The 47494-nt window shown below is 40.5% G+C and carries 34 protein-coding genes; 20 read left to right on the top strand and 14 right to left on the bottom strand.

Annotated features, from left to right (window positions below; translation table 11 throughout):
- Nucleotides 1-552: 552 nt before the first annotated feature.
- Nucleotides 553-765, top strand: a complete 213-nt coding sequence (locus H6G18_RS19835; RefSeq protein ID WP_190408819.1) for a hypothetical protein — start codon at nt 553-555, stop codon at nt 763-765.
- A 430-nt stretch (nt 766-1195) separates the two neighbouring features.
- Here the strand turns inward: H6G18_RS19835 and H6G18_RS19830 are convergent, their stop codons facing one another.
- Complete coding sequence (locus tag H6G18_RS19830) at nt 1196-2386, bottom strand: hypothetical protein (RefSeq protein WP_190408818.1); 1191 nt, start codon at nt 2384-2386, stop codon at nt 1196-1198.
- A gap of 353 nt (nt 2387-2739) precedes the next feature.
- Between H6G18_RS19830 and prfB the strand changes: the two genes are divergently transcribed.
- The 6 genes from prfB to H6G18_RS19800 all read left to right on the top strand — a co-directional run bounded on the left by prfB (nt 2740) and on the right by H6G18_RS19800 (nt 6983).
- A protein-coding gene (gene prfB, locus H6G18_RS19825; protein WP_190408817.1) for a peptide chain release factor 2 occupies nt 2740-3862 on the top strand; the annotation gives its coding sequence in 2 pieces (ribosomal slippage) (nt 2740-2811 and nt 2813-3862; 1122 coding nt in all).
- Between the two features lie 254 nt (nt 3863-4116).
- The gene (locus H6G18_RS19820) at nt 4117-4272 is read left to right on the top strand and encodes a DUF3285 domain-containing protein (RefSeq protein WP_190408816.1); all 156 of its coding nucleotides are present in this window, start codon (nt 4117-4119) and stop codon (nt 4270-4272) included.
- Between the two features lie 39 nt (nt 4273-4311).
- Complete coding sequence (gene ybeY, locus H6G18_RS19815) at nt 4312-4842, top strand: rRNA maturation RNase YbeY (RefSeq protein WP_190408815.1); 531 nt, start codon at nt 4312-4314, stop codon at nt 4840-4842.
- 138 nt (nt 4843-4980) lie between these two features.
- Nucleotides 4981-5436, top strand: coding sequence for a diacylglycerol kinase family protein (locus H6G18_RS19810; RefSeq protein WP_190408814.1), 456 nt, complete (start codon nt 4981-4983; stop codon nt 5434-5436).
- A gap of 176 nt (nt 5437-5612) precedes the next feature.
- On the top strand, nt 5613-6212 hold the full coding sequence (locus H6G18_RS19805) for an anthranilate synthase component II (protein WP_190408813.1): 600 nt from the start codon (nt 5613-5615) through the stop codon (nt 6210-6212).
- 3 nt (nt 6213-6215) lie between these two features.
- Nucleotides 6216-6983 carry an MBL fold metallo-hydrolase gene (locus tag H6G18_RS19800; RefSeq protein ID WP_190408812.1) on the top strand — a complete coding sequence of 256 codons (768 nt, stop codon included), beginning with the start codon at nt 6216-6218 and terminating at the stop codon, nt 6981-6983.
- Between the two features lie 69 nt (nt 6984-7052).
- On the opposite strand, the gene H6G18_RS19795 is transcribed toward H6G18_RS19800, so the two are convergent.
- The gene (locus H6G18_RS19795) at nt 7053-8282 is read right to left on the bottom strand and encodes an FG-GAP repeat domain-containing protein (RefSeq protein WP_190408811.1); all 1230 of its coding nucleotides are present in this window, start codon (nt 8280-8282) and stop codon (nt 7053-7055) included.
- A gap of 698 nt (nt 8283-8980) precedes the next feature.
- Between H6G18_RS19795 and pepP the strand changes: the two genes are divergently transcribed.
- Together pepP and H6G18_RS19785 are read left to right on the top strand one after the other, a co-directional pair.
- A complete protein-coding gene (gene pepP, locus H6G18_RS19790; RefSeq protein WP_190408810.1) occupies nt 8981-10291 on the top strand; it encodes a Xaa-Pro aminopeptidase in 1311 nt (436 codons plus the stop codon).
- A gap of 345 nt (nt 10292-10636) precedes the next feature.
- Nucleotides 10637-11200, top strand: coding sequence for a thermonuclease family protein (locus tag H6G18_RS19785; protein WP_190408809.1), 564 nt, complete (start codon nt 10637-10639; stop codon nt 11198-11200).
- 81 nt (nt 11201-11281) lie between these two features.
- Here H6G18_RS19785 and H6G18_RS19780 read toward each other — a convergent pair whose 3' ends face one another.
- Complete coding sequence (locus H6G18_RS19780; protein WP_190408821.1) at nt 11282-11737, bottom strand: response regulator; 456 nt, start codon at nt 11735-11737, stop codon at nt 11282-11284.
- 954 nt (nt 11738-12691) lie between these two features.
- Between H6G18_RS19780 and H6G18_RS19775 the strand changes: the two genes are divergently transcribed.
- The 3 genes from H6G18_RS19775 to H6G18_RS19765 all read left to right on the top strand — a co-directional run bounded on the left by H6G18_RS19775 (nt 12692) and on the right by H6G18_RS19765 (nt 16314).
- Nucleotides 12692-13894, top strand: coding sequence for an AAA family ATPase (locus H6G18_RS19775; protein ID WP_190408808.1), 1203 nt, complete (start codon nt 12692-12694; stop codon nt 13892-13894).
- 110 nt (nt 13895-14004) lie between these two features.
- Nucleotides 14005-14988 (top strand): threo-3-hydroxy-L-aspartate ammonia-lyase, encoded by a 984-nt coding sequence (locus H6G18_RS19770; protein WP_190408807.1) that lies wholly within the window; start codon nt 14005-14007, stop codon nt 14986-14988.
- A 54-nt stretch (nt 14989-15042) separates the two neighbouring features.
- Nucleotides 15043-16314, top strand: a complete 1272-nt coding sequence (locus tag H6G18_RS19765; protein WP_190408806.1) for an amino acid permease — start codon at nt 15043-15045, stop codon at nt 16312-16314.
- Nucleotides 16315-16329: 15 nt separating this feature from the next.
- Here H6G18_RS19765 and H6G18_RS19760 read toward each other — a convergent pair whose 3' ends face one another.
- Nucleotides 16330-17688, bottom strand: coding sequence for a sensor histidine kinase (locus tag H6G18_RS19760; protein WP_190408805.1), 1359 nt, complete (start codon nt 17686-17688; stop codon nt 16330-16332).
- Between the two features lie 129 nt (nt 17689-17817).
- The gene (locus H6G18_RS19755) at nt 17818-18495 is read right to left on the bottom strand and encodes a response regulator transcription factor (protein WP_190408804.1); all 678 of its coding nucleotides are present in this window, start codon (nt 18493-18495) and stop codon (nt 17818-17820) included.
- Between the two features lie 477 nt (nt 18496-18972).
- Here H6G18_RS19755 and H6G18_RS19750 point away from each other — a divergent pair, with 477 nt between their 5' ends.
- The 3 genes from H6G18_RS19750 to H6G18_RS19740 all read left to right on the top strand — a co-directional run bounded on the left by H6G18_RS19750 (nt 18973) and on the right by H6G18_RS19740 (nt 24309).
- Complete coding sequence (locus H6G18_RS19750) at nt 18973-19407, top strand: hypothetical protein (protein ID WP_242040413.1); 435 nt, start codon at nt 18973-18975, stop codon at nt 19405-19407.
- Nucleotides 19408-19691: 284 nt separating this feature from the next.
- Nucleotides 19692-21038, top strand: a complete 1347-nt coding sequence (locus H6G18_RS19745) for an efflux RND transporter periplasmic adaptor subunit (RefSeq protein ID WP_190408803.1) — start codon at nt 19692-19694, stop codon at nt 21036-21038.
- Nucleotides 21039-21132: 94 nt separating this feature from the next.
- Nucleotides 21133-24309, top strand: coding sequence for an efflux RND transporter permease subunit (locus tag H6G18_RS19740; RefSeq protein WP_190408802.1), 3177 nt, complete (start codon nt 21133-21135; stop codon nt 24307-24309).
- Between the two features lie 36 nt (nt 24310-24345).
- Here H6G18_RS19740 and H6G18_RS19735 read toward each other — a convergent pair whose 3' ends face one another.
- The 3 genes from H6G18_RS19735 to H6G18_RS19725 form a co-directional block, all read right to left on the bottom strand.
- On the bottom strand, nt 24346-24591 hold the full coding sequence (locus tag H6G18_RS19735) for a DUF4926 domain-containing protein (protein ID WP_190408801.1): 246 nt from the start codon (nt 24589-24591) through the stop codon (nt 24346-24348).
- A complete protein-coding gene (locus H6G18_RS19730; RefSeq protein ID WP_190408800.1) occupies nt 24581-24922 on the bottom strand; it encodes a DUF6883 domain-containing protein in 342 nt (113 codons plus the stop codon). The genes H6G18_RS19735 and H6G18_RS19730 overlap by 11 nt, the downstream gene beginning before the upstream one ends.
- A 219-nt stretch (nt 24923-25141) precedes the next feature.
- Entirely contained in the window at nt 25142-27211 is a 2070-nt protein-coding gene (locus H6G18_RS19725) for a prolyl oligopeptidase family serine peptidase (protein WP_190408799.1), read from the bottom strand.
- A gap of 334 nt (nt 27212-27545) precedes the next feature.
- Here H6G18_RS19725 and H6G18_RS19720 point away from each other — a divergent pair, with 334 nt between their 5' ends.
- From H6G18_RS19720 to H6G18_RS19705, 4 genes are all read left to right on the top strand, one after another.
- A complete protein-coding gene (locus H6G18_RS19720) occupies nt 27546-27749 on the top strand; it encodes a hypothetical protein (protein ID WP_010995097.1) in 204 nt (67 codons plus the stop codon).
- A gap of 666 nt (nt 27750-28415) precedes the next feature.
- Nucleotides 28416-28907: a TerB family tellurite resistance protein gene (locus tag H6G18_RS19715; RefSeq protein ID WP_190408798.1), complete on the top strand. Its 492-nt coding sequence runs from the start codon at nt 28416-28418 to the stop codon at nt 28905-28907.
- A gap of 230 nt (nt 28908-29137) precedes the next feature.
- Entirely contained in the window at nt 29138-30469 is a 1332-nt protein-coding gene (locus H6G18_RS19710) for an aromatic ring-hydroxylating dioxygenase subunit alpha (protein WP_190408797.1), read from the top strand.
- Between the two features lie 72 nt (nt 30470-30541).
- Nucleotides 30542-32116, top strand: coding sequence for a mechanosensitive ion channel family protein (locus tag H6G18_RS19705; protein ID WP_190408796.1), 1575 nt, complete (start codon nt 30542-30544; stop codon nt 32114-32116).
- 342 nt (nt 32117-32458) lie between these two features.
- On the opposite strand, the gene H6G18_RS19700 is transcribed toward H6G18_RS19705, so the two are convergent.
- From H6G18_RS19700 to H6G18_RS19680, 5 genes are all read right to left on the bottom strand, one after another.
- Nucleotides 32459-38419 (bottom strand): hybrid sensor histidine kinase/response regulator, encoded by a 5961-nt coding sequence (locus H6G18_RS19700; protein WP_190408795.1) that lies wholly within the window; start codon nt 38417-38419, stop codon nt 32459-32461.
- A gap of 104 nt (nt 38420-38523) precedes the next feature.
- Entirely contained in the window at nt 38524-41445 is a 2922-nt protein-coding gene (locus H6G18_RS19695) for a methyl-accepting chemotaxis protein (RefSeq protein ID WP_190408794.1), read from the bottom strand.
- Between the two features lie 17 nt (nt 41446-41462).
- Complete coding sequence (locus H6G18_RS19690; protein ID WP_190408793.1) at nt 41463-41993, bottom strand: chemotaxis protein CheW; 531 nt, start codon at nt 41991-41993, stop codon at nt 41463-41465.
- Nucleotides 41994-42006: 13 nt separating this feature from the next.
- Complete coding sequence (locus tag H6G18_RS19685; protein WP_190408792.1) at nt 42007-42372, bottom strand: response regulator transcription factor; 366 nt, start codon at nt 42370-42372, stop codon at nt 42007-42009.
- 371 nt (nt 42373-42743) lie between these two features.
- Entirely contained in the window at nt 42744-43949 is a 1206-nt protein-coding gene (locus H6G18_RS19680; protein WP_190408791.1) for a response regulator, read from the bottom strand.
- Nucleotides 43950-44312: 363 nt separating this feature from the next.
- Between H6G18_RS19680 and hmpF the strand changes: the two genes are divergently transcribed.
- Nucleotides 44313-46064, top strand: a complete 1752-nt coding sequence (gene hmpF, locus H6G18_RS19675; RefSeq protein ID WP_190408790.1) for a pilus motility taxis protein HmpF — start codon at nt 44313-44315, stop codon at nt 46062-46064.
- Nucleotides 46065-46117: 53 nt separating this feature from the next.
- Here hmpF and tilS read toward each other — a convergent pair whose 3' ends face one another.
- Nucleotides 46118-47131, bottom strand: coding sequence for a tRNA lysidine(34) synthetase TilS (gene tilS, locus H6G18_RS19670; protein WP_190408789.1), 1014 nt, complete (start codon nt 47129-47131; stop codon nt 46118-46120).
- Nucleotides 47132-47494: the final 363 nt, after the last annotated feature.

Below are 47494 nucleotides of genomic sequence, written 5' to 3'. Positions count from 1 at the left end.
CCTGAGCCTATTTTATTAAACCAGATTTTTGCCAAGCTTACTTCTTTAGGACGTATTCATCCCGTTTCTACGGGCGTTGAACCCTCGTAATTTGGCAAAGGTATTGTTGTAATTATCGTGAATGCAGACTACTTGAGATTGCACAACTCAAACTAAACCAATAAGACAGAAGCGAGATGTGTTAATTAGTGCAGTTAAATAATTGACTGCTAAGTATCTACACCACACCAATTGAATGTTATACTACACCTAATTGGTCGGATTAATGTAGTTAAATTTTATACATTTTTTACGAGAATAGAAATCCTTTTGTAAAGAACGATTTTATGTATAGCTAATTCTTAGCTTATCTAAATGGGAAGCTCGCATTAATTTAGAAAGCTGCTGGAATAACGCCAAAAACTATTCTTGCTTTGGTGCAAAAATTCTCGTAGCCAAAAATAAGTTACCTAAATAGGTTAAAAAAAGATTATCAGTTAGTTAATTTAATTTAAAAATTAGTAGATAAGCCAGTTTTATTCTTTATCAAAGCCAATAGCATTAGGAGCAATCTTGCAAAACTCAGAGCATATTCAACTAGGAGATAGAGTGTTGATTTTAAGTCCTTCCTATGTAGCAGGAAAATATGGGTTAGTCCGTGGTCGAGAGTCAAACTCAGATAGTCAAGCAAACCAACGCTGGTTGATTCAAGTAGAGAATGCCGATTCGTCTGATGTTGTAGTGTCATTGATTTTAGGTGACTTTACCGTGATTAGCCCAGAATGATTGAAAAAAGAGCAATGTCTACGACACGACAATACTCTTCCTAAGCTCTGGTAAGGGACTTCCAACTAAAAAAATATCCTATCACTGGGTAGGCAGGAGAGCAGGAAGCAGGGGGAAGACAACAAAATATTATCTGAGTAAATGGGATAATTGATTTTCTGGAAGTCCCTTATACGAAAAAATTCTGCATAATCAGCCACTGAAGATTGTTTATACAGAATAGGCCTTGATTTTATATGAATTTCTCTGATACTCTGCCTTCATCTAAAACACACTGGTTTGAGGACGTAATGATTGAAAATATTTTAAGAAATCAATTGTAGTTTCGGAATGAGTTTTTTTGCCTTGTAAATGAAAAATTCCTTTGTTTTATAGTCTAATGCGCTTTTCTCACGAATGATTCCGGATTCCTATACACATCGTTAATTATTTAAACCGCGTTTATTAGTCCTCTTGATATGTCTAGAAGGTTAGAATAACCTCGTCTCATTATCTCCAACAACTCTGCCTGCAATTGTGCCTCTAATAACAACTGTTCTAATGTACTTCCAGAGTTATTGTTAGTAGAAAGCCACAGAGAGTAAATTGTATTCCCCTGTTGCGGCTGGATGCGTATATAGTAAGTTCCTGGAGACAATTGCAAGTTTTGGACAGGATTAGCACTAGAACCTCTAACGGCGGTATTTCTAGAACTTAAAATATTACCTCTACTATCAAGGACTTGTTCAATTACACTTCTGGAAAAACTAACGTTATCTAGTCTAATATTACTAGCCTGATTCAAATCAAACCGATAGTAGTCATAAGCATCAGATGTGCCAACGTGTTCAAATATGTGAGTGTAATTTGCACCTATGGTAATTTGACGAGCAGTAGCGAATGTATTTCCGGCGTAGTCATTAGTAGCTTGGCGGCCTTCGAGGATACCAAATCTCCCAAAGTGGTCTATTAAATTAAAGCCTCGCAAAGTAGCTAAGTCTGGATTATTTCTTTTATAATATCCAGCATCAAAGGCAGATGAAGATTTACGACCTTCGTCTATCCCATAGATTGTGAAATGATTTAATAACTGATTATTACTAAAATTAGCTAAATCTCGATTATTAGATCGATAGTAATCAAATTCAAAATATGATGAAAACTTACGTCCTTCATTTATGCCATTGATGACAAAATGATTTAACAGTTGAGAGTTATTTAAGGAAGCCAAATCCGAATTAGGACTTTTATAATAACCGAAATTAAAAATTGGAGAAAAAACCCGTCCTTCAGAAATACCAGAATTTTTTAAATGAGTAAATAATTGCTCATTGTTAAAGCTGGCAATATCATTGTTACGCTCACGATAGTAGTCGAGATTAACTATAGGAGAAAATATACGTCCCTCAGCGATTCCATGATTGACTACATGATTTAATAGTTGATTATTATTTAAGTTTGCCAAGTCAGAATTACTAGATCGGTAGAAACTCAAACTAATCAATGGTGAGAATAAACGACCTTCATTTATACCCCTAGCTTGAAAATGAGACAAAGCTTGAGCATCATTCAAACCAGCTAAGTCAGGATTCGCTACACGATAGAAATTACTGTCAAGCACGCTTGAGATAGTTAGAGACATATCATTAACTTCTAAAATCGAGTTGATTTAGTGAATTTATCATAAAAATAATTTTTGATCAAAAAAATATCTCAAATAATATACAAACTAAAGATGCGATCGCTAACTATTATCTTGTATTAAATTTTCATACCCATAACAAATATTTTTCTTAGTTGATAACTAAAATAAAATTTGTCTTCATAAGAAAAATCATCTGCAAGTAACAGCAACATAAAATCATTTTGACTCTTTCTTGAGCGCCAGAATCTGCTCTGGGTTCATCTTTGTGACGAAAGAATCTGACCAATTACCGCTAAAATCAGAAAGTAAAATATAATATCATCCAAAGCGCTGTATTCTGAGCAAGCTTTATGGAAGTTTTAGAACTGAAACGCGAAATTGAAACGTTGTCTAGCCGCCTGGGTAAAACCCAGGACTATCTTTGACGTACCTGCACTCAATGCCAAAATTCAAGACCTGGAACAAATAGCAGCACAGCCAGAATTTTGGGATGACCAAAACCAAGCCCAAAAAACGCTGCAAGAACTCAACGACCTCAAAGCCCACCTGGAACAGTATCATCAGTGGCACGCCAATCTAGAAGATACTAGGGCTGTGGTTGAGTTGTTGGAATTGGAAACCGACGAAGCACTATTGCAAGAAGCGGAAACTACAATTACCAAGCTCAATCGTGATCTCGATCAGTGGGAATTACAGCAGTTATTGTCTGGCCCTTACGATGCGGAAGGGGCAGTATTAACAATTAACGCTGGTGCTGGTGGAACAGATGCTCAAGACTGGGCATTTATGCTGTTGAGGATGTACACCCGTTGGGCTGAAGCCCAAGGTTACAAGGTAGCTTTAGCCGAAGAATCGGAGGGCGACGAAGCGGGGATTAAATCAGCCACCTTGGAAATCACTGGTCGTTATGCCTATGGTTACTTACGGTCAGAAACAGGAACTCATCGTTTAGTGAGGATTTCACCTTTCAATGCCAATGGCAAGCGGCAAACTAGTTTTGCTGGGGTGGAAGTGATGCCGCAGTTGGATAACACTGTACAGTTGGATATCCCCGAAAAGGACTTGGAAATTACCACAACTCGTTCTGGTGGTAAGGGTGGACAGAACGTCAACAAAGTAGAAACAGCCGTGCGAGTGGTTCACCTGCCCACAGGTATCGCTGTACGCTGTACTGAAGAACGTTCCCAGTTGCAAAACAAGGAAAAAGCCCTCGCTCGTCTCAAAGCCAAGTTGATGGTCATTGCCCAGGAACAAAAAGCCCAGGAAATCGCCCAAATTCGCGGCGATATGGTGGAAGCCTCTTGGGGTAATCAAATCCGTAACTATGTATTCCATCCTTACCAGATGGTAAAGGATTTGCGTACCAATGCGGAAACAACTGCGATCGCCGATATCATGAACGGTGAACTCGATATGTTCATTCAAGCCTATCTACGCCAGGAAAATCAAATCGTAGAAGGGGAGTCTGCTTAATTGGGGGGTAGGGTGTAGGGTGTAGTGAATCCGTCATTTGTCAGAGTTTCAATTCTCCAGCAATGCTATCGTCTTAACTTGTATGGGGTTTCAAACGATGCGCTTTGTTGGGGCTGTATCTTCCCCACACCCCACACCCCTCATCACTCACCACTCATTACTCATTACTCATTACTCATTACTCTTCCCCAACTCCCACTCTTTACCATGACCTGTTAGATTTATATATAAAAGCGTTTTTTGATTCAATCATTATGAGTAACCCCCCTTCAACAGAATCTCAACCCAGTTACGTCAAGCTTGCCATGCGGAATATGGTACGTAAGGGCGGCACTTCTGCAAAACATTTTGTCTTGACTGCCGTAGGTCTTTTAGCTGTCCTTGTGGGACTTGCTTATTTAACTCGCTAATTGTAAGCAACAATCTCAAGTGCTGAGGAGAATGGGTATTTGGTACAAGTTGAACTAGATGTACAAGATTGTTTCTTTGAACTTTCCCCGGAAGCAGCTCAAGCTTCTGGATATGTGGATAGTCAAATTATTTCTGCCACTTGGGAAGACTGGTTTCGTCGCTGGTTAGATATTCTTGATTCCCATCTTCCACCTGCACCAAGCTATGAAATTTGTTTGCGGTTAACCGACGATACAGAAATTCAAGTAATTAATGCCCAATATCGTCAACAAAACAAACCTACAGACGTTTTAGCATTTGCCGCTTTAGAGGTAGATTTGCCACAAAATCCGGAAATGGTGGCTGAACCTTTGTATCTAGGTGATATCGTTGTTTCTATCAATACGGCACAACGTCAAGCTAATCAGCAGGATCATAGTTTGTCAACTGAGTTAGCTTGGTTAACAGCTCACGGTTTACTACATCTGTTGGGCTGGGATCATCCTGATGAAGCAAGTTTAATGGTGATGCTAAAACAACAAGTAATATTACTAGAATCTGTTGGTATTAATATTAACCTAAATTATTAAATATTTTTATCCCTGTCAGTATTCATTCTGAGCCATGCTTTTATAATACTTTTAGAGAAAATTGCCTAAAAGCACATAGCAGATTAAAATCGGCGAAGATTTATCACTGACCTATCCACATATTTTATTTTTAAGCCTATGTCCCAACAAGTTTCCCAGCCACCAACCCCAAACAGCCTACCATCACTAGTAATGAAAGAACGGGAACTTTCTTGGCAAGTTGCCACTAATTTATTTATTAGCTTTAAATATGCCTGGGCTGGAATTACCTATAGTTTTCAAACTCAGCGTAATTTTCGCATTCATATCAGTGTTTGTGCTTTAGCGATCGCCTTAAGCATTTTCCTACATCTGCAAGCAGTAGAAATAGCAGTTATCGGTATCACTAGCGGTTTAGTCTTGGTGATGGAGTTACTAAATACAGCAATCGAGTCTCTTGTTGACTTGACTGTAAAACAGACATACCACGAATTAGCCAAAATTGCCAAAGACTGTGCTGCTGGTGCAGTACTAGTTTCCGCCTTGGTAGCCGTGTTAGTTGCTGCAATCCTCTTGCTACCACCCTTGGTAGTTCTAATTATGTCAGCTTTCTAGAGCTGATTTATAACCTCTTGCCTATTTTTAAAATAGACAATCACGCTTAAAAACTGACAAATAAGAAATAAAAATCTCTCTTCCCAGTCCCTCATTTATGGGGATGACATTTACAGCAGCTCAAATCTGGTGAAAACTAAACATGAGAAGAATAGTAACCAGGAGCTATAGGCGCTGTGATTATAGTCATCGATAATTACGACAGCTTTACTTACAACTTGGTGCAGTACTTGGGAGAACTGGCATCTGAGTTTCCCGTGGCATCAGAAATCCAAGTTTTTCGCAACGATAAAATAACTTTAGACGAGATTCGGGCATTAAATCCTGATGCGATCGTCATTTCTCCTGGGCCTGGTCGTCCAGAAGATGCGGGTATATCTTTGAATTTAATTGAAGAATTAGGCACTAACTTGCCAATTTTAGGCGTATGTTTGGGACATCAAAGCATTGGTCAGGTGTTTGGTGGTAATATTGTCTCTGCTCCAGAGTTAATGCACGGCAAAACTTCTCAGGTAACTCACGCTGGGGTTGGGGTTTTTCAAGGATTAGAAAATCCTATGATTGCCACCAGATATCACAGTCTGGTAATTGACCGCCAAACTTGCCCCGAAGTGTTAGAAATTACTGCTTGGGTAGATGATGGTACGATTATGGGAGTGCGACACCGGAACTATCCTCACATTCAAGGAGTCCAGTTTCACCCAGAGAGTGTTCTTACATCCTCAGGAAAACAGTTATTGCGGAATTTTCTGGAACAGTTACAGTTACGAGAATAATTAATGAAAAGACGACAGTTGCTAGGCTATGCTGGGGCGGGATTAGCCACAGCTTTTGTCTCTACCCTTGGTTCACATCTCCAAGCTGATGCACAATCTAGCGGTGTATCGGTGCAGTGGTTGGGTCATACCAGTTTTCTGTTTACTGGCGGTGGGGCGAAAATTCTCGTCAATCCATTTCGGACAGTTGGTTGTACGGCTGGTTATCGTCCACCAAGAGTTACAGCAAATTTAGTATTAATTAGTAGTCAATTGTTAGATGAAGGCGCAGTTGATGGATTACCTGGTAATCCTAAGCTTGTATATGAACCCGGAGTTTACGAGTTTCAAGGTATACAATTTCAGGGAATCTCTATAGCCCACGATCGCAAAGGTGGCAGGCAATTCGGGATGAATACTGCATGGAAATGGACACAGGGTGGAGTCAATATCCTGCATTTGGGAGGGGCGGCCGCACCCATTTCTATTGAACAGAAAATCCTTATGGGGCGACCTGATATTTTGTTAGTACCCGTGGGAGGCAGTGATAAAGCCTACAATGCTCAAGAAGCAAAGCAGGCAGTTGAGGTATTAAATCCCAAACTGGTAATTCCTACACATTACCGTACACAAGCTGCTGATGCTGCGGCTTGCGATATTGCCCCACTAGATGAATTTCTGTCCTTAATGCAAGGCGTAACTGTGCGTCGTAGTAATAGTGACAGTATTAATATTACTTCTGGTAACTTGCCTGATAGTAGTACAGTTCAAGTTTTGAGTTACAAGTTTTAGTTAGGGATGGGGAATTGGGAATTGGGTAAATTTATCCTTCCCAACTCCCAACTCCCAACTCTCTAAAATTTATGCAGTGTACCACTCTGGAGTTAGAGCATCGACAACAGGGCTTTCAGCCGCTCTTGTGCCATCCATAGTCCAGATTGTGTCTGTACCACTTGCCTGATCGCGCCAGTAGATATCAGACTTGCCATCACCGTTATAATCGCCGATGTATGCTCTGGAGCCTGCACCATTACTGGGTAGGAAGGCTTCACTAATGACTGATGTACCATCCATCAACCAAGCGGTATTTTCACCAGTTGCTTGGTTGTGCCATAGGATATCAGTTTTACCGTCTCCATTGAAATCACCAATACTGGATGTCCACTCAGGGCTAAGAGTATTTAAAGTAGCTTCAGTTACGAAGATACCATTCATTGTCCAAACCTTGTTTTCGCCGGTGCTGGTATTGCGCCAGAGAATATCAGTTCTGAAGTCACCGTTGAAATCACCAAGGGTATAAGTCCAAGATGGGTCTTGTGCTTGTAGGGCGAACTTGGTGGGTTGTGCGCCATCCATGAACCAAACGACGTTTTCTCCTGTGGCTTCATTGCGCCAGAAAATGTCACTCTTACCGTTACCGTCAAAATCAACAATAGTGGTAGTTAAGCCAGCAGCTGCGGTATCTAGGACATTAGCACTGATAACGTTTGTACCATCCATGAGCCAAATCGCATTTTGACCTGTTTGTGCATTATGCCAGTAGATATCGGTCTTGCGATCGCCGTTAAAATCACCAATGCTGGCATTCCAACCTGGATCAACTCTATCTAAATAGACAAAGTTAGCAACTCTGGTTCCATCCATAATTGCGATCGCATTTTCACCTGTGGCATTATTCCGCAACAGGAAGTCTGTTTTGCCATCACTATTAAAGTCAGCAATATCATAAGTCCAGGTGGTTAGGTCATACTGCCCAAGAGAAGCTTCTTCTAGGGTGGTAGCTCCATTCATCAACCTAACTCTAATCTCACCTGTTTGAGTGTTCACCCAAATTTTATCTGCCTTACCATCACCATTGAAATCAGGTGAAATCGCTGCACTAGTTAAGTAAGGATTAGGATTTGGGTTGACACTAATACCTGTAGGTATGTTAATTGGTAATTCTGCTTGTATTGATGAGGAACTACTAGTGAATAGTGAAGATGGATTTAAATCATTTATGTAAGCACTCGATACTAAAGATGCTGATCTTGCAAAAGATGTTTTAAGGGCGTTATCTATTCTTTGAGAAAAGCTTTGTTGTTCTGGCATGGTGGGTTTTTAAACTTGCTGTCATAAAAGTTTTAACTGATAATTTAGGTCAATTTCTGTTAGTTAATAACATTCTTTAAACTTTGAATATTCTTGTATCAACACCTAATACTTTTTCTGGAATGTTAGATTTTCATATATTTTCTGGGCTAATTTTAGACATTTTTATCAAAAAAACAAGGGTGTTTTGAACAATTTTAAAACTCCTGAATGGGGTAAACAATGTCAACATATTTAGACATATAGTAGATTCCTAAATAATCAAGTACACCATCCAAGTCTCAAAGCCAAGCAGAAAGGCGATTTTAATTCTGTAGGTATCGTCCGCCATTAACCTGGCTGTAGGCTATTTTGAATCATGGATTCATAACTGTGGCTATATATTATCTCCCCAGTTTTTCATCAATTAAAATGATTCGCTGACAAAGGATATAAATGGTTAGAGACAAACATTTATTCTGATTATTTTGTGAAATTAACGCGAATATAATTTATATCAACAATCTTTCATGAAACTTGTAAACTATTTAAAGTTAGCTGGAGTTTATTGAGTACCTGAAAAGATGTCTCAACTTTGATGACTAAACTTGAGTTTCAATAAATATTAGTTAAAATACTTAAATTAGCAACCACTGAAAATATGCTAATACTAGTTGTTACTAGTGTAAAATCATACAAAAGAATCAAAATTAACAGTTATGCAAGCAGAATATCGGCAGCGTCGTGAGCAATTAATGGCAAAAATTGGCAATGGTACCGCGATTTTTCGCAGTGCACCAATGGCGGTAATGCACAACGATGTCGAATACACTTATCGCCAAGACAGTGATTTTTTCTATCTGACTGGTTTTAACGAACCGCAAGCTGTAGCTGTATTAGCGCCGCATCATCCAGAACATCAGTTTGTGTTATTTGTCCAACCCAAGGACAGGGAAAAAGAAGTGTGGACTGGTTATTTGTGTGGGGTAGATGCAGCTAAGGAGATTTATGGTGCAGATGAGGCTTACCCCATATCGGAATTAGAAGAAAAATTACCCCAGTATTTAGAAAAAGCCGATCGCATCTATTATCATTTAGGACGCGATCGCACTTTTAATGACAACATCCTCAGACATTACCAACAACTGCTGCGGACTTATCCCAAGCGGGGTACAGGGCCAATAGCGATAGAAGATACAGGCCCGATTCTGCACAGCATGAGGCTAATTAAAAGTGAAGCAGAATTAGTCCAGATGCGTCAAGCTGCGGCGATCGCCACTGAAGCTCACAATAAGGCCATGCAATCGGCTGTACCCGGACGTTATGAATACGAAATTCAAGCAGAAATCGAACATATTTTTCGCCTGCGGGGGGGGATGGGGCCTGCTTACCCATCGATTGTGGCTTCTGGTGTAAATGCTTGCGTTCTGCATTACATCGAAAATAATCGTCAGATGCAAGATGAAGACTTGCTATTAATTGACGCTGGTTGTGCTTATGGATATTACAACTCAGATATTACCCGCACATTCCCAGTAAGCGGTAAGTTTACGCCAGAGCAAAAAATACTATATGAAATTGTACTGGAATCGCAAAAACAAGCGATCGCTCAAGTAAAACCGGGAAACTCATTTAAATCAGTCCACGATACAGCTGTGCGCGTCCTCACAGAAGGCTTGGTAGAAATTGGTATCCTCAAGGGCGAAGTTGATAAATTAATTGAGGAAGAAAAATATAAACCTTACTATATGCACCGCACTAGCCATTGGTTAGGATTGGATGTCCATGATGTGGGAGTTTACCAACACGGTGACGATAAACCGCAGATTTTACAACCAGGCCAAGTACTGACAGTAGAGCCAGGATTGTATATTGTCCCAGATACAAAATTAGCAGAAGACCAACCAGAAACTGACCCGCGCTGGGTGGGGATTGGGATTCGCATTGAGGATGATGTTTTAGTAACATCTACGGGACATGAGGTATTAACAGCTGGAGTTCCCAAGGAAGTGGATGAGGTAGAACGTTAGGAGGTTGGGAGAGATGTAGCTTTAGTTGATCTTTCCCTACGGTACGGGAGTCTACCGCGATCGCACAGCGTATCCGTTCGTGTTAGCGTCTCGTCAGAGAAGGATTCACCCGCAGGTGGGTTAATGAAAATCAACTTTTTTCACTCATTCCAATTTGAAAAAAGAATGCGACAGATACATACTGACATATCCTTATTCTGTTAGGCTTTCCTAATTTTGAATTTTGCGGAAAGTTCTGTAGGCGGGTTTCCCGCCGTAGGAAACTTTTCAAGACGAATTTTGAATTGGTATCAGTACTCCCCACTCAAATAATTAAATGCAAATAACCACCGATATATAGTTGAGATGAATAAGTTAATTAAAAGGGTGCTGATTTTACTAAGTTTAGGTATTATTCTGTTGTGTTTGATGGGTTGTGATAACTTTTTTGGTGCGAGTGGGGATTCGGTGGAACGAGTTAGCGATGGTGATACATTGGTTGTGAAAGATGCCAAGGGAAATAAGGTTACTATACGCTTTGCTTGTATGGATGCGCCGGAAATTGCCCATTCTAGGAAGGAAAAGCAAAGTAAACGCACTAGCGATCGCAATCAATTTAGTTGGGGTATAAAAGCACAAGAACGGGTGCAGCAATTGGTGAAACAAGGTGGTGATCTTGTAACCTTGAATATTACTGATAGCGATCGTTATGGGCGTAAGGTTGCCGAAGTACGATTAAAGGATGGTACTTTTGTACAACAAGTATTACTACAAGAAGGTTTAGCTAAAGTATATCGTCCCTATTTAAATCGGTGTCCAAGTAAAGAAATAGTGCAGCAAGCTGAAGCCAAAGCTCAACAGCAACAACTAGGAATTTGGGGAGATCCTCAATTTGTCAATCCTTGGGAATATCGTAGATTCAACAAGTAGCTGTGATGAACTGCGTAGCACAGATTAGCAAGGGACTAGTCAATTCAAAATTCCACAATTGCTTCCCTGCTCCCCTAAATCCTACTCTTGACATAGCTGATAAGCTGATTTTGCATGGAACTTACCACATAAAAGTTTGTGTATTACTGCTTCTAAGTCTTCAATCATGTAGGGTTTACAGATGTATTCATCAAAGCCTGCTCTGATAATTTTGTTTTGATCCTCTCTAGTAGCTAAAGCTGTGACAGCGAGTACTGGAATTTCCTGAGTCAGAGGTTCTTCCTTAAGATGACGTACAACCTCAAGTCCATTTAAGCCTGGTAATAAGATATCTAACATAATTAAATCAGGCTGATACTCTTTTGCCACCAGTACAGTTGCAGAACTGTCTTTTTGGCAAATATATCTACAGCCAAGTGACTCAAGGGCATAACTAATCAGCAATAGACTGTCATCATGATCTTCAACTGCTAAAACTAAAGGCTGATGAGAGTAGTGCTTCTTGTCATCACTTATGAATGAATTTGTTAGATACATTTCTTCTCCAGAAGATGCCATTGGAATTTATCATCATTCTTGTGTAAACAGACAAAATATCTCGTAAAGGATGGGATAGAGCTAAGTTTTCAGACTGGCTGATATTTTGCTGTTGCCAATTTAGACATTTTTGTTAATACAACTAGCCAACAGGTACAAGAACTTTGCTTTTATCAGTTGAATAAATACCTATGGAATTGATTATACGCAAACCTACAGAAATATTTCTCATTAACTTCATGATAACTTGTTATACAAAATTCTATTTTACTCTGTCATCCTTAGTGTTATTGATTTCAGTAAAATTAAGGCTACATCATCATAAGTAAAAATCCCTAATGAAGCTGTAATAAATTACCACGTATTTACTTAATTATTTTTTCCTATCCAATAGCAACCTCTAAAATAAAGCGTTTCTCGGTTTGGTGCAGTATACTTTCATCGAGGAGTGATGCTAGATATGGAAATTATCCAGAGAAAATGTGCTGTAAGTTCTTGTTCATTGATTTTCTGTAGTATTTGTATTACAATATTACTTAATCTAGAAAACAGCATAACTAATATGGTATAGAAAAAATCAATACGCCTTTGAGAAGTGGTAACAAGTCTACAGTATAAATTTTTTATTCGCCTTTACATTCTGTACTAGTTTAATTACCATATCCCTAACTAGCGATAAGCTCATATCAACAGAGGTAAACATAAAATCCAATCAGGGATATTGGGCAACTTTTCAATTCAATAGTAGTGAGCATAACCAGAAAAATCAACATTCATAATCCCTAAAATTTCTCCATTTTCCATCAAAAATACACAATGGCATAAGCAAATAATCACTAACAAACAATTAGTGTGATAGAGATGAAATTACACGTAGAGGTAGGTAACAAGTAATTGGTAATAAATCAAGAATAAATTTTTTAAAAATTAGTAAATATTCACTGCTGATAAAATATGGAATTTGATTACTTTAGAAGCAACGATAATAGTAATAATAATCAAAATCGGCAAAATTTACTCGCCAGTGGTTGGCGACCACTAAACCGAGACTTAGACTGGGGTTTTTTATGGCAAATACTACACAGTGATACACAAGAATTAACTCAAAAATCTTTAAGTATAGCTAGTAATTTTGCCGAAGTTTTAGGCAGAAAAAATTTTACATGGTGGGCTAATTTATTAAATCTGGTATCGGAAAATACCCGCTACGAAATAGAAAAATATTGGAATTATATTACACCCGATCCTCAATCACCAGATCATCGATATAAGGATATTTTGAGTACAGAAACACCTATACTCCAATTTGTCAGCCGCAACAGCATTCCTATTGATTATGTTCTCAACAGACTGCAAGAAATTACAGTCTTGCGCCTTTTAGAGTTGTTAAGCCGTCCCGATATCATAACTCAATATTACTCAGAAAGAGATTTTTATTACCCTGTTGAAAAATTTATTAATTGGGAACGTATAGACGTTGTCAACACTGTGTATGCTTACTGGTCAAAACATGATATTTGGCTGCAAGTTGAAGCCTACGATCGCGGACGAAGACAATATACTTTAATGTCCAAAAATCTTTCTCCATTAGTTAACAAAGCCACTCAAGATTTAGCCGTAATGCTGAGTGGTTATCAAAGCCGTGTCGGCAAAGTTCATAGCCAATTTCCCATTCGGACTTTTCCCGCAGATATTCAAAGCTTTACTGATGCAGTACAGCAGGCTATTCTCAATCAAAATCAACTAGCAGTTGTAGTTCATGGAGAACCGGGAACAGGAAAAACCGCATGGACACAAGCAGTAGCCAAAGAAATTCTTGTACCTTTAGGGTATGTAATTTTTATTTTGGATCATGATGCTATTACCAACTTTGTCCCACCAACTTACTTAGAGAGAATTTGCATCATCATCAATGAAGCGGATAACTTAGCACAAAATCGTGCCTCTGAAGTGGCTCAATATAACAACAAAACAGAGCATATTTTAAGTTTATTAGATGGGACTTTATACCAAAGTGTCATTGATGAAGCTGGTATTCATCTCAAGCAGCGTTTAGTTGTTTTAATGACTTGCAACACCACAGAAAGATTAGATCCGGCAATGTTGCGGAAGGGAAGGGTAGATTTAATTTATGAATTTAATCAAAGATTTGTTTAGGTATTGATGAGTGAGAAATATTTTCCCTGCTCCTCTGCTGAATGAATGATTGGCAGTGATACTCTTTCGTCTGACAATGAAGAGTAAATCTCTTTAAAAAACTGCTATAAATGTTACAGTTTAGCTCTGTCACCATAAACGATGTGCAAGCAGCACAGCAGCGTCTTGCTGGTATTGCCCATCGCACGCCTGTATTGACTTCTCGGATTGTCAACGCTCGCACTCATAATGAGGTGTTTTTCAAGTGCGAAAATTTTCAACGCACAGGATCTTTTAAATTTAGGGGTGCTTATAACGCCCTAGCACAGCTATCAGCAGCAAAAAAAGACAAAGGCGTGTTGACCTTTTCATCTGGTAATCATGGGCAAGCGATCGCCTTAGCAGGGCAATTACTCAACATTCCCACAACTGTTGTTATGCCTGATGATGCCCCTACCGTCAAGCAAACTGCTACTGAAAGCTATGGTGCAGAGGTAATTTTATATAATCGACAGGAAACCAAGCGAGAAGAATTAGCCCAAAATCTGGCAAGCGATCGCGGTTTAACTCTCATTCCCCCCTATGATCATCCCCATGTGATTGCTGGGCAAGGTACAGCAGCATTAGAATTGGTGCAGGAAGTTGGAGAATTAGACTTGCTGTTGGTTTGTTGTGGCGGTGGGGGATTAATTTCCGGTTGTGCGATCGCGGCTAAATCCCTGTTACCCAATTTGCGCGTAATTGGCGTAGAACCAGCACTAGCCGATGATGCCACCCGTTCTTTTTATACCAAAACCCTACAAACCGTCGAAAATCCTCATACAATTGCCGATGGTGCGCGTACTCCCAGCCTTGGACAGATTACTTTTCCCTTAGTCTTACAATACGTCGATGATATGGTGACAGTCTCCGAGGAAGCAATTCTTCGCACCATGTTTTTCCTCTGGGAACGGATGAAAATTGTCGTTGAACCCACAGGAGTATTAGCAGCCGCCGCTTTACTCGAAGGTGTCATCACAGCACCAGGAATGAGAATTGGTGTAATTATCAGTGGTGGAAATGTAGATTTAACGCAAATTAGTAAATTGTTGGCTGTAGAAATGCGGACAAAATAGTAAATTCAAGGTGTTTGTTAAAATGTTTACTTAACTTAACATTTGCATCTTGGCATGACCTCTCAACCAGAAGTTTCACGCTTGTTTTCTCGCCTCGAAACCGATGGCCACAAATTAACCCATCAACCGGGTAGTGTGTTAAGCAGTACCGCACTTGTAGCCGGGACAACTGTTGGCGCTGGTATTTTGGCATTACCTGCGGTGACAATGCCTTCGGGAATTGTGCCATCTACAGTATTGCTGATTGCTATTTGGTTATATGCCTTAATTTCCGGACTGTTAATTGCAGAAGTGAGTTTAAACTCAATGCGTCTAGAGGGACGTTGGAGTGTTGGCTTATTGGCAATGGTGGAACGTAACCTGGGTAAACTAGGAGCGAGAATTGCAGGTGGGGCATATTTGTTTCTGCATTATGCTTTGCTTGTGGCTTATGTCAGCCAAGGCGGTGATATTTTAATCTCTGCGATCGCCCAAATTGGGAGAATGTCAGAACTCCCTACATGGCTAGGTGGTACAGTTTTCACCCTATTATTGGGGAGCATTTTATATTTTGGAAGAGAAAAGTTTGTTGCAAAATTAAACAGCGTTTTTGTTGCCATTGTCATCACCTCATTTTTAGGACTTTTACTGCTAGGCGCAGGGCAAGTTAAAAGCGTACAATTTTTCGTTCAAGATTGGAGTGCGTTGGGAAGTGCTGTATCTGTAATGTTAGTAGCACTTTTTTACCATAACGTTGTGCCTGTAGTTGTAACTCAATTAGAAGGAGATAGCCGCAAGATTCGCCAGTCAATTTTCATGGGTTCGGCAATTCCTCTAATCATGTTTTTGGCGTGGAATATGGTGATTTTAGGTAGCGTGACTCCTGATTTAGTACAAAAACAGATTACTTTTGACCCATTGCAAATTCTCCGGGTTGGTGGTGGTGGAAAATGGTTAGGAGTGTTGGTATCTATCTTCTCGGAATTTGCGATCGCTACATCATTTATTGGTTTTGTTTACGGTTTACTCGATTTTTTCCAAGATATTTTTGTAGTTTCTCAGGGTGAAACGAATAAAAGTTTGCCGCTTTATTCACTGATTTTGTTACCTCCTATGGGTTTAGGAGTGGTGAATCCCCACATTTTCTTAACAGCACTAGATTTCGCTGGCACTTTCAGTATTTCCGTATTGGGGGGAATAATTCCCGCCTTGATGACTTGGAAACAACGCCAAAACTCAAATTATATTCATCAAATGTTAGTTCCTGGGGGGTATTTGACACTGATCGCCATGATTGGAGTGACATCAGTTGTGATTACCAAACAAATTTTGTCCATAGCCCGATAAAATCTAGATTTAATGTTACTTACCTTGCCTATATTTGCCCTGATTCAGGATTTTTCTCAAAACTCTGCACCTTTCAAATCGGGCTTCTCTTGCTTTAGTTAATTTCAATAGCAGTTCAATTTGAAAAGTAGAACCTTCATCTAGAAGACTTTTGACAGAAATTTGTCCTTGGTGTGCTTGTACAATTTGTTGAGCGATCGCTAGTCCTAGTCCGAAGCCGCCAGTTTGACGAGAACGAGCCATATCTACTCGATAGAAACGATCAAAGATGTATGGTAAATCGCTGTCAGGAATGCCAATCCCGTTATCTTCCACTTGAATTATGGCGCGGTGAGACTGGGTAAAAAGCCGCAATTTTACCTCACCTGCTGTTGCTGTGTATTTGAAAGCGTTGCTTAAAAGATTGATCACAGCTTGTCTGAGCAAGTTAGCATCAGCGTGTATCACAATAGGCTGGTCTGGAATTTGGATGTGAAAAGAGAGATTTTGAGCAGTAGCTTGGGGAGTGACTTCCAAAGCTAGCGATCGCAGCATTTCACTCAAATCAACAGGTCTTAATGTAGTTTCTGCCAGGGAAACATCATGACGTGACAGGAAGAGTAAATTATTGATCAGCGTACTCATTGACTTGGCGGTTTCAGCGATTTTTTGTAATCGCTGTCTTTGTTCAATAGTATCTTCCGGTGGCATCAGCGCCACTTGAGCATTGCTTAGTACTGTTGCTACAGGTGTGCGGAGTTCATGAGAAGCATCTGCTGTAAATCGCTGTAATTGCTGGTAAGCCAGATGGCTAGGACGCATCGCCAGTCCACCTAAAAACCAACCAGTAATACCAATCACCCCAAAAGTAATTGGCACACCCAAAGCTAAAAACAAGCGGGCTTGATTTAAACTGCCACGTAGAGAGTCCATTGGGGCGGCAGCTTGGAAATAACCAAGTAATACCTTATCCTTCAAAACGGGAATAGTGACTTGGCGAATCCATTTAGTTCTAATGGGGGATTTGTCTGATGCAACGGGTACTTGCAAAGTTTGAAATCTGGGTTCTATGCTTAACTGTTTATTACCAGATGAACCCATAAACTGCACAAGTTGCTTGTTAGCGTTATACCATCGAGCATAAAGCAATCCACCATTCAATGACACACCATTTTCTATGGGAGTCGGAGTTATTTGTTTTTGCCATTGACTTTGATAAAGTGAATACTGAGTTTTTGTTGCGAAGGTTTTACTTTGGTGAAAGAGTTCATCATCAAAAAATCGCAACTGTTCTTCCACATTTAAACAGTAACCCACTCCTGCAAAAGCAAACAAAATTCCGCCCATTGATAGGGCAAACCAGTGAGCAAGATTACGGCGACTGCGATCAAACATAGGAATGGGGATTATCAATTCAAAATAGCCTACGGCTAGGCTAAGGCCATCTTAGAGAAGGCTTGCGCCTACAAAAATCAAAAATTTCTGCTCACCAAAGCGATTGCTTATTTTTTATTTGGAAGTCCCTTAAGAACTTGGCGGATTTAAGCGATAGCCAACACGATGCACTGTTTCTATCCAATCTCTAGCACCAATTACTTGCAGACGTTGACGTAGGCGACGAATTAAAGTTGTGACTGCGTTACTTTCGGGTTCATCTCCACAACTCCACAGGGCTTGCTCAATTTGGTCATGGGATAAAATTTGCCGGGGATGACGCATCAAATATTCCATTAGTTGAAACTCCCGACTGGAAAGCTGAGTAGTGACTGAACTAAGTTCAATTGTCAAGTTGGATAAATGCAGATGTAAATTGCCCAAGCTAATTTTATCGCCTTGCCACATAGGCGATCGCCTACCTAATGCCCGCACTCGCGCCAACAACTCTAACACATCCACAGGTTTCACCAAGTAATCATCAGCTCCAGCATCCAAACCCACCACTTTATCGGAAACTGTATCTTTTGCCGTCAACATTAGCACGGGAGCCACTTTACCAGCTCGTCGATATACTTGGCAAAGTTCTATCCCACTCACCTTGGGCAACATCCAATCTAAAATCAGCAAGTCATAATCCTTGCGAAAGGCGAACCATTGAGCAGTTTCTCCATCGGCGATCGCATCAACTGTATGCCCAACCTTTAATAATGCTGTCCGTAATGGTTCCAACTGTGCTGGATCGTCTTCCACCAGTAAGATCAACATCAGATTTGCTTGCTGTAATTTTCGCTTCTTAATTTTTAAGATTAAGCTAAAACAGTGACACAAAAATGTCAGTAATAAAATTAGGGGTTTATACTTGATTCCTGTGCTTTGATATGGTCGCTTGAAGATATCACTTATCTCTTAGCGGAAGGTCGTCAGCAAATTTCAGATCCATCCAATGAAGTATTTGGGAGCGCGGCAAGTGTTTGGGAAATAGAAATAAAAAGAAAAAAAAGCAGCTTAACACACCAGAAAACCTATTAGAAGCTATTATTCATACTCAATTTAAATTTTTATCAATAACGTAAAAACACGCTGTAAAATCAGCTTCCCTTCCTGACTATCATAAAGACCCCTTTGACTGACTGTTGATAGGGCAAGCATTACTAGAAAAAATGGTTTTGGTTACTTCTGACGCTAAATTTATTGAGTATGAGGTAGCAGTTTTATTTATTAAAAAATAAAAATGTCATGGAAATGAATACACTATCCTTAAAACTCTACACCCTTGTCATGCCTCAACTTCAAATTTTTCCAGTGTTACGAACATTAGGCTTCGTGTTTTGGTTGTCTTTGCCATTGATTGGGTTGATTTTTTGGTTGGGAAGTAGCTTTGTCGGCGATAAAATACTCAGTCGAGACTACGATCACAAAAAATCGCTCCAAGCTGATACCCAAATGGCATGGCAGATGAAGCGAAAGCTAGTGGCGATTGATGTAGAAATTCTGCCGCAAACAGGAATTTCCCTGGTAAGGGTGAAAACGAATCACTCAACGCTCAAAACTATGATGTTTGAGTTTGCGATCACCGAACCGAGCAAACTAGAAGCCAAGCTCTCTCAAGAGTTGGGTTTGTCACCGGAACGAGTTAAGGAACTTATTCGCTATCGACCGGTGGATCATCAAGATTAGTTGCTAAAAATTTTTGTATTTTTAATTGATTGTCCCCTATTTTTCGTAAAATGTCATATTTATTTATTAAAATATACAATCTGACATTACTTTGTCATATTTACATATCAAAATACAGACAAGATAATTTTTGGATTAGGTCAAATTATTGACCAATAGTCTCCCAAATTGATCCTGCAATTTAGAATCCAAAATTGTTTGACCGTTAATGGCGAATAGTTAACGGCTGCTTTTTTGTTGTCAACCGTTAAATGTTAACCCTGAATAGCCTGCCATCAACCCCTATGGATACCTCTGAAACTCCAGTTTCCACAGTTGAAACCCAATCAGACAGTTCTGTACCCTCTGAGTTAGTGCCTACCCGTTCCGGCAAACCCTGGTTGCGGACATTATTTATTTTGTTTGTGGCAACTGGGGGGATTATCCTTTGGCGGATGCTGGCTCCTGCTGGCACATCGCAGAGTTCTGTTGCTCAACAGCAACCAGCACCACCCCCACGGGCTGTAGAAACGATCGCTCTCGCCACTGGAACTGCTACTAGAAATGTACAGCTTCTGGGGCAAGTAGAAGCAACGCAACAAGCAACACTACGCGCTCAAACCAGTGGCATTGTTGAAAGAATTTTAGTACAGCCAGGCGATCGCGTGCGAACAGGGATGGTAATTGCTGTACTAGACGATACTGATCAGCAATTGGCAATCTCTCAAGCTAGGGCGCAACTAGCGCAACAACAAAGCAACCTAGCACGGCTGGAAGTCGGTACTCGTCCAGAAATTATGGCTCGACGACAAGCAACTGTAACATCTGCTAAGGCGCGGGAACGGGAAGCTGAAGATAACCTCAAGCGCACCAGCGATCTAGTTAAAGAAGGAGCTTTATCTCAAAGATTGTTAGTAGAAGCGCAGGCGAGATTAGATGATATTCAGGGAGAACGCTTACAAGCAGAAGCTGAATTCGCGGAAGCCAAAGCCGGGCCGATTCGGGAAGAAATCGCTGCTCAACGAGCAAATGTAGAAGCAGCCAAAGCCAACCTAGCACAAGCCGAACTGGCACAGCAACGTACTCAAATTAGAGCATCGCAATCAGGTGTAGTACAGACGCGGCATATTAGCAATGGTGACTTAGTGCAGAGTTCTAGCTCCATTGTCACCTTAGTAGCAGGCGATCGCTTTGATATTTTTCTAGAGTTACCAGAAGAACTCAGTAGTCAAGTTACTCCAGGTATGACAATTGACCTGACAGCTCGCGCCTTACCCCAGTGGAAGCAACGGGCAAACATCACAGCTGTAGTACCTTCTGCCGATACCGCCTCCCGCCGCCAAAGGGTGCGCGTCCAAATTGACAAACCTCCGGCGGGATTATTACCAGGAATGGCGATCGCTGGTAACTTAAACCTCCCCTCCAATCGTTCCAGCTTTGTGGTATCAAGAGATGCCTTAACCAGAAGACAAAATCAGTGGTTAGTCTTCACTGTCGCTGATGGCAAAGCCCAACAGGTAGAGATAGAGATGATTGCCGACATGGGTAAAGACGTAGCCATTTATAACCCCTCCTTACGCACTGGTCAAAACATCGTCCTACGGGGCAGTGATGGCTTACAAGATGGTGCAACCGTGAAAGTAGTTAAATGAGGTTGGGAATGAGGTAGATGAGGTAAGAACTCACTCAAAGACTCTCTCCCTTTCCCCTGCTCCCTGCCCAATTCCTAATTCTTTCCCCAATCCTATGAGCTTTATCGAAACTGCTGTCCGTTGGCGGCATGGTACTTTTGTTCTCTTTTGCCTGTTAGCAATATTTGGTGTGTTTTCCCTGCTGCAACTGCCTTTAGAATTGCAACCAGGAGGCGATCGCCCGGAAATTACAATTACCACTACCTATCCTGGGGCAGGGCCGACGGAAGTAGAAGACCTGATTACGCGCCCAATTGAAGAGCAAATGGAAGAAGTGCTGGGGGTTCAGGAAATCTCCAGTAGTTCTCGTGCTGGACGCAGTAGTATTACTCTGGAGTTTACTCAAGATACCAATGTGCAAGAACGGATGATTGATGTGATCAACCGTTTGCAGCAGGTGAGCAGCTTGCCACCAGAAGCTCAGGAATCGAGTGTGGAATTGGTGGGTGGCAATAGCTCCCCGATGATGTGGATTCCCTTTGATACGAAGGATGGATTCCAACCGGATGCTGACCGCTATCGAGATTTAGCGGAAGAAGTAGTTATTCCGCGCTTGCGACGGGTGCAAGGAACAGGACAATTCCTCGTGGTTGGTGGACAAGAACGGGAAGTAGAGGTAAGGGTTGACCCGAAAGCTTTATCTGATCGCAATCTGACTATTGGGAATGTGGTACAGGTACTGCGGGAAAACAACCGCGATATTCGGGGCGGGCCGTTAATTTTAGGACGCAGAGAATACCGAGTCCGCACCGTCAGCCGCTCGCAGGATTTATCTCAAATTGAGGGCTTTGTATTGCGGCGCGATCAATCCGGCACCGTTTATCTGCGGGATGTGGCACAAGTGCAGATGGGACGCAAACCCCAGGATAGTGCTTTGATATTTAACGGCAAGCCAGGGACTGCTGTGGGTGTGATTCGTCAAATTGGGGCGAATGTGCCAGAAGTTGCTAAGGGTATTCGAGCAGAAATTACGGCTTTACAAGCTGAGTTCGACAGACAAAACCAGGGGATTCGTTTTGTCTACAACTATGATGAGAGCCAGTACATCAATCAATCCGTCAACTTTGTCCAAGGTAACTTGGTGAGTGGGGCGCTACTGGCTACAGTAGTTCTGATTTTATTCCTTGGTTCCATGCGGACTGTAGCGGTGGTAGCCATCACCATTCCTACAACATTGATTATGGTGTTTATTGTCATGTCTGCATTAGGACGCACATTAAACATTATCAGTTTGGCAGGGCTGGCGTTTGCTGTGGGGATGATTGTAGATAATGCGATCGTGGTGATTGAGAATGTCTTCACCCATATGCAGCAAGGTAAAAATGCTCTGCGGGCTGCGATTGATGGTACAGAAGAAGTCTGGGGAGCAATGCTTGGTTCTACCTTAACCAACGTTGTAGTATTTGTTCCTCTAGCGATGGTGACAGGGGAAGCTGGACAACTTTACATCGATATGGCGATCGCTCTTTCGGCTTCTTCCCTATTCTCCCTATTTGCAGCCTTAACTTTAGTACCCATGCTATCGGGATTATTCCTCAAGCAATCGGAAGCGATGCAAATGATGGAGGGCGGCGAATATCGTGGCGGTAATTGGTTAGAGAGAGGAGTAGCTAAGACTTCTGTCGTGTTTCGTCATTTCCAAGGCAAACTAGAAGAATTTCTCGCCTCTAGTGTGAGTTGGTCATTGGGACGGAAGCGGGTTGGTCGCAGGTTAATAGTTTTGTCGATTCCTGTAGGTTTACTTGTCATCAGCGTGTTGCTGCTACCCCCTGCGGATTATTTACCAGAAGGGAATCGTAACCTAGTTGTATTACGAGCAGAACCCTTACCAGGAACCAGCATACCAGAAGCAATTCGTCAATCTGAATCTATCCAGGCATTCTTGCGATCGCAACCAGAAGTAGACCGGATCATGTATGTTGACCGTCCAGGGGCTTTGCGGGGTATCGCCACCATCTTAAAGCCAGAGTTTGCCACCACTACTGGACTAGCAGAGATGGTAGATAGGTTACGCGCTCAAAGCAATAACTTTGCTGGATATCGATTTATCGTACCAACGCGGATTTCCATCTTCCGCGACCCTGGTAAGGAATTTGAAATCGATATTATTGGTGATGACCTCGATCAGTTAAGCGACTTAGAGAAACAAATCACAGGCAAATTGCGCCAGCTTACAGGCGTGCGGAACATCCGTTCTAACTTTGTTATGGGAGCCGCAGAACTGCAAGTCATTCCTAACCGAGAACGCATTGCAGAGGTAGGACTATCGGAAGCAGAAATTGGCTCAATGGTGGAAGCTGCTCTGGGTGGTCGGATTGCTTCCAACTACATTGATGGCAAAGAAGAACTAGACGTTTCCGTAGAATTACAGAATACGGCGGTGGAAACACCAGAACAACTACGGCAATTACCTCTATATGCAGGAGGACGACAGGTGCAGTTAGGTGATGTCGCCGAATTGCAAGAAACTACAGGTGCAGATGTGATTAATCACGTCAATTTAGAACGTTCAATTAGTCTCACCGTTTCCCTAGCACCTGACGCTCCATTGAGTACATTAGTAGAACGAGCAGACACCGAAATTCTTGCACCTTTACGTACCAATTTACCTCCAGGTTATAGGTTGAATCTAGCTGGTTCTGCGGATCAGTTAGCTGCAACTGTAACTCAACTAGCCAGCGCCTTTGCATTTTCCATTTTTATCACTTATCTATTACTAGTGGCACTATATCGCTCATTCCTTTATCCAGTGGTAATTATGGCAACTGTACCAATGGGGATGAGTGGCGCACTATTAAGTCTAGTGATTGCCAACCAGATTCCGGGGATGAATGTAGCGTTAGATATGATTACAGCCTTAGGCTTTATCATTCTTACAGGTGTGGTAGTTAACAATGCCATCTTACTAGTTGATCGAGCCTTGCAACTCCAGCAAGCAGGGGAAGATTATGACGCTTCCCTTTATAATGCCACGCGCGATCGCCTACGTGCTATTTTCATGTCTGCCGGCACTAGTGTGTTAGGGATGTTACCACTGGCAGTTCTTCCCGGTCAAGGTTCAGAACTATATCAAGGCTTAGGTATTGTCTTGACTGGCGGTTTAGCGTTTTCCACTATCTTGACTCCTACCGTTGTTCCCGCACTTATGGGTTTACTGCATGATGTTTCGGGACGTAAATCACCACCAACCCCCAACAAAACAACTACCCCTAATGAGCAGGTGAAAATCTAATCCCAAGGTAAGGTTGTATATCAAAACTTGAGTAATCTAAATTTCCACCAACGAGCGAACGCTTAAAATTTCGTGATTTTGCAGTGATTTAATATCAGTTATGGGAACGATGACAACAGCTATTGATTCACCAGTTGCATTGAATACTTCTAGAACACACCCTTGTTCGCCATTGCTGGGATGAGGAATAAAATCAATTAAAGTTGCTACATCACCTTTTTTTAATTGATATTCATCCAAGTCTTGATTTAAAGCAACACGCTGGTATAGTTCAAAGTTCATTTTTAGACTCCTTGTTAGGTTTGAGAGTGATAAACTGAAACTTACCATCAACAGCCCTTTGCAGCCAAACTGTAATCACTGCTAAGTTTCGCCCCTTTAAACTGATTAATTCACCAGTGACGCGATAGAACACCCCATATTCATTATCTCTATCTTGTATTGCTTCTGTTGAATTTGCCAGTTGCCAAATTGCTGCTTTCAATAGTTCTGGGTTGTCTTGTGTAAATCCAGCTTGGGCGAGAAACTTTGATTTATCATCTTGTTCTCTCGGTACTAATAAGTAGAGGGTAATTTTTTCGTCGGCAATAATAGCATCAGGTGGAATTTTCATATTACTGTTTCTACGACTTTCCTCCCTTCGTTGCTTCTGCAAGCATAGTGAAATCGTGAAGTTATATAAACTCCACTGCAATTTCTATTCTTAATTGCGAACTGCGTTGGCGTTATACCATTTCACGAAAAACATGATACAAATGTAAAACCTAAAAGCCTTGCTGCATCTAAGTTTTTTAATTGTGAATTATGAATTGGTATTAGGTTCCATCCAACTCTAAACATCAATAGCCAAAGTCCGCACCAAAAAAGCCCATTTATCTGCGGCTTCTTCGATAATTTTCGCCGTGGGTTTACCTGCACCATGCCCGGCCTTAGTTTCAATTCTAATTAACACTGGTGTATTACCATTGTGAGCCGCTTGCAAAGCTGCCGCAAATTTGAAACTATGGGCAGGAACAACGCGATCATCATGATCTGCTGTGGTAATTAAAGTAGCTGGGTAAGCTGTACCTGGCTTGAGATTGTGCAGTGGTGAATAAGCATAGAGTGTGGGAAATTCTTCCGGGTTATCTGGTGAACCGTATTCAGCAGTCCAAGCCCAGCCGATAGTAAACTTGTGGAATCGCAACATATCCATCACACCGACTGCGGGTAAAGCTGCACCAAATAACTCCGGACGCTGAGTCATGCAAGCACCTACCAATAAACCGCCATTACTACCGCCAGCGATCGCTAGTTTTGCAGGCTGTGTATAATTATTAGCAATCAACCATTCCGCCGCCGCAATAAAATCATCAAAGACATTTTGCTTTTTATCCTTCATTCCTGCTTGATGCCATTCTTCCCCATACTCACCACCACCGCGTATATTTGGCATCGCATAAACGCCACCCATCTCCATCCACACTAACATACTCACAGAAAAATTTGGCGTTAATGAGATATTAAAACCACCGTAAGCATAAAGATAAGTAGGGTTATTTCCATCTAATTTAATGCTCTTTTTGTGGGTAATAAACATCGGTACTTGTGTACCATCTTTACTCTGATAAAAGACCTGTTTAGTTTCGTAATCATCAGGATTAAAATCTACATTTGCTTGTCGAAAAACCTCACTTTCTCCTGTGACCATATTGTAACGATAAATAGTTCCTGCTGTAGTAAAACTAGTGAAACTATAAAAAGTCTCTGTATCGTAACGCTTACCACCAAAGCCACCTACAGAACCAAGTCCCGGTAATTCCACATCACGAATCAAGTTACCCTGGAGGTCAAATATCTTGACTTGCGAGCGAGCATCTTCTAAATAATCAGCAACAAACTGATTATTTAAAATATTGACGCCTTCCAATGTAGCTTCAGTTTGCGGAATAATTTCTTGCCATGCTTCCTTATCTGGATTTGCAGTATCAATGGCAATTACTCTACCTCTTGGCGCATCTAAATCAGTACGAAAATAAAACACACTATCATCATGATCAATAAAACTATAATCTGCTTCAAATTGATTAATTAGTTCTATTACTTCAGAGTTGGGATTAGTTAAATCTTTATAAAAGACTAAATTTCTGGAATCAGTCCCCAACCAAACTGAAATTATTAAATAGCGTCCATCTTCTGTAACACCACCATTAAACCCCCATTCTTTTTGGTCAAGACGTTGATAAATTAGTATATCTTCAGATTGGTTTGTACCCAATCGGTGATAGTAAAGCTTTTGATAATAGTTGACATCTTCTAATTTAGTTTTCTCATTTGGCTCATCATAACGACTATAAAAAAAACCTTGATTATCATTTGTCCAAGATGCACCAGAAAATTTAATCCAATTTAAATAATCTGGCAAGTCTTCACCAGTGTCCACATCCAGAACTTTCCATTCTTGCCAATCAGAACCAGAAGTGGATAAACCATAAGCTAAAAGATTCCCATTATCACTAATAGCTAAACCCGAAAGAGCAACAGTACCATCAGCAGAAAGTTTGTTGGGATCGAGTAAAACTCTTGGTTCAGCATCAAGGGATTTCAAAGTATAAAGAACATTTTGATTTTGTAATCCATCATTTTTGAAATAAAAATAATTTTTCCCTTCTTTAAATGGAATACCATACTTCTCATAGTCCCAAATTTTATTAAGACGCTGTTGAATTTTATCTCTAATAGAAATTTCACCTAAATAAGCAAAAGTAATTTGATTTTGTGCCTCAATCCAAGCCTGAGTTGCTTCTGAATCAGGGTCTTCCAACCAACGATAAGGATCTGCTACTAAAGTACCGTGGTAATCATCAACTTGATCGCCCTTGCGGGTAGGTGGGTAGTTCATAAGTTTTTCAGAATAAGGCATAATTATTATGTGAAAAGTTCTACTTTCCATAGTACAAGGCGTTTCCACCGAGCCACAAAATTTTGGATGTTTCATACTTTTGGGGTAAGCACTTTAGCGCTTAGAACTTAAAGGACTAAAGTCCTGACTACGAACACATTTACCCCTGAAAATTAATGTGATAGACCACTAGAATTTTTACTCAGCACTTCTCATTCCGTATTTTCGGAGTATTTACACAGCAAAAAGGCTGTTTTACCTGTAAAATATCGAGCATTGCTTGTACAGTCGTCGTTAATCAAGTACTTTGCCATAATTAATAGCTAAATTGCTAATGAGGCATAGCAGCTGAATAATGACAGACAACCAAGTCCAAATTCACCTACTTGTTGGGATCAGGGGGTTGACTTTATTGGTTTTCTACACAGAAACTGATTGCTGGCAGTTCCGGTTTCTCAGTTTGGGTGGCGCTGTATTTGGAGAACGCAAGATATATTTCACAGCCCAAGCAGCTGAACAAGCTGGACGTGAATGGATTAATAAAGATTTCGAGGATTGAGTTAGCAGTATATTGGGACAAAGGATAGACTTAACAATTCTCTTGGTAGCAGGATTTTATGATTAGTCTTGACCTATTTGATCAATATGCTAGACAGTCAATAGCTTGATTTAATGATTTGGGTAGTAAGAAATTATAGTGTAATGGTTTCTTACTACCCGGAGAGAAAACTTAGATTTTTCCAAGATTACTGTGACAGTGCATCTCTATTGCAAAGTCGCGGCTAATTGTCCTCAATAATACCTTATAGTCATTTGAACTGTAATGTGCATTCTCTTCACGGTCAATTAAGCTACAGGGTGGTTAAACGCCAAAATTTATATTCGAGTTTGTAACCCATCATCAGATTTTTTCTTTTACCAAGTTGTCTAGGTAAGATTCTTTTTCACAAAGAATTAAGTATTAATTAATTAATACTTATGAAAAAATCAACTATCAATACAAATTAATTATTAATTTCTTAACGGTCTTAACTGTCTTAACTGTCCTTGCATTTTTGCTCTGATGCTGAGAGTATTTGAAGGCATCTATCCCAATAGTAATAATCAATAATCTTCCAAGGATTCTCATGGATAGACACTAATTAGAAACCTGGAAAACGATTTTTACATTTGTAGATAGCATCCACTAAATAGTAAATTCTCAAAAATATCAAAGAGGTAATTTGTGAGCAAGATTAAAGAAGTACTGCCTGCTTCAGAATTTCTGAAAAAAAACTTAGGTATTTCCGAAATTCCCCTTGAAGCATACCTTAACTATGGATATGCACTGCTCGCTATTGCTGGAGCAGATGGTGAGGTTTCAGAAGCCGAATTTAACTGGTTAGTAAATCATCAGCGCTTGGCTGGCGCTCCTGAAGAGGTAATAGAAAAATATAAAACATTTGCATACAAAAATACTGATTTAGAAACCCTACTGACGAAGATTTCAGTTGATGTTTCTACTTGGTCAAAATCAAGATCATTGTTGTACCATGCAATTCAAATGTCTCGTGCCGATGGCGATTACTCACTTGAAGAGCAAAAAGCTGTAAAAAAAGCAGCTAAACTGCTGAAGGTTGAAGATGATATTGCGCTTGCTCTCAATAGGTTGATAGAAACAGAAGAAGCAGTAACCGCATTACGTAAAGCGCTACTACAGACTGAGGTTTTATCTTAATTGAGTAGAAGCCGAAAATACCTATCAGATTGATTCAGAGGGGTTGGGGTGTGGGAACTCACACACAAATAGAGTGCAAGCACCTATAAAGTTCGTGGCGGATTGGGATTGAAATAAAGACATCCCCATTTACCTTTTCTTCGTGCCATTCGGGACGGCTCTAAATTCACTCAATTATAGGTCTTTTTCTTTCCCTATACCCTACCCCCGACACCCTAATTTTTTGGCAAATGAAACCGGAATTTAATTTTTTTCAGCATTGGTATCCTATTTCGCCAGTCGAAGACTTAGATCCTAAACAACCAACTTCAGTAACACTTCTAGGACTGCGTTTAGTGATCTGGAAACCCAAATCATCTCAAACTTTCCGGGTGTTTTTAGATCAATGTCCCCACCGCCTTGCTCCCCTAAGTGAAGGACGCATTGATGATAAAACGGGGAATTTAATGTGTAGCTATCATGGTTGGCAATTTGATGAACAGGGAATTTGTACTCATATTCCCCAAACAGAAAATCCCGAACTTGTAAGCAAGAATAAAGAAAATCTATGTACTGTAGCACTACCAGTTCGTCAGCAACAGGATTTACTCTGGGTTTGGCCAGATGCAAAATCAAACGAACAAGCTGCTAGTACACCCTTACCTTTATCATCGCAAGTAGATGCAACTAAAGGCTTTGTTTGGTCTTCTTTTGTAAGGGATTTAGAATATGACTGGCAAACTCTTGTAGAAAATGTGGCAGATCCGAGTCATGTTCCTTTTTCTCATCACGGTGTGCAGGGCGATCGCTCAAAAGCAAGACCGATTGCGTTCAACATTGTGCAATCAACACCCAATTTGATTGAAGCGACAACAGTTGGGCCTTTTCACAGAACAATCACTTTTGAACCACCTTGTCGCTTGGAATATGCGTTTAGTTTTGGCGATAACAGTAAACAGTTTGGATTTGTCAGCTACTGTATACCTGTGTCTCCAGGTAAGTCTAGAATTGTGATTCAATTTGCCCGTAACTTTGCCAAAACTCTCTATCATCTCAAACCCCGTTGGTGGGATCATATCAGCGATCGCAATCTGGTTATTGATGGAGATATGGTTCTTCTACAGCAGCAAGAGTATTTTCTCCAAGAAAGAAAATCTACCACTAGCTGGAAAACTGCCTATCAGCTACCCACAAGTGCAGACCGTTTAGTAATTGAGTTTAGGAATTGGTTTGATCGCTATTGTCACGGACAACTACCTTGGAGCGAAGTGGGAATCAATGTTCCAGCAATATTGAATATCAATAATGATCGCCAACAAATGCTTGATCGCTACAATCAACACACCAAACATTGTCGTAGCTGTCGAGAAGCACTTTTGGTTGTGCAACGCTTACAAGCAGCGCTTTTAATCTATTCTGTTATTACTGTTTGCGTTGTTGCTCTCCTTCCCGATGGATTGCAACTTCAGATAGGTTTACCCTTAATTGCGATCGCACTACTAGGTCTAGGAGCTTATGCTTGGCTGAGATTCTGGCTTAGTCCGAGATTTTATTTTGTGGACTATATCCATGCACACAGATAAAAGCTACTTTCAGGCACTTTTGCAGTAGTTCCCTGCTCAAATTCAATAAATGAGCCAACAGATACTCACAAGATGAATATACTAATTATCCTGGGCGAAGTCATATTTTTAATACTAATTTTCTCGGTGTTTAACTGGGTGATTGGCATCATCTTTAAGCAGGTCACTAAAGTTTCTTGGCTGCAAGGAAGAACTGCAAATATCACCTTTCTTCGCCGGAATATCAGCAGACTTCTAATTTTGATTTGTGTGATTCTGTGCCTTGGGCTAATTGGTGTGAATGGGATGGTGATTTATCGACGTGGAAACGTTCAGGAATTTCAAGTTAATCTAATTCGCAGTCTTCCTACCCAATTTTGGATCAATATTTTTACGGCAAGCTTAAAAAGTGTGAGTTTGCTATTGCTAGTTAAATTTAGCATCCCACTCTTAAGCCAGGGTATAGATTTGGTCTGTGATTATGCCAAGAAAGCAGATCAAATCAAAGCTAATGATGAAAGTATCGAAGCTTTTTTTAAACTACTAAAAAGAGTTATTATTAATACTCTCTGGATATCTTCTGTTATCCTATGTGCTAAATTTCTCTACCTCCCAGAAATCGTTACCAAATATCTTTACATTATCTTAAAAATATACATTATTGTCACAGTTGGCTTACTTATTGTTAAAGCTGTTGCTACTATCGTTGATACTCTTGATGCCCTAAGTCTTAAATACTCCAGTTCTAACGATTTACTACGTTTATACCAACGTTTACGCCACTTAATCCCCCTTTTTAAAAAATGTTTGGAATACATCCTCTATCTTGGCATAATCAATCTTGTTGTTCCAGAAATAGAACCTATCGCTTGGATAAGTGCTTATACCCCTAATATTGTGCAGATTATTGGGGTTTATTTTATTAGCAATGTTTTGATTGAAGTTGCTTATTTCCTTCTTGATGAGTTTTACATAAAAACTACAAATACAAATGAATCACAGCAACAGAAACGGCTGACACTGATTCCTTTAATGCGGAGTTTCGCAAAATATTTCATTTATTTTACTGCCGGAGTTACTATACTCAAGTTGATTGGTATTGATCCTGCGCCTATCTTAGCAGGTGCAGGAATTGTGGGTATAGCAGTTGGTCTTGGGGCGCAAAACCTGATTAATGATGTCGTTTGTGGGTTTTTGATTCTGTTTGAAAACTATTACTTGGTTGGTGATTATGTCGAAGCTGGAAAAATGGAAGAGAGAAGTGTTGAGGGGGTTGTAGAGGCGATTGAACTGCGAACCACTCATATCCGTCATCCTGATGGTCAATTGCAGATTATTCGCAATGGAGATATTGGATCAATCATCAACTTCTCCAAGCAGTATATATATGCAAGAGTAGAAGTTAGCGTTTCATATAACTCCAATTTAGATCATGTGTATAGAGTAGTTGAGAAGGTTGGACAGCAGTTAAAGTTGGATGAACATGATGTTTTAGAACCCACACGAGTAGCTGGACTAGAAAATTTTGGTGAGAATCATCTATTGCTGCTGACGCTGACAAAAGTCAAGCCGGGAAAACACCTTCATATTCAGCGTGTTCTCCGCAAGATACTGAAAGATACTTTTAGCGAAGAAGAAATTGAAATTTGCGGTTTTTCCAAAAATTGATACTAAGTAGAAAGGCTTAATAAAATAAAAGTTGGTAGTAAGGGCTTTAGCCCTTTAAAACCTGGTAAGTGAGCAATAAATCGCTCACTACAAACAAAACTTTATTTTATATTTAATTGTGTCTACCTACTTAGCTCTTTTAAGGTATTTTTTTACAAGTATCTACTATAAATATCAGTCTCCTGTTTAAGAATGTAGCATAGCCGCAACTTCCTTGCTCAGTTGCGGCGGATGAAAGCCCTATAAATGAAGATTTTGAGGTAAATAATCTGATTCTTGCTGAATTAGCTTTCTTACTTGCAGATGGGGTGTAGAAAATTTTTCCCTACCCCATCTCCAAATTTAAGCGTTACTGTGACTAACTAATTTCTCACCTTTCAGCATCCGCACTGCGGCTTCTAACAAAGCTTCCTCCAGGTAAGGTTTGGTAAAGTAACCACTAGCACCGAGTTGAATTGCCATTTGTCGGTGTTTATCCGCACCCCTTGAGGTGAGCATAGCAATAGGTAAGTGGTTGAGCGTGGAGTCCTTTTGGATACGTGAGAGCAACTCTAGTCCGTCGCAACGGGGCATTTCGATGTCGCAGAAGACGATATCGCAAGGTAGACCAGAGCGGAGTTTGTCCCAAGCTTCCTGACCGTCACGAGCTTGTTCAACGCGATAACCTGCTTTGTTGAAAGTGAGCGATAGCAACTCTCGGACTGTGATGGAGTCATCCACAATTAGTACAGTTGGGTCAATCTTCACAGCCGGGATTTCGATCGCCACTGGCGGTGTCTGTTGCCAAAGTGTGCCACCAGCGTGTTTGGACATCCGTCCTTGGAAGATATCGATAATTTCCAGTACATCAGCTATGGGCATGATACGACCATCACCCAAGACTGTAGCACCGGCTACACCTATTGGTTTAGGTGCTGGCCCTTCAAATTGTTTAATAACAATTTCTTGCTCACTCAATACTTGGTCAATCTGGAGAGCTATTAAAGTATTACCGGATCGCACGACGACGACGGAAATCATATCATCATCTCTAGTACCTCCGTAGACATTACCGCGACCGAGTTGACGATTGAAGGTTAGTAGGTCTTTCAACGGTCGGAAAGGTAAGACTGTATCTCGCCAAGAAATGAATGATTGTCCATCGGCATTATGTTGGACGTTTTTGCTTGGTATATCTAGGGTATCTTCCACACCATCCATCGAGAAGGCAATCCGGGCTTTATCGGAGACACAGCACAGAGCCTTACAAATACTTAAGGTCAACGGTAGGCGAATTGTGAAGGTGGTTCCCTTACCAACAGTCGAATCTGTATTCACCGCCCCGCGAATTTCGCTGATTTCGGAACGTACCACATCCATTCCCACGCCCCGTCCAGAAATTTCATCAGCTTCATCTTTGGTACTAAAACCGGCTTGGAACAGTAGGTCATAGATTTCCAGGCGAGAAATGGTTTTTGCCTGTTCTGGTGTCATCATGCCCAATTTAACAGCTTTGGCTTTGATGCGTTCTGTATCGATACCTGCACCGTCATCACCCACAGAAATTACAGTTTGGTTTCCTTGGTGAAAGGCGCGGATGGTAATGGTTCCCACTGGTGGTTTACCGCCTGCTTCCCTAATTTCTGGAGTTTCGATACCATGAGCGATCGCATTGTTGAGCATATGCGTGAGTGGGTCATTGAGATGATCCAAAATCATCTTGTCAATCAGGGTATCGCCACCTTCAATCACTAATTCCACCTGTTTACCAAACTTGATAGCATTGTCGCGCACCCCTCGCCGCAAGCGGTCAATCGTCTGAGAAAATGGCACCATGCGCGCCTTTGTCAACCCTTCTTGCAGTTGAGTCGTGACTTGACGGAATTGTCTAGCGACTCGTTCGGTTTCTTCGGTGACAAAATCAATGTCACTGGCTGACTCCCGCACCCTGACGATGAGTTCGATCATTTCCTGAGACAAGGTGTGGAAGGGGGTGAAGCGATCCATTTCTAATTCACTAAAACCGCGATCGCTATTTGCATCGGGTGCTTCGTAGACAGGTTCTCTAGTTTTCCGACTTGCTAATAAAGAAGCTTCTAAGAGCGATCGCTCATATAATTCCTGCATCCTCGCGCCCACATCTGAGAGCTGTTGCACTTGAACCAGCAAGTTATCTAATGATTGTCGCAGTTTTTCATGATCCTGCTCTAAGGTGTTGCGGTTGACTACCAATTCACCCACCAAATTGCTCATTTCATCCAACTGCTTGACCGGCACTTTCATCGTTTCTTCAAATCTCGCCGTCCGCCGATTAGAATTACGTGGAGTTTTGCCTATGGTTTGTTTAGTTGGCGATGAGAGGGAGATGGTTTGGTCTGCTTCTGCTAAGAGTTTCTCCAGATCACTAAATTCATCTCCTAAGTCGAATGATGTTGTAGGAATACTAGAATTAGTTTGTCTATTTTTTGCTACAGCAGGTTGCTGCTCATCAGTCGCTGTCTCAAGATTATCTTCACCCAGCAGCGCTTCTAAGGCTGCAAAGTCATTTGCTGCTATGGAAGCACTATTAGCACTGGATGTCACTTCTACTTCTAACAATGCTTCTAGATCAGCAAATTCATCTTGAATATAGGTATCCGAGCTTACTGACTCTGGTATCTCTACTGTTGTAGGGGTAGCAGCCTCTGCTACAATTTCCGATGCTGGAGTTATATCTACTAAAAGCGATGATAAATCTGCTATGTCTTCTGAGACTTCAGGACTTATGGTTTCTGGACTTTCATCAGTTGTCAGACTTAGCATCAATTCACTAGATTCTGGAGTAGGTGGAGTACTTTCCTCAACTTCAAAATCTGTGAAGTCATGAGTTTCCGTGATTAACTCATCTAGGGTTAACGCTGATAAATCATCATCTAATTCAAGTTCACTAGTTTCTGCAACTGTTACATCAGAAAAATCAATAACTGTTTCTAAACTATCAGAATCATCAGTTTCTTCAACAGCAATATCTATCAACTCATTGGCTAACGCTGATAAATCATCATCTAATTCAAGTTCATTAGTTTCTGCAACTGTTACATCAGAAAAATCAATAACTGTTTCTAAACTATCAGAATCATCAGTCTCTTCAACAGCAATATCTATCAACTCATTGGTTAACGCTGATAAATCATCATCTAATTCAAGTTCATCAGTCTCTTCAACAGCAATATCTATCAACTCATTGGTTAACGCTGATAAATCATCGTCTAATTTAAGTTCATTAGTTTCTGCAACTGTTGCATCAGAAAAATCAATAACTGTTTCTAAACTATCAGAATCATCAGTTTCTTCAACAGCAATATCTATCAACTCATTGGCTAACGCTGATAAATCTGAATCTGTAATCAGTAAATCATCATTTAATTCAAGTTCATTAGTTTCTGCAACTGTTGCATCAGAAAAATCAATAACTGTTTCTAAACTACCAGAATCATCAGTTTCTTCAACAGCAATATCTATCAACTCATTGGCTAACGCTGATAAATCTGAATCTGTAATCAGTAAATCATCATCTAATTCAAGTTCACTAGTTTCTGCAACTGTTACATCAGAAAAATCAATAACTGTTTCTAAACTACCAGAATCATCAGTTTCTTCAACAGCAATATCTATCAACTCATTGGTTAACGCTGATAAATCATCATCTAATTCAAGTTCACTAGTTTCTGCAACTGTTACATCAGAAAAATCAATAACTGTTTCTAAACTACCAGAATCATCAATTTCTTCAACAGCAATATCTATCAACTCATTGGTTAACGCTGATAAATCATCATCTAATTCAAGTTCACTAGTTTCTGCAACTGTTGCATCAGAAAAATCAATAACTGTTTCTGGATGTTGTAAATTTAATCTGCTTGTAGTGGCGAATAAGTTATTATTTTCTGAATTTTCTATACTTTCTATTACTAAAGAATGGCTATTTTCATAAATATCGTCAAATAAATCAACCTCCGATTCAGCAAATGGCTGGGATGAATCTATAGAGGATAATTCTTGGGATTGGGTAGTAAATTCGGGAATAAAATCTAATACTTCTGGTTGTTGTGAAAAACCATGATTTTCCGGTAGAAAAAGTTCCCGACAGTCCCCCAGTGACTGGAGTTCATCGCTAATACTATGAATACTGGAATCATTTTCTGTAAGTTCTCCAAACAATTCGTTTTCAATCTCTGATGAGAATACCAAATCTAACTGCTGAATATCTAAATCTTTTGGTTCTAAATTTTCCGCCAAGGATGATGTAGGCTGTTGATTTTCACCAAAAATTTCACCGGAAGACGCAGCTGCAAACAAACTTTCCTCTAAAGCCTGAACTATATCTTGCTCTAAGATAGATTCTAATCTTTGATCTGGTTCGACTTCAGTTTCTGAGTTCCAGAAATTTCCCAAATCATTTTCTGTTTGATCAAAACCTAATACTGTTGCTGGTGGTAAATCAAATAAATCGCTAATTTCTGATTCGTCTGAAGATAATTGTGTACTTTCTTCCAAATCATTAAATAGATTATTTAAGGATAAACTTTCTGGTATATTTATTAGCTTAGATTCTATAACATTAGGTAGTTTAATTTCTTCTAAACTATCTGTATTTATATCAGTATCCAAGAATAAATCATCAAAATTACTTGAGACCTCTGGCAGATTTACCTTACTGTCAGACTGTATAATTTCATCAAGCTTTAATGCCAATAAATCCTCTATAACATCAGAATTATCTGGTAGACTGCCAGCTTTTTCTCTATTTTCTTGTAATATTTCACTAGCAGTAATAGGAGCTTTAAAGAAATCTTGTGATTCTAAATTATCTTTACCTAAGAAGTTTTCACCAAATAATAAGCTTAAATCTTCTGTATTATGGGAAGTAGTTGGTATTTCTTTTTTATCTTCATCTAGGGATAAGAAATCAGCGATATCATTATCATTTTCTTCATTATTACTGTCACTGATATCTACTCCCAAGTCATTACCATCTGTGATATCTAGAATTTCTTCTTGTTGCCATGTTTCATCTAGTTCTGGTGTCTCACCTTCAAACAAATCAGCAAGCGTATTTAATTCAGCTAATCCTACTTCTGGTCCGTGGGTGTGGATTTTGCTGCTACTCTGTGATGTATGGTCTTCGTTATTAAATAGAATATCTTCAGTTTCAGCTTTTTCTGCTATTACTGTCTGGGGATAAAGTTGCTCAGATATTTCAGTTAGGCTAGTTACGCTATCTGTTGGTGATTCAATCAGAGGTTCACTATTTTCAGTAATGGTAGATTTAGGTTCATAAATTACTGGTGCTATAAATGATTGAGTGACAGAAGTTGGAACGTCACCGAGTAAATTTTGAGCTACTTCTAACAATGGCATTTCTGGAAAGCCCCAGAGTGCTTCTAGCCGATGACTTATTGTGATTTCGGTTTCCCTGCTTCGCAGGACTAATTCTTGGGCCTGTTTAATTTCCGTAATGACGATTTTAGCTAAAGTGAGATATGTATTTTCTTGATTAGCGATCGCGCTGGCTGCGGCTTTGCATAAATTAGACCAGTTAGGCAAATTCCATGTTTTTCCCAGTTTGACTAACTGATTACAGCAGTCTTGTAAATCTTGCCTAGATGCTGATGTTGCTGGTTGCTTAAATAATTGCAACATTTCCCTGAGTGTTTGTAACACTTGGACTTGAAACTCGCTCCACTGATCATTAGCTGTCGCAACAACTGGGGAATATGTTGGTAGAACTGGAGTTGTTTGGTGGGTTTCTTCTTTTGTAGTTGAAACATCTTGGCGAAAGAAGATTTCTGTGAGTGTACCCACGCTATCTGCTGGGTTTGGTTGATTGACTGCATGATCACCAACTTCGCCAGCACCACCTTTTTGTACGAGTTGTTCCAAATGCTCATGTAGCCATTGAAAAACTGGCTCTGTTTCCGACATCAAAGTATTAGCAACTTCTTCCGATAAACCGAACGGCCCGCTTAACTGTTCTAATAGCGCCTTCAGGGTATCGGAAACGCCAAGAAATAACGACTCTAATTTTTGGTCAACCTGAATCGGATTCTCTTTGAGAACTTTAAAACAATCTTCTAAACGATGAGAGGTGTGCTGAATGCTAGTTAAGCCAAGCATTGCTGCTCCCCCTTTAATGGAGTGAGCCGCCCGGAAAACTTCGTTGATCATTTCCGGGTCGTTTAAGGTACTCTGAAGATTGAGTAACCCCTGTTCGATTGTATTCAGGTGGTCTCTGGCTTCTTCAATAAAGTAACCTAAAATCCTCTGTTGTTGTTCCGGTAGCATAGTTTTTTAGTCAATAGTCAGTAGTCAACAGTCAACAGTCAACAGTCATTAGTCAATAGTTAATTAGGTAAACTTTGAACTTTGGACTTTGGACTCTTGACTAATTACCTTGTTTCCATTGTTTCCACGCGGAAACGTTCTACGGAAGAAATCAAGTCGCGGGACACACCAACTAGGTTTTGCAGAGCGCCGGAAACTCGTTGTGCTTCCTGAGAAGTTTCTTGAGCTGTCAATTCCACCGATTGCATTACCTGAGCGACGGCGCGGGATGTTTCTGTTTGTTCTACGGTATCGCTGGTGATTGAGCGCACCAAACTATCGATGCGATTCGCTACTTGAATGATATTTTCCAGCGATCGCTTGGCTTCTTCTGCCAATTTTGTGCCTTTGATTACCTGTTGTGTACCTTCTTCCATTGCGGTCATTACTGAGCCTGTTTCGCTCTGGATTTGCATCACAATTTGCTCAATTTCCTTTAAGGATTTGGCTGATTTATCCGCTAACTGGCGGACTTCATCGGCTACGATGGCAAACCCTCTTCCGGCCTCTCCCGCTCTCGCCGCTTCAATACTGGCGTTGAGTGCGAGTAAGTTAGTACGGGAGGCAATTTGCGAAATCAAGGCGACAATCTTAGAAATTTCTTGAGAAGATTCCGCCAAGCGTTTCACCTTCCGGGTAGTTTCCGCTACAGTTTCCCGAATTTCCAAAATACCCGCCACAGTATTTTCTACAGCTTCTCCACCTTTGAGAGCGATCGTACTAGCATCGCGCGCCACTTTCTCCGCTTCCCGTGCTGCTTCCGCCACTCGTTGAATTGAATCAGTCATCACTTGCACAGAATTTAAGGTGACTCCCAACTCTTCGGCTTGACGCAAGGCATCACTAGATAAGGCTCTAGCAAAGGTTTCCGAATTAGTTGCACCTTTGGTTACTTCCTTAGCAGCCACTTTCACCTGCTGGACAATATCCCGGAGGTTTTGAATTGTCAGGTTAAAGGCATCGGCGACAGCTCCCAGTACGTCGGCTGTCACTTCCGCTTGTACTGTCAAATCACCTCTAGCCGCCCCTTCTACATCATCCAGTAAGCGAATTACTTGACGTTGGAGGTTTTCTTTGGCTTCCTCTTGTTCATCAGCTTTGCGTTGGGCTTCATTGGTGGTAGTAAAAATTACCCGCGCCATTTCATTGAAGCCAGCCGCCAACTGCCCTAGTTCATCTTCGGAAAACACCGTGGCTTGCACATTCAAACTGCCTTGACGAACGGCATCAAATTGTGCTTGTAAATCCTTGGTGGTGCGGCGCATTTGCTTGAGGGTGACGTTCCCCATGAAAGCGGCTGCGGCAAAACCTGTAATCCCGGCTGCCAAAGACATCGCCCAACCTGTATTGCGTAAAGATTCCCGTTGTTCGGGAGGAGAAAAGTTAGTGGCGGTAAAGCCAACTGTGGCAACAACCAAAGCAGAGAAAACCCCAACCGTACCAGCGACTACCCAAGGTTTTTTGTCTAGGGAAGCATTTTCTAATGGCGCTAACCATCCTTGTTCGACGTTGACGTTAGCTTCTACCTTGGGAGCATCTGTTTGGCTAAAGATTGGTACTGCTTCTTGAGAGCCAGTGATGCTAAATAGCTCCTCGTCCCGGTCTGTAGCATTTGCAGTACTTTCTGCAACTTTGCTCAGTGGGGTGCTATTGATTTCCGTAGAACTAGAAAGCATGACATCACTGAAGCTGGAATCTGCTTCTGCCAAATCAAATCCAGGAATATTACCTAAATCGTCAAATTCGTCAAAGTCGTCTAAAAACTCGATATTACTTTTAGAATTTTCTTTATTGAAGATAACGCCTGTATCTTCATCTATTGCCGCACTTTCTGACCCAAAAGCCGATTCAAATGCTTCAAAATCAAAGCTTTCATCAACATCAAAGTCACCCATCTCTTCTTTGATACTATTAGGAGATGATTGTGATTTCAAAGTAAAATCACTATTAACAGATGCTGATGATCCTAATATTTCTTCTTGAGAAGCTATTTCTTGTAACCAATTATTTGAATCAGAATGAGCAAGATTATCTTGACTATCGTTAGGTAACTTTTCTAAGGGAATTGCACCATTTCTGAGTTCTTCTTTACCAGTTGATGAATTTTGACTTTCTTGGCTATTTTTGACTAATTCCAAGTCTTGAGTACTTGCTTCTTGACTATTTTTTGTTAAGAATTCAGTTACAGAAGCTTGCCCAATAAAACTGTTTGTTGTGTCAAATTCTGCAAAAGGTGAATCTATATTACTTTGGCGATGGTCTATGACCAACCCTTGGTCATCGCTTAACGAATCTTTGCCACTATCTAATAAATTATTATCAGTCTGTGGTTGGTCAAGACTCTCTTCTTGCCAAAATAGAGGTAACTCTAATGCTTCCTGCCCGTGGTGAGAGTCTGAGTCTGCATTCTGCTCTGCTTCTGTCTGCTCAATATTTAAGGCAAAAGGATCATCACTAAAGGCTGGGATGGATTCTACAGATTCTGGGATTTTATTAAAAGAAATGCTATCTGTAGGCGTTTCAAATGGATTATCTAAAGACAATTCATCTGTATCTCCTAATGATTGCTGTTCTTCTAAAGCATTTAAATCAAAGTTGCTATCAAAATCTCCAATTGACCCCAAATCTAAATCTTCTTCCTTAAATGCAAATGCACCTAAATCTATTGACTCATCATTGTCCACACTATCAGCCTGTTCGGGAACTGATTGTTGATATTGGCTAATATTTTCCAGACCATTTTGGGCAAAGCCAATCAGCTCAAAGTCATCCGTCAACTCCATTACTTTTTCGTATTCTCCGGTTGCCACATCAAACTGTTGCAAAACATAGTAGACGTGACCCCGTAGTAAATGGCAGTTAGGATCATCTGGCACATTCTGCACGACCAGATCAACTAAACTAGCGGCAACTTCATATTTTTGTTGCGCGTAGGCTGTACAAGCCTGCTGATATTTTTCGAGGTATTCGTCTATACTTGCTGCCATTTGCTCCCCTCCCAATTTCATCCTGCCCACCTTGCACTCCGCAAAATTGCCATTTGGTCGAGTAGTCTTAGAGATTGGTTGTTTTTAGGCTCTAATAACCACTCTCCCCGCAAAAAGGGAGCCATAGTATCCGGTGTGTTTGTAGGTGGCATGAGGTTTTGTACATCTAGCCAATCCATACCACCAATTGCGTCCACTGCTAAACCCACAGTTGTGTCTTGCTCTTGAACAGCAATCACCGGAATCTCTGCTCGGTCTGTGTTTAAAGGAGTTGCTTCTCCTAGAAATTGACCCAAATCTGCCACCCAAATTACTCGACCTCGTAAATTTAGAGTACCCAAAAGTAAAGGAGAAGCATTAGGAATCGGGGTGATTCTATCGGGGCTTAGTTCCATCACCTCTCGAATACCAGTTGCGGGTAGTGCAAACTCCTGATGCGAGGGAATGTAAAACCGTAAATGTAACTCACCTTCGGGACTTTCTACTTGTAATTCAGGACGGAAATGATCTTGACCACTGCCATTTAAAAAGTCCGGTTTGCTGACCATGTTGTTTTCATCCTTATCCTCGCAGTAGTTGTTTGACTGTTCCTACCAATTCGGTTGGTTGAAACGGTTTTGCTATGTAAGCATCCGCACCTTGTTTCATCCCCCAGTAGCGGTCAAATTCTTCTCCTTTAGAAGAACACATGACTACAGGGACGTTTTGGGTTTTCGGATCTGACTTCAATCGACGACAAACTTCGTAGCCATTCATTTTGGGCATGACAATATCTAAGACGACTAGATCGGGAGGTTCTACTTTAATCGCCTCTAATGCTTCTAATCCGTCAGTCGCATGGGTGACTGTTAAGCCACTGGCTTTCAGGAGGTCTGTAATCATCTCCCTCTGTGCAAGACTGTCTTCCACAATCAGAACTGTACTCATAAATGGCTATCTACCTCCTGATGTAGACGTTCCTGTTTGGAACATTCCCTGATCTCCCCACAAAAATTACTGTATAAATTAATTCTATTTTTTTGGTTAATTGTCTAGATAATACTTTGTCTTGGAGTTAGGTTCATTCTGTGATAACATTTTTTACTCGATTTTTTATGGAATCAACAAGTCTAAATAGGGACTAGGGATTAAAGGCTAGAGACTGGAGGTTAGAAGCTAGAGCTTGGAGGCTAGAGAAGAAACGTTTTTATTTCTTCATCGTGGGCTTTTGCCTGAGAGGTTCTAGTTGGGAAAAGTAGGAGACAGAAAGTTTTTATTTCTTGACTAGCCCCTAGTCCTTAGCCTCTAATCTTCAGTCCCTAGACATTTATGTATTTTGTGATGAGCATGAGTAATTCATGATCATGAAAAGGTTTTGTGAGATAGTCTGTTGCTCCGTACATTCTAGTTCTGATTTGATCTATAAATTTATCTTTACTACTCAACATAATCATCGGTATATACCGAAATACTTGAGATTGGCGCAGCATGGAACAAATCTCATAACCATTGAGTTCCCGCATAGCGATGTCACATAAAATTAAATTTGGCTGGAGTTGAAAAATTAGACTTAGAGCTTCTAGGGGATTGCTTAAAGCGATTATCTCCGGTAGAGCGTAGCCCATCGCTTCATATTCTTGTGCTTGCAGAATAGACTCTACAGTTTTACAAATACTGGTTGTATCGTCAATACATAGTATTTTTGCTTTCTTTTTATTCCCTACTACATGGATATTTGTCGGAGAATTACTTGTTTCTGGATAGGTTAGTTTTAACCAACCTTGCTGTACATAAGGATAAATGACTTTGGCGACTGTCAAAATGTCTCGGTTGAGATGACGCGCCAGTTGCCGTAAGGGGGTTTTCCCGTCAGCCCATTGCTTGAGTTTATTCATGGTGGCTTCTGGAAGTGATGAATGTAAGTGAACTTTATCAGCAAGGACTGGTAATTGTTCTGGAGACTGAATATAGGGAGATAGCTGGTGCCATTCTTGTAATTGTTGGGTGATTTGAGTGACTAATGGCGAAATCTCCCAACTAGTTAATTGGGGTGCGATCGCTGTATCCTGACAAAAGATAAAGCTACCTTGATTTAATCTCAACAAGTCAAACAATGTCTCACAAACTAAGCGGTAGATAATATTTTCAAATATCTTAGGATTAATAAGATTTGTCTCTAATAACAGCCAAAGATAGCCATATTCTGAAGAATTTAGTTTACCTAAATCAGCTAGATGTTCTTTGTCTAGACGCATTTCTACGCGATGATGACGTAAATAATCATCAATCCGCAACAAATTATCATCTCCTTTTTGGCAATAAATAATTTGACCATTCAGAAAAAAGATCAGCCAATATTGTTGTTGGCAGTTCTTCAAATAATCAGGCTCCCCTAAATATTCTTGAACGCTTGTATCACACTTGTATAAGCTAGGAGCTTCGATCAAAAGTTGTCCAGTTCGCTGCCCTAATTCAATCAATTGCAGGATACTGCGAATGTCAATTTCCTGTAAATTTCCCTGCATTTAGTTTAGTCCAGAGTCAATAGTCACGAATCAACAGTCAATAGTTGTTAGTTGTTAATTATCTCCCCCTGCTCCCTGATCCCCATTTTTTAGAGAATACATTGAGAGATAAACTGTAAATTTCCTTAATAATTTTCAGATAAAGTTAGTGATAACACGGAAGTCATCATAACTGCCATCAGTACAAAATATTAAAGACAACAAGTAATTTGCTGTTATAAATATCGGGACGATATATTTTACGTCTATAAATAGTTTTGTTCGTCTGTTTTCACTTAATTTAGGTGAAATAAGACAATTTAGCAGAATTGTATAAGGTATATCTCAAAACATAGACATCAAGTACACAAGAGGAAGAACGGTGTGCTGTATTTAGCAGAAGTACAAAAGCAGAAAGGCGGCTTACTGAGTGGTAGTTCCAAAACCGAATTAAAACTGCTAGCTTGTCAGCGAACCGACCAGAATTGGAGTACTGTGTCGGAAGAAGTAATCGCAGCCGAGGAAGCCAGCAAATTAAATGATGGCGCACTGGTTTTGGTAGAACTCACGCCAAATCGTCAAGTGCAGAGGATTCAAGAAGCGGGCAGGCCGCTCGTTAACATTTTGCAAAATTTTTCCCGCCAGTTGGAAAAATATAAGCTCAAAGAAGATGAAATTGACCAATGGAAAGAGTCTCTGACATTCCAGGCGCAGGAGTTGAATCGCCGGGAAATGGATATGGAGGCGCGACTGGAACAGTTGCACGAAATGGAAGATGAGTTTCAACGCCTGGAAGCCCAAAAACAGGAAGTGGACACATCCCGCGAACAAATTGATCAATTACAAGGAGAAATTGAACGTAATCGTCAAGAATTAGAAGGAGCTTGGGAGCATCTGCGGGGTGAGCAACGTCGCCTAGAGGAGCGTTTGCAAGAAGGTAATGTTTTGGACGCATCACAAAGTCAGGCGATGAGTGAATTACTTGATCGCTTGTCTACTCGCATTGCTCCTACAGAAACAGTGCGCGAACATCTACATCTAGCTGTTGAATTAATCGAAAAACAGCAAGCTACTCTTAATCCCCATTGGCAAAATCTAGAACAACAAAAAACTTTAGTTAATCAAAAGCAAGAAGAAGCTGATAAGCTGGCACAAACATACAGCGATCGCCAAAATTCATTAAAACAAGCACAAGATTCTTTACAACAGCAAACTGCTCAATTAAAAGTGAATACAGCCTCTCTTGTAGGCAAAGAAGAACATATTCGTATAGTAAAAGAGCAGTTACAATCTCAAGAAGCTTTATATCAACAAATTAATTCTCTGGCTGCTACTTCTGGTAACGTGATGCCTAACCAGAAAGTTGATGTCCAAGCGCTAGAAAAAATGCCCTTAGATGAATTACAAAAGATCATTCAAGACTTAACAGATAAGTTGGGAATAGATTCTAGCTTTGTTCATGACCAGGAACAAGAACTGACATATAAACAACAAACCATAGACGAACTGCAACAAAAAATTAACCAAGCATCCGAGCAAGATTTAGTTAATTTGCAGATGGAATTGGCAGATGAACAAGACCTGTATCAGATGCTCAATCAAACTTTGGTCGGACAAAGGCGCAATTTGTTAGCTAGGCAAAAGTTGATTCAGCAACACCAAAATATACTGCTAAAGCGACAAGGGCAACCTGTTGCCAATACCGAAGAAGATAACAGCGTTGATTTTAGCCCACTTCTGTTACAAATCGAAACTCAGCGACAAAAACAATCCCAGGAATTACAGCAACTGGAAAGAGAAATTGAACAAATGCGTTCTGCTATTGAGCTAGATCAAGGGATGATTGATAATCAAGCCCACGACCTCGAAGAAAAGCAGCAAGAACTGAAAACTATAGAGTCTGACTTACTTTCCCTAAAAACAGCAACTGCTGAATGCTGGAGTCGAATAAATCTCTATCAAGAAGCATTACAACCAATCCAGGATTGCGTGGATGAGTTAAGGCAAAAGCTGCAAGGAATTGGAGAATCTTTAGCTCAAGTCCAAGAAACAGGGGATTATCAATTACAAACTATCGCCGAAATTCGTCAGACTATTAATAGTTTTCTATGTCAGCCTGAATTGTTAGCATCATGAAAAGTGCTGAGTTATGCCAAATTACTTTTTTAGGTACGAATTACTCCACAGCACTATTGTAAGCATATCCAATCGCCTTGGACTTGAGCGATCGCTCCACCAGGAAAAGGATCAGTTTGCGAACGGTTGGGGGCTGTAATTAAAGCTGTTAATTTCTCGATATGTTCAAAATTAGGAGCATCGGCAAGTATTTCTTGTAGTACCTGTCGCATTACCCGACGTTGCAGCGCTAATGGTGCTTTCTGCAATACCTGACGGTTAAGCCGTAGTGGAGATAAGGGAAATGAGGGAGATAAAAATTCTTCCCCATCTTTCCCCACTCCCCATTTCATCGCCTCTTTTCGCAACTGCTGGGCTGCTTGTTCTAAATACTCTACTTCTGCTTGTAGTAGTTCGGCGGTTTGGGCTATGGCTAATTCCGCTTGGGGATTAAAATTTGTTTGTAAATAGGGAATTAATTCTTGACGGATACGATTACGGGCATATTTTAAGTCTTGATTGGTGGAATCTTCCCAGACTGGTAGCTGAAACTCTTGACAAAATTGCTCTGTTTGGTTGCGAGTAATTTCTAATAATGGACGCACTAACAAAATATGTCCAGTTAGTGGACGTTGCCAGGTTAACGCTTGTAAGCCATCAGCACCAGTACCGCGCATTAAGTTGTAGAGGAAAGTTTCGGCGCGATCGCTGGCTGTGTGTCCTGTGACTATATATTGGTAATTGTTGGCTTGGGCGATCGCACCTAATGTTTGATATCGCCATTCACGAGCCGTAGCTTCACTATTTACAGGTTTATTGGCTGTTTCTAAGTAAAAAGAAACACCCCAATTCTCAGCTAAATTTTTTACATGATCAGCATTGGCTTGGGAGTCTACACGCCAGCAATGATCAAAATGAGCAATACCTAATTGCCATCCCCATTTTGGTTGTAAATCTAACAATAATTTGATTAAACACAGAGAATCTTGTCCACCGGACACTGCGACTAATAGCCGTTGGTTACGCTCAAATAAATGGCGCGAGCGGATGGTACGATGTATTTTTGCATGAAGGTCAGTCCATACCATAGAGTACTGAGTGCTGAGTAGGGTGTAGGGGTATAGGGGAAATAGCCGAAACAACTCATGCAATTTGTGTGTCTTCATTGGAATTCGAAAAGCTTAGTAGTGCGAAAAAGCCTTGAAACCCTTATTAATAAAGGATTATCAACGCAACGGCAATTTTGAGCTTCCTCAAAAAATCGAACGAGGGCATTGGGTTTTAGCCGCTATTTTGACCTTCCAGGCTGTCCATCGTGAGACTCAAAAAAGTTTTCTGCACTACTAATACCAATTTAATATGAAGCTGCATAGAAAAGAGCTTCTAAAATAAAGTTATAAGAGGAGATAGACATTACCTGCTCAAATGTTAATTGCTCGAATAGTTGTTGT

It is taken from the genome of Anabaena subtropica FACHB-260 (assembly GCF_014697105.1).
Classification (GTDB): Bacteria; Cyanobacteriota; Cyanobacteriia; order Cyanobacteriales; family Nostocaceae; genus Trichormus; species Trichormus subtropicus.
Note: the sequence above shows the minus strand (reverse complement) of the source record. Positions and strands in the feature narration are given on the sequence as shown.

Excerpts from the sequence above, each read along its gene's own strand:
- H6G18_RS19830 (WP_190408818.1), bottom strand. The coding sequence starts at position 2,386 with ATGTCTCTAACTATCTCAAGCGTGCTTGACAGTAATTTCTATCGTGTA.
- H6G18_RS19820 (WP_190408816.1), top strand. The coding sequence starts at position 4,117 with ATGAGTAACCCCCCTTCAACAGAATCTCAACCCAGTTACGTCAAGCTT.
- H6G18_RS19810 (WP_190408814.1), top strand. The coding sequence starts at position 4,981 with ATGTCCCAACAAGTTTCCCAGCCACCAACCCCAAACAGCCTACCATCA.
- H6G18_RS19800 (WP_190408812.1), top strand. The coding sequence starts at position 6,216 with ATGAAAAGACGACAGTTGCTAGGCTATGCTGGGGCGGGATTAGCCACA.
- H6G18_RS19795 (WP_190408811.1), bottom strand. The coding sequence starts at position 8,282 with ATGCCAGAACAACAAAGCTTTTCTCAAAGAATAGATAACGCCCTTAAA.
- pepP (WP_190408810.1), top strand. The coding sequence starts at position 8,981 with ATGCAAGCAGAATATCGGCAGCGTCGTGAGCAATTAATGGCAAAAATT.
- H6G18_RS19785 (WP_190408809.1), top strand. The coding sequence starts at position 10,637 with ATGAATAAGTTAATTAAAAGGGTGCTGATTTTACTAAGTTTAGGTATT.
- H6G18_RS19780 (WP_190408821.1), bottom strand. The coding sequence starts at position 11,737 with ATGTATCTAACAAATTCATTCATAAGTGATGACAAGAAGCACTACTCT.
- H6G18_RS19775 (WP_190408808.1), top strand. The coding sequence starts at position 12,692 with ATGGAATTTGATTACTTTAGAAGCAACGATAATAGTAATAATAATCAA.
- H6G18_RS19770 (WP_190408807.1), top strand. The coding sequence starts at position 14,005 with ATGTTACAGTTTAGCTCTGTCACCATAAACGATGTGCAAGCAGCACAG.
- H6G18_RS19765 (WP_190408806.1), top strand. The coding sequence starts at position 15,043 with ATGACCTCTCAACCAGAAGTTTCACGCTTGTTTTCTCGCCTCGAAACC.
- H6G18_RS19760 (WP_190408805.1), bottom strand. The coding sequence starts at position 17,688 with ATGTTTGATCGCAGTCGCCGTAATCTTGCTCACTGGTTTGCCCTATCA.
- H6G18_RS19755 (WP_190408804.1), bottom strand. The coding sequence starts at position 18,495 with ATGTTGATCTTACTGGTGGAAGACGATCCAGCACAGTTGGAACCATTA.
- H6G18_RS19750 (WP_242040413.1), top strand. The coding sequence starts at position 18,973 with ATGAATACACTATCCTTAAAACTCTACACCCTTGTCATGCCTCAACTT.
- H6G18_RS19745 (WP_190408803.1), top strand. The coding sequence starts at position 19,692 with ATGGATACCTCTGAAACTCCAGTTTCCACAGTTGAAACCCAATCAGAC.
- H6G18_RS19740 (WP_190408802.1), top strand. The coding sequence starts at position 21,133 with ATGAGCTTTATCGAAACTGCTGTCCGTTGGCGGCATGGTACTTTTGTT.
- H6G18_RS19735 (WP_190408801.1), bottom strand. The coding sequence starts at position 24,591 with ATGAACTTTGAACTATACCAGCGTGTTGCTTTAAATCAAGACTTGGAT.
- H6G18_RS19730 (WP_190408800.1), bottom strand. The coding sequence starts at position 24,922 with ATGAAAATTCCACCTGATGCTATTATTGCCGACGAAAAAATTACCCTC.
- H6G18_RS19725 (WP_190408799.1), bottom strand. The coding sequence starts at position 27,211 with ATGCCTTATTCTGAAAAACTTATGAACTACCCACCTACCCGCAAGGGC.
- H6G18_RS19720 (WP_010995097.1), top strand. The coding sequence starts at position 27,546 with ATGACAGACAACCAAGTCCAAATTCACCTACTTGTTGGGATCAGGGGG.
- H6G18_RS19710 (WP_190408797.1), top strand. The coding sequence starts at position 29,138 with ATGAAACCGGAATTTAATTTTTTTCAGCATTGGTATCCTATTTCGCCA.
- H6G18_RS19705 (WP_190408796.1), top strand. The coding sequence starts at position 30,542 with ATGAATATACTAATTATCCTGGGCGAAGTCATATTTTTAATACTAATT.
- H6G18_RS19700 (WP_190408795.1), bottom strand. The coding sequence starts at position 38,419 with ATGCTACCGGAACAACAACAGAGGATTTTAGGTTACTTTATTGAAGAA.
- H6G18_RS19695 (WP_190408794.1), bottom strand. The coding sequence starts at position 41,445 with ATGGCAGCAAGTATAGACGAATACCTCGAAAAATATCAGCAGGCTTGT.
- H6G18_RS19690 (WP_190408793.1), bottom strand. The coding sequence starts at position 41,993 with ATGGTCAGCAAACCGGACTTTTTAAATGGCAGTGGTCAAGATCATTTC.
- H6G18_RS19685 (WP_190408792.1), bottom strand. The coding sequence starts at position 42,372 with ATGAGTACAGTTCTGATTGTGGAAGACAGTCTTGCACAGAGGGAGATG.
- H6G18_RS19680 (WP_190408791.1), bottom strand. The coding sequence starts at position 43,949 with ATGCAGGGAAATTTACAGGAAATTGACATTCGCAGTATCCTGCAATTG.
- tilS (WP_190408789.1), bottom strand. The coding sequence starts at position 47,131 with ATGGTATGGACTGACCTTCATGCAAAAATACATCGTACCATCCGCTCG.